The 57,671-nt window shown below is 42.5% G+C and carries 49 protein-coding genes, 1 pseudogene and 1 riboswitch (2 of these 51 cut by a window edge); of the genes and pseudogenes, 15 read left to right on the top strand and 35 right to left on the bottom strand.

Going from position 1 to position 57,671, the window contains the following annotated elements; genetic code table 11:
- The 7 genes in view from OCV44_RS19360 to OCV44_RS19330 are tightly spaced (at most 50 nt apart) and all read right to left on the bottom strand, a layout consistent with a single transcriptional unit that may run on beyond the window.
- Positions 1-532, bottom strand: the 5' portion of a protein-coding gene (locus OCV44_RS19360) for a type II secretion system F family protein (RefSeq protein WP_139686095.1). 383 nt of this gene lie to the left of the window's left edge; only the first 532 of its 915 coding nucleotides appear in the window; the start codon lies at positions 530-532; its stop codon lies off the left edge, out of view.
- A complete protein-coding gene (locus OCV44_RS19355; protein WP_086050785.1) occupies positions 529-1,794 on the bottom strand; it encodes a CpaF family protein in 1,266 nt (421 codons plus the stop codon). The genes OCV44_RS19360 and OCV44_RS19355 overlap by 4 nt, the downstream gene beginning before the upstream one ends.
- Positions 1,791-2,984, bottom strand: coding sequence for an AAA family ATPase (locus OCV44_RS19350; protein WP_139686094.1), 1,194 nt, complete (start codon positions 2,982-2,984; stop codon positions 1,791-1,793). The genes OCV44_RS19355 and OCV44_RS19350 overlap by 4 nt, the downstream gene beginning before the upstream one ends.
- Positions 2,985-2,986: 2 nt before the next feature.
- Positions 2,987-3,448 (bottom strand): ATPase, encoded by a 462-nt coding sequence (locus OCV44_RS19345; RefSeq protein ID WP_139686093.1) that lies wholly within the window; start codon positions 3,446-3,448, stop codon positions 2,987-2,989.
- On the bottom strand, positions 3,448-4,773 hold the full coding sequence (locus tag OCV44_RS19340) for a type II and III secretion system protein family protein (protein WP_139686092.1): 1,326 nt from the start codon (positions 4,771-4,773) through the stop codon (positions 3,448-3,450). The genes OCV44_RS19345 and OCV44_RS19340 overlap by 1 nt, the downstream gene beginning before the upstream one ends.
- Before the next feature lies 1 nt (position 4,774).
- Positions 4,775-5,551, bottom strand: a complete 777-nt coding sequence (locus tag OCV44_RS19335) for a CpaB family protein (protein WP_139686091.1) — start codon at positions 5,549-5,551, stop codon at positions 4,775-4,777.
- A 50-nt stretch (positions 5,552-5,601) separates the two neighbouring features.
- Positions 5,602-5,808, bottom strand: a complete 207-nt coding sequence (locus OCV44_RS19330) for a Flp family type IVb pilin (RefSeq protein WP_135381482.1) — start codon at positions 5,806-5,808, stop codon at positions 5,602-5,604.
- Between the two features lie 210 nt (positions 5,809-6,018).
- On the opposite strand from OCV44_RS19330, the gene OCV44_RS19325 reads away from it, so the two are divergent.
- Positions 6,019-6,390, top strand: coding sequence for a prepilin peptidase (locus OCV44_RS19325; protein ID WP_246091829.1), 372 nt, complete (start codon positions 6,019-6,021; stop codon positions 6,388-6,390).
- A gap of 27 nt (positions 6,391-6,417) precedes the next feature.
- Here OCV44_RS19325 and OCV44_RS19320 read toward each other — a convergent pair.
- The 4 genes from OCV44_RS19320 to OCV44_RS19305 form a co-directional block, all read right to left on the bottom strand.
- Positions 6,418-7,568, bottom strand: a protein-coding gene (locus OCV44_RS19320; protein ID WP_139686336.1) for an IS3 family transposase whose coding sequence is annotated in 2 segments (ribosomal slippage) — positions 6,418-7,325 and positions 7,325-7,568 — 1,152 coding nt in all. Because the reading frame shifts where the segments join, the coding sequence is not laid out codon by codon here.
- Between the two features lie 33 nt (positions 7,569-7,601).
- The gene (locus OCV44_RS19315) at positions 7,602-8,384 is read right to left on the bottom strand and encodes a LysR family transcriptional regulator (protein WP_261900936.1); all 783 of its coding nucleotides are present in this window, start codon (positions 8,382-8,384) and stop codon (positions 7,602-7,604) included.
- A gap of 552 nt (positions 8,385-8,936) precedes the next feature.
- Positions 8,937-11,951, bottom strand: a complete 3,015-nt coding sequence (locus tag OCV44_RS19310) for a M6 family metalloprotease domain-containing protein (protein WP_139685238.1) — start codon at positions 11,949-11,951, stop codon at positions 8,937-8,939.
- Positions 11,952-12,220: 269 nt separating this feature from the next.
- Positions 12,221-13,213 (bottom strand): sugar-binding transcriptional regulator, encoded by a 993-nt coding sequence (locus OCV44_RS19305; RefSeq protein ID WP_139685237.1) that lies wholly within the window; start codon positions 13,211-13,213, stop codon positions 12,221-12,223.
- A gap of 459 nt (positions 13,214-13,672) precedes the next feature.
- Here OCV44_RS19305 and tal point away from each other — a divergent pair, with 459 nt between their 5' ends.
- Positions 13,673-14,623: a transaldolase gene (gene tal / locus OCV44_RS19300; RefSeq protein WP_029223051.1), complete on the top strand. Its 951-nt coding sequence runs from the start codon at positions 13,673-13,675 to the stop codon at positions 14,621-14,623.
- Positions 14,624-14,709: 86 nt separating this feature from the next.
- Entirely contained in the window at positions 14,710-16,701 is a 1,992-nt protein-coding gene (gene tkt, locus OCV44_RS19295; protein WP_139685236.1) for a transketolase, read from the top strand.
- 348 nt (positions 16,702-17,049) lie between these two features.
- Here tkt and OCV44_RS19290 read toward each other — a convergent pair whose 3' ends face one another.
- Together OCV44_RS19290 and OCV44_RS19285 are read right to left on the bottom strand one after the other, a co-directional pair.
- Positions 17,050-18,612 carry a methyl-accepting chemotaxis protein gene (locus OCV44_RS19290; protein ID WP_139685235.1) on the bottom strand — a complete coding sequence of 521 codons (1,563 nt, stop codon included), beginning with the start codon at positions 18,610-18,612 and terminating at the stop codon, positions 17,050-17,052.
- A 206-nt stretch (positions 18,613-18,818) separates the two neighbouring features.
- The gene (locus OCV44_RS19285; protein ID WP_086050773.1) at positions 18,819-19,286 is read right to left on the bottom strand and encodes an Lrp/AsnC family transcriptional regulator; all 468 of its coding nucleotides are present in this window, start codon (positions 19,284-19,286) and stop codon (positions 18,819-18,821) included.
- A 151-nt stretch (positions 19,287-19,437) separates the two neighbouring features.
- Between OCV44_RS19285 and OCV44_RS19280 the strand changes: the two genes are divergently transcribed.
- The gene (locus tag OCV44_RS19280) at positions 19,438-20,403 is read left to right on the top strand and encodes a hypothetical protein (RefSeq protein WP_139685234.1); all 966 of its coding nucleotides are present in this window, start codon (positions 19,438-19,440) and stop codon (positions 20,401-20,403) included.
- Positions 20,404-20,634: 231 nt separating this feature from the next.
- Here OCV44_RS19280 and OCV44_RS19275 read toward each other — a convergent pair whose 3' ends face one another.
- Together OCV44_RS19275 and OCV44_RS19270 are read right to left on the bottom strand one after the other, a co-directional pair.
- Positions 20,635-21,735 (bottom strand): GGDEF domain-containing protein, encoded by a 1,101-nt coding sequence (locus tag OCV44_RS19275; protein ID WP_139685233.1) that lies wholly within the window; start codon positions 21,733-21,735, stop codon positions 20,635-20,637.
- Between the two features lie 223 nt (positions 21,736-21,958).
- Positions 21,959-23,134, bottom strand: coding sequence for an MFS transporter (locus OCV44_RS19270; protein ID WP_139685232.1), 1,176 nt, complete (start codon positions 23,132-23,134; stop codon positions 21,959-21,961).
- Between the two features lie 316 nt (positions 23,135-23,450).
- On the opposite strand from OCV44_RS19270, the gene OCV44_RS19265 reads away from it, so the two are divergent.
- Positions 23,451-24,341 (top strand): LysR family transcriptional regulator, encoded by an 891-nt coding sequence (locus OCV44_RS19265; protein ID WP_139685231.1) that lies wholly within the window; start codon positions 23,451-23,453, stop codon positions 24,339-24,341.
- Between the two features lie 151 nt (positions 24,342-24,492).
- On the opposite strand, the gene OCV44_RS19260 is transcribed toward OCV44_RS19265, so the two are convergent.
- From OCV44_RS19260 to OCV44_RS19250, 3 genes are all read right to left on the bottom strand, one after another.
- Positions 24,493-29,415 (bottom strand): ATP-binding protein, encoded by a 4,923-nt coding sequence (locus OCV44_RS19260; RefSeq protein WP_139685230.1) that lies wholly within the window; start codon positions 29,413-29,415, stop codon positions 24,493-24,495.
- Positions 29,408-30,433, bottom strand: coding sequence for a response regulator (locus tag OCV44_RS19255; protein ID WP_139685229.1), 1,026 nt, complete (start codon positions 30,431-30,433; stop codon positions 29,408-29,410). The genes OCV44_RS19260 and OCV44_RS19255 overlap by 8 nt, the downstream gene beginning before the upstream one ends.
- Before the next feature lie 224 nt (positions 30,434-30,657).
- Positions 30,658-31,632, bottom strand: coding sequence for a DHH family phosphoesterase (locus OCV44_RS19250; RefSeq protein WP_139685228.1), 975 nt, complete (start codon positions 31,630-31,632; stop codon positions 30,658-30,660).
- A 392-nt stretch (positions 31,633-32,024) separates the two neighbouring features.
- On the opposite strand from OCV44_RS19250, the gene OCV44_RS19245 reads away from it, so the two are divergent.
- From OCV44_RS19245 to OCV44_RS19220, 6 genes are all read left to right on the top strand, one after another.
- Positions 32,025-33,833 (top strand): caspase family protein, encoded by a 1,809-nt coding sequence (locus OCV44_RS19245; RefSeq protein WP_246091772.1) that lies wholly within the window; start codon positions 32,025-32,027, stop codon positions 33,831-33,833.
- Positions 33,834-33,900: 67 nt separating this feature from the next.
- A complete protein-coding gene (locus OCV44_RS19240; RefSeq protein WP_139685227.1) occupies positions 33,901-34,548 on the top strand; it encodes a hypothetical protein in 648 nt (215 codons plus the stop codon).
- Positions 34,548-35,522 carry an LPP20 family lipoprotein gene (locus OCV44_RS19235; protein WP_139685226.1) on the top strand — a complete coding sequence of 325 codons (975 nt, stop codon included), beginning with the start codon at positions 34,548-34,550 and terminating at the stop codon, positions 35,520-35,522. Before OCV44_RS19240 ends, OCV44_RS19235 begins: the two co-directional genes overlap by 1 nt.
- Positions 35,523-35,543: 21 nt before the next feature.
- On the top strand, positions 35,544-36,767 hold the full coding sequence (locus OCV44_RS19230; protein WP_017102533.1) for a murein transglycosylase domain-containing protein: 1,224 nt from the start codon (positions 35,544-35,546) through the stop codon (positions 36,765-36,767).
- 9 nt (positions 36,768-36,776) lie between these two features.
- Positions 36,777-37,229 (top strand): hypothetical protein, encoded by a 453-nt coding sequence (locus OCV44_RS19225; protein WP_139685225.1) that lies wholly within the window; start codon positions 36,777-36,779, stop codon positions 37,227-37,229.
- Between the two features lie 9 nt (positions 37,230-37,238).
- Positions 37,239-38,057 (top strand): ETEC_3214 domain-containing protein, encoded by an 819-nt coding sequence (locus OCV44_RS19220; protein WP_139685224.1) that lies wholly within the window; start codon positions 37,239-37,241, stop codon positions 38,055-38,057.
- Positions 38,058-38,257: 200 nt separating this feature from the next.
- Here the strand turns inward: OCV44_RS19220 and OCV44_RS19215 are convergent, their stop codons facing one another.
- The 4 genes from OCV44_RS19215 to OCV44_RS19200 all read right to left on the bottom strand — a co-directional run bounded on the left by OCV44_RS19215 (position 38,258) and on the right by OCV44_RS19200 (position 41,963).
- Complete coding sequence (locus tag OCV44_RS19215; RefSeq protein ID WP_139685223.1) at positions 38,258-39,022, bottom strand: iron ABC transporter ATP-binding protein; 765 nt, start codon at positions 39,020-39,022, stop codon at positions 38,258-38,260.
- A 12-nt stretch (positions 39,023-39,034) separates the two neighbouring features.
- Positions 39,035-39,985, bottom strand: a complete 951-nt coding sequence (locus OCV44_RS19210; protein ID WP_139685222.1) for an iron chelate uptake ABC transporter family permease subunit — start codon at positions 39,983-39,985, stop codon at positions 39,035-39,037.
- Positions 39,978-40,931 (bottom strand): ABC transporter permease, encoded by a 954-nt coding sequence (locus tag OCV44_RS19205; protein WP_139685221.1) that lies wholly within the window; start codon positions 40,929-40,931, stop codon positions 39,978-39,980. The genes OCV44_RS19210 and OCV44_RS19205 overlap by 8 nt, the downstream gene beginning before the upstream one ends.
- A 99-nt stretch (positions 40,932-41,030) precedes the next feature.
- Positions 41,031-41,963, bottom strand: a complete 933-nt coding sequence (locus OCV44_RS19200) for a siderophore ABC transporter substrate-binding protein (RefSeq protein ID WP_139685220.1) — start codon at positions 41,961-41,963, stop codon at positions 41,031-41,033.
- 970 nt (positions 41,964-42,933) lie between these two features.
- Between OCV44_RS19200 and OCV44_RS19195 the strand changes: the two genes are divergently transcribed.
- Complete coding sequence (locus OCV44_RS19195; RefSeq protein ID WP_004731601.1) at positions 42,934-43,143, top strand: hypothetical protein; 210 nt, start codon at positions 42,934-42,936, stop codon at positions 43,141-43,143.
- A gap of 239 nt (positions 43,144-43,382) precedes the next feature.
- Here the strand turns inward: OCV44_RS19195 and OCV44_RS19190 are convergent, their stop codons facing one another.
- The 5 genes and pseudogenes from OCV44_RS19190 to OCV44_RS19170 all read right to left on the bottom strand — a co-directional run bounded on the left by OCV44_RS19190 (position 43,383) and on the right by OCV44_RS19170 (position 47,066).
- The gene (locus OCV44_RS19190) at positions 43,383-43,976 is read right to left on the bottom strand and encodes a hypothetical protein (RefSeq protein ID WP_139685219.1); all 594 of its coding nucleotides are present in this window, start codon (positions 43,974-43,976) and stop codon (positions 43,383-43,385) included.
- Positions 43,977-44,229: 253 nt separating this feature from the next.
- Positions 44,230-44,886 carry a potassium channel family protein gene (locus OCV44_RS19185; protein ID WP_139685218.1) on the bottom strand — a complete coding sequence of 219 codons (657 nt, stop codon included), beginning with the start codon at positions 44,884-44,886 and terminating at the stop codon, positions 44,230-44,232.
- Positions 44,887-45,987 (bottom strand): AI-2E family transporter, encoded by a 1,101-nt coding sequence (locus OCV44_RS19180; RefSeq protein WP_139685217.1) that lies wholly within the window; start codon positions 45,985-45,987, stop codon positions 44,887-44,889.
- Positions 45,988-46,009: 22 nt separating this feature from the next.
- A pseudogene (locus OCV44_RS19175) lies at positions 46,010-46,488 on the bottom strand (DUF2955 domain-containing protein); the annotation flags it as partial.
- Between the two features lie 140 nt (positions 46,489-46,628).
- Positions 46,629-47,066 carry a PACE efflux transporter gene (locus tag OCV44_RS19170; protein WP_139685216.1) on the bottom strand — a complete coding sequence of 146 codons (438 nt, stop codon included), beginning with the start codon at positions 47,064-47,066 and terminating at the stop codon, positions 46,629-46,631.
- Positions 47,067-47,205: 139 nt separating this feature from the next.
- Between OCV44_RS19170 and OCV44_RS19165 the strand changes: the two genes are divergently transcribed.
- Both OCV44_RS19165 and OCV44_RS19160 read left to right on the top strand, forming a co-directional pair.
- On the top strand, positions 47,206-48,108 hold the full coding sequence (locus OCV44_RS19165) for a LysR family transcriptional regulator (protein WP_139685215.1): 903 nt from the start codon (positions 47,206-47,208) through the stop codon (positions 48,106-48,108).
- A 418-nt stretch (positions 48,109-48,526) separates the two neighbouring features.
- Positions 48,527-48,871 carry a thiamine-phosphate diphosphorylase gene (locus OCV44_RS19160; RefSeq protein WP_065104613.1) on the top strand — a complete coding sequence of 115 codons (345 nt, stop codon included), beginning with the start codon at positions 48,527-48,529 and terminating at the stop codon, positions 48,869-48,871.
- 127 nt (positions 48,872-48,998) lie between these two features.
- On the opposite strand, the gene thiE is transcribed toward OCV44_RS19160, so the two are convergent.
- Positions 48,999-49,616 (bottom strand): thiamine phosphate synthase, encoded by a 618-nt coding sequence (gene thiE / locus OCV44_RS19155; protein WP_139685214.1) that lies wholly within the window; start codon positions 49,614-49,616, stop codon positions 48,999-49,001.
- A 259-nt stretch (positions 49,617-49,875) separates the two neighbouring features.
- Between thiE and OCV44_RS19150 the strand changes: the two genes are divergently transcribed.
- Positions 49,876-51,819: a methyl-accepting chemotaxis protein gene (locus OCV44_RS19150; RefSeq protein WP_139685213.1), complete on the top strand. Its 1,944-nt coding sequence runs from the start codon at positions 49,876-49,878 to the stop codon at positions 51,817-51,819.
- Positions 51,820-51,971: 152 nt separating this feature from the next.
- Here OCV44_RS19150 and thiM read toward each other — a convergent pair whose 3' ends face one another.
- The 7 genes from thiM to OCV44_RS19115 form a co-directional block, all read right to left on the bottom strand.
- Complete coding sequence (gene thiM / locus OCV44_RS19145) at positions 51,972-52,757, bottom strand: hydroxyethylthiazole kinase (protein ID WP_139685212.1); 786 nt, start codon at positions 52,755-52,757, stop codon at positions 51,972-51,974.
- Positions 52,758-52,828: 71 nt separating this feature from the next.
- The gene (tenA, locus tag OCV44_RS19140) at positions 52,829-53,497 is read right to left on the bottom strand and encodes a thiaminase II (RefSeq protein WP_139685211.1); all 669 of its coding nucleotides are present in this window, start codon (positions 53,495-53,497) and stop codon (positions 52,829-52,831) included.
- 8 nt (positions 53,498-53,505) lie between these two features.
- On the bottom strand, positions 53,506-54,462 hold the full coding sequence (locus OCV44_RS19135; protein ID WP_139685210.1) for an ABC transporter substrate-binding protein: 957 nt from the start codon (positions 54,460-54,462) through the stop codon (positions 53,506-53,508).
- Between the two features lie 133 nt (positions 54,463-54,595).
- Positions 54,596-55,411: an ABC transporter permease gene (locus OCV44_RS19130; protein WP_139685209.1), complete on the bottom strand. Its 816-nt coding sequence runs from the start codon at positions 55,409-55,411 to the stop codon at positions 54,596-54,598.
- Positions 55,404-56,162 carry an ABC transporter ATP-binding protein gene (locus OCV44_RS19125; protein WP_139685208.1) on the bottom strand — a complete coding sequence of 253 codons (759 nt, stop codon included), beginning with the start codon at positions 56,160-56,162 and terminating at the stop codon, positions 55,404-55,406. Before OCV44_RS19125 ends, OCV44_RS19130 begins: the two co-directional genes overlap by 8 nt.
- Positions 56,152-57,060 (bottom strand): bifunctional hydroxymethylpyrimidine kinase/phosphomethylpyrimidine kinase, encoded by a 909-nt coding sequence (gene thiD, locus OCV44_RS19120; RefSeq protein ID WP_139685207.1) that lies wholly within the window; start codon positions 57,058-57,060, stop codon positions 56,152-56,154. The genes OCV44_RS19125 and thiD overlap by 11 nt, the downstream gene beginning before the upstream one ends.
- 96 nt (positions 57,061-57,156) lie before the next feature.
- A riboswitch (TPP riboswitch) is annotated at positions 57,157-57,268 on the bottom strand.
- Positions 57,269-57,366: 98 nt separating this feature from the next.
- Positions 57,367-57,671, bottom strand: partial view of a DMT family transporter gene (locus tag OCV44_RS19115; protein ID WP_139685206.1) — the 3' portion only. Its footprint extends 613 nt past the window's final position; 305 of the gene's 918 nt are visible here — the last part of the coding sequence; its start codon lies beyond the right edge, outside the window; it ends in the stop codon at positions 57,367-57,369.

The following is a 57,671-nucleotide window of genomic DNA, read 5'->3' as shown; positions in this document are numbered from 1 at the left end:
TAAGTAAACGCTCAGCCATGAACTTAAACTCTTTGCCCACTTCGTTATCAAGCTGCTTACCTACATACTCGAAGGCATGAATGATGCTTTGCCCTGAAGAAATAGCCCCACTCAAAATGTTCAGAGCGTCTGGAAAGTTAGTTTTAAAACGCTCTACTTGCCTTGCTTTTAGGTTGTTGTAAAAGACAAAGAACAAGAGAGGCTCAACAACAATCAGGCAAACTATAAAGTCCTGACGTAAAAAAAACTCATTGAGAGCATACGTTGCAGATGTCGTCACGGAGATAAACAATACCAGCTTCAAGGACATATTAGGTTGAAATACCTTGATTACCTTCTTGTACATTTTTCTGATTCTGGCTTTATAGCTCTCTTCAAACTGTTGTGAATCGATAACAGAGCGAACACCTTTCACTCCTTCAAACTCACCTTCCATCTCGATCAAACTACTCAATTTTTTGTTTTGGCGAGACCGATGAATAAGAAAGCAGAGAAACAAAGCACTCCATGATGCAATCAGTATTAAGGTCATTTAAAGATCTCCCTTACTGCTTGTTCTAAACCAAAAAATTTTGCGCGTTCATAAATCACTGAACGAGTTGATAAACCGGGAGTTCTGAATTCACCTTCCATTTTTCCATCTTTGAAATTTGAAGTCGCTTCGTAACGAAAAATGTCTTCCATCACCACGCTATCTCCTTCCATGCCGATAATTTCAGAAATGTACATCACCTTACGGCTACCATCGTGGAGACGCTTTACTTGAACAATTAAGTCTACTGCACTGACTATGGTTCGGCGTATTGCTGATATAGGTAGACTGGCGGTAGCCATCATCACCATGCTCTCAGTACGAGCAATGGCATCACGAGGTGTGTTAGCGTGCAATGTCGACATAGAGCCGTCATGGCCAGTATTCATGGCTTGAAGCATCTCAAAGGCTTCACCACCACGACATTCACCAACAATAATTCTGTCCGGGCGCATACGAAGGGCATTAATCACAAGGTCTCGAGCGGTGATTTCTCCTGTTCCTTCAACGCTAGCTTGTCGAGTTTCAAGCCTAACTATATGAGGTTTTTGAAGCTGTAGCTCCGCAGCATCTTCAATGGTAACAATACGTTCCGTTTCGCCAATGAAGCCAGATAATGCGTTCAATAACGTTGTTTTACCTGAACCGGTACCACCGGAGATCAATATGTTGCACTTGCAATGGCTCGCAATGGACAAAAGCTTGGCCATTTCGACAGACATCGCGCCAAACTCAGCAAGATTCTCAAGCCTAATTTTTTGCTCTTTGAATTTACGAATAGAGATAGAAGTACCATCTATCGCTAACGGGGGGATCACAATATTTACACGGCTCCCATCCATCAAACGAGCATCACAAAGCGGTTTTGATTCATCGATACGACGACCAACATTTGATGCGATTCGCTTAGCGATGGTGTTCAGTTGTTTTTCGTTAACAAATTGAATGGGTGATTGCTCAACCTTACCATTGATTTCTATGAAGATATCCGACGGGCCGTTGATCATGATATCCGAGATATCATCGTTATCGACTAAAGCTTGCAGAGGTCCAAGACCTTTCAACTCATCGAGTAATGCTTTGACTAAGTCGACACGTTTCAATGAGCTAACTTGCAGCTGCTTCTTATCGATCAATATATTAACCGAGTCTTTGAGTTGTTCTTCTAGCTCTTGATTGCTAATTTCAACAAGTGTAGCGGCATCTAGAGCATCAAAGATCTCATCTCGAAGCTGGATGTAAATTTCTTTTAATTGATTCATTTTCTAAACAAACTGAAACGTGATTTAGTTTTAATTTTCTTGCCAGTCAACGTGGCAACCATAGTTAGAACGGCAGTGGCAGATTTAGATTTAAGCAACTCATTAATACCCTGCTGTACCACAATTTTTTCTAGCGACGGCTCGTACATGAAATCAATGCTATCTTTGGCTTTGATTCTCTCTTTCGCACTCGCGAGTGTCATCATGAAGTCTTTCGCTGGCCGATTAAGGTTGAAGATGATTTGGTGTTCAGATTTCCCGATCTTCTTCTTCAAAGAGTTGTAAGAACGCAGTGAAGAAACCGAAGGTTCGCAAACAATAAAGATGCGGTGATACTTATCTGATAGCTCCTGATCATGCATCTCTTCATAGCAAGATAAGGGCGCCGAATCGATAATAAAGTTATATTGATCAATGAGTTGATTGGAAAGGTTGTACAATGTAGATGCGTGATCTGTAAGGCAAGCAACATTTTTCTCTAATACCAAGTAATCAAGCTTATCTTTCACACCATGTACATAGGTCTTAGCTATCGCACTGTCGATATCGATCTGATTCAAATCTATACTGTTGTGCTTGGCTTTCAAGCCTTTTACACCAATATAAATGTCACTATTTAGCGCTCCTGAATCATGATCCACCAAGAGTGTCTTTAGATTTGCTTGCTCTGCTAAGGAGTGTGCTAACACAGAACTTACGCAAGATACTCCAATACCGCCTTTGGTACCCAAAACTAATATACGTTTGGCTACACGCGTTTTTTTGACGGTGCTTTCACCTTCTTGCGTCGATTTAATTGCCGCAAGTAATGAATCAAGTTCTGGATCCCACAGAACATAACTAGCGCCTAATGCATGCACTTGGTTACGCAGTTTTATAGAATCAACATCACAGAGAACAAGCAAAGATATATTCACATCTAAACGAATCGAAATCTCAGAGACTTGCTCTATAACGTTTGAGGCACTACGAAGATCCAGAACAACATGATTAAGCTTAATGTTTGACTGATTCCAAACACCATCTAAATCAATATCGGTGACTTCAAGTGGTTTAGGGAAACCTTCAATAGCGTACAAATCATTGATAGATTCAGTTAGGGTATTATCATCAGACACAATGAGATCGGTAGCCTCAACCGTCGACTTCACTTTCGACGACGAATTACGAAACAAGATATCCAAGTCCATTACTATTTCGCCTTCTTAATTGGGTTAACCAAGCTGATGTTTCGGTTATGCTCAACGCTACAACCAAATTGATACTCTTCCCTTTTCGAGAACACCATCACTCCACAGTCACTGCTTTTAATTCGGACATATCGACCTATAATTAAGATGTTTTTTTCTTGGTCATGATCGGAAAGTTCGATTTTATATCTGTCTTTTGCAATAGATTCCGACTTAAATCGATCTCGTAATTTAGCAACAAAATCACTCGCATCCGGTTTATATTTGACGTAGAACGTCGCCTTAGGTTCTCTCGCATTGAGTTCTCGAATAAAGGCCACCGAGCGAGAGATTGAATCTTCGCTACTCGCCATATCAAATTCAAAACGCTCTTCCAATTGCTCAATCACACTAGAGTTCGAAGTATCAACATGAGAACAAGCAGAAGTAATAAGAGCGATTAAAGTGATAACGATCCATCTCATCAGTTGAATCCTCCTTGGTTTATCGTGTTTTCAAGTTCTGGTTCATCAAGTTCCGAAAGATCAATTTTAAGGAGTCGTTCAAGATCACTTGTACGTCTAAAGCTTGGCAATTTGACCTGCTCTTGCTCGACCGGATCAACCAAGTTAACAGTCGCAACAATGATCAATTCAGTCTTGGAACGATTGGTGGAAGAGTGGCTAAACAGCGCGCCTAGAATTGGAATATCTCCCAAAATTGGAATCTTGGTTAATGATTCTCGCTCTTCCGATGTCAATAGCCCCGCCAAAACAAAGCTTTGCCCATCTTTCAAGTGAACCGTTGTTTGAGCTCGTCGAGTTCGTAAAGAAGGCACAGAAATTAAGCCTGTCGTGGTTTTGTTTGATTCATCAATCGAGCTAACCTCTGGGATCAAGGTTAGGCGAATATTCTCTGTGTCAGTTACCTTTGCAACCATGGCCAACTTAACGCCGTATTCTTTATAAGAAATGGTAATCCCGTCTTCATCTCTGACAGCAATTGGTATCTCGCCACCGGCTAGGAAACTAGCCTGCTCACCTGAAATAACAGAAAGGTTGGGCTCGGCCAATACACGCCCGATTTTGTCATCACCACTAGCGGAAATAACTGAAACGATATCTTGAGCCGTAAAATCAAGTAGCTTATTTACAAAAGTACCCGGATCACCACTATCGCTATAAGTAACACCTAATTCTGTCAAAAATGAGCTAGATACTTCCGCGACCGTCAGCTTGACATTGATCTGCTCAGTAGTGAGTACTTTCAAGTTATTAATGACTTGATCGTAGTTGTACTTTGCCGTGTACTCTAGCTCGTCTAAGGCTTCACCGTCCGCATCCTTTAGTTCATAAGCTGCACGGCGGCGATCTTTCTTCAACATCTCACCAACAAGTCGATTGATTTTTTGTTTAATCTCTTCACTACCGACAATGCCATCTAATACAACTTGGTCACCTACATTGGAAACCACAACGTTTTCATCAGGGAATCTAGCAATGAGTGTTTGCTTCAAGAGTCTTAAACTTTGGTTGACTACCAATTCTGCGTTATAAATTTCGTTTCCACCGCGATCATAAACAATCACCGAGGTGGTCCCTTGGCCAACGCCATAAACTACAACCTTATTTTCATCGATAATTTTGTAGTCTGCTATTTCTTGATTCGCGACAAACACCGTCGATATCTGTCTCTTCAAATTAATGGTTTTCGCAGCGCCTTGATCCAAGTTCATTAATTCTGATGCGAGCAATGGACATGAAAGAATCCCGCACAATAGCAAGGCTATATTTTTCTTCTTTAAAGTCATGTTATTCCTTACCACGTAATTCTCTGACACCAAACTGAGTTTCTAAAAGGTCGCTACTTCGGATAGATAAATATCGGTTTTCTATTTCAGATGGAATAATATTCACATCACCAATTTTTTGAGCCATTTCTAGCTTCAAAACACTCCGCATATTCAATGCAATAACTAAACTGTATTTCTTATCATCGGCATCTTCGGAGTCACTATCTTTACTGCCTTTTATTACCTGTAAAACACGCGCTCCACTGATAATTACTCGGCTAACTAGATCGCCAATATCACCATACCCATTCTCAACAAGATTTGATTTTGAAGAAGTTGTTGACACAAAACTCACTTTATCGCCAGGGGTAAGAGTTGCAGTTTGTACGACTCCAATACCTGTCACTTCATAAAAATAAGGTAATTCACCATCATTTAGTGACAAGTACATATAATCTCGGTCTCCCGGGTTGGAGATCATATCTTGTGTTAAATAAGTACCTTTACTGATGTCCTCTTTAAAAAGAGCACCAGGTTTAACAACCAAATCGTCTTCTAACGTATAGTAGTAACCATCTAAATCAGATATGTGAACAAACTTCTGTTCATAATACTTGGGGGTTAAAGGTTGAGAACGTCTAATTTCTTTTTGAGTAACTAAAATACTGACTTTAGGTTCTTCTTTCTCGTGAACCTCCAGTGGTTCTTCGTCAGTTGAAATATAGTTAACATTAATATAAATCAGCGTTGAAAAAATAGATAAAGCAACAAAAAGAAGAATGATTATTCTGTTCATATCAAGCCCAAAATAGGGGCGAAAGCCCCTTATAGATTATTATATTTCAACTACTTACTAGCTTTTACTAAATCAGCTTTTACAGCATCAAGTGCCGTCTTTATTCCTCCTGATATCGTGTCATTCTGGAACGCAGCTAATATAATCCCTGACATTACAACTGCAATAATTGCGTATTCAACTGCAGTCACACCACGAACATCATCTTCGAACTTCATTTTAAGTTCTGCCATTTTTGCTAAAGTTTTGTAGTACATAATAATCCTATAAAAAGTATGTTGACCATTGGTCTAATTGAAATTGCGAGGAAAATTTACCTGATACAAAAACATACATCAAATTAATAGTTATTATGGACACATAACACAAATTTATTGGGCATTGAGATAACGTATATTTATAAAGCCATAAATAATATAAACTCGACATCTGTTGAAATAAAAATTTATTGAGCATACCCTCTAACTATGAATATAGATTTATTAGTTAACATTGTATTAATATCAACAAATTTTTTAATACTGTCGTTTGTATGCTTCTTTGATGGTTGGCATAGAAAAATCCCAAACAACCTAAACAAAATTGCTTTGATATTTAGTAATATTGTCGCGTTAAATAACGGTTACTTGATGTCATCACTACCCATTGCGATTTTATGTTTCGTGGTGTTTTTTATACTTTGGTATCTAAAAGTGATAGGAGCTGGAGATGTGAAGTTACTCTGTGCCTTAATCATTGGCATACAGCCAAATCTAGTTACGGTAGCGTTGATTTGTATAGGTTTTCTAGGAGGCTTTTTGGTTTTCGCAATGTACATAGTAGGAAAGGTAAGAGGATGATCTGCTCCAGTTAGACTGGACACCGCATTAAGCGACATATTGTTTTTCAAAGTTAACTGGACTTAGATACCCAAGGGCACTGTGCCTTCTTGTTCGATTATAATCAACTTCGATATATTCAAAAAGTGCTTGGCGCATCTCTTCTCGCGTCATTATCGGCTCGTATTGAACGGCTTCTACTTTCATTGAGTGGAAAAAGCTTTCAACACAGGCGTTATCCCAGCAATTTCCCTTCCTACTCATACTTTGTTTTAGATTATGGGCTGAGATTAAGTCTCTGTAGTCTTTTGAACAATATTGGCTACCTCTATCACTATGGATAATTACCCCTTCGGGCATGCCTCTACGGAACAATGCCATTGATAGCGCATCACAGACCAGAATCGCGGTCATTCTGGTGCTCATTGACCAACCAACTACTTGCCGTGAGTACAAGTCGATAACAACCGCCAAATACATCCAACCTTCGCTTGTCGCTAGATAGGTAATATCTCCAGCCCATTTTTGGTTTGGTGCTGTCGCATTAAAATCTTGCTCTAGCAAGTTCGGGGCAACAGGAAGCCTATGCTTGCTGTCTGTCGTACATTTAAACTTACGGGCTGCCTTCGCGACTAAGCTCTGGCGCTTCATGCTCGCGGCAATGGTTTTTACATCGTGCTTATTACCATTTGCCTCAAGTTCTTTTTGAATACGCCTTGCACCGTCACGTTCCTTTTTATCATCAAAGACTTCTCGAACTTTGCTGTCAAGCTGCTTTCGGTGCTCGTTGCGTTGAGTGACTTTATGGCGATTATCAATCCAATAATAAAACCCACTTCGAGAAACCCCAAACACCTTAGCCATACGGACAATCCTATATTGCATAAGGTGTTCGAGCATAAACTCATAGCAATCTACTTTAGATTTTTCGCGAAGTAGGTGGCGGCCTTTTTTACGATATCTAGCTCTTCAGCTTGCTCAGCCAATAACCGTTTGAGTTTGGCATTTTCAGTGGTGAGTTCCCTTTCTCTATCGCTGATTTTCGCATCTTTTTTGACGGCTTTACGCCATCCATAAATTTGAGATTCATACAACGATAGCTGTCGTGCGGCAGCAGCGACACCGACTTTCTCTGCCAACTTAAGTGCTTCGGATTTAAATTCAGGAGCATGTTTGATTCGTGTTTTTTTAGTTGTCATTGTTCACCTCGTTAGTGATTGTACTCACTTAACTCAGTGTCCAAAACTTCTGGTGCAGATCACTTTTTGACGTAATGGTATTGTCTTGCATTTATTGTGACGTATCGACCATTCAGGAAATATTAAAATAGTTCCATTCGTTTCCAGTTCATTTTTAAGGAATTGGCATGAACTTGTCTTCACCCAACTCGTCACATGATTTGAGTCAATGTTATAATCGTTGAGAATCTCTTGTACATAGGATTTAGGAAGGGAGCTACAAAAAACAACTCTCTGCGGATAACACTCATGCGGGTCAAGTGAATTAGAATGCGCGATAACATAGTTCACAGTATTCAGTTGATACGATTTTCCATTCTCTTGTGAAATCCTATCCATTGTAAAAATCAAATCGTAACGAGACGAATCTAATAAAGAGGATTTTGTGAAGCTGTTTATGGACAAGTCTATATTGTTCAACATTCGAAATTCATTGATTACACGCTCAACCATATCAAAGCAAAAAGATTCAGAAATCGCTATATTGAATTGATCTCTTAATTCAACCTTTTCCAAATCTTCAAACAATCTTTCGTACATAGACATTGTTTGGTCTGCATAATCAAGTAATACTTTTCCGTGTTTAGTGAGTAAAAATCCCTCTTTCCTATCAAAAATACTCGCCCCGATTGTACTTTCGATCTTTTTAATATGCTGAGATACAGCGGGCTGTGTCATAAATAAAGACTCAGCGGCTGCTGTAAAACTTTTGTGTTTAGCAACGTGCGAAAATGTTCTTAAATATTTGACGTCGATAGACCTGTTGACGTTTTTCATGGTGCAAACTACCCCGATGTTGCGTTATTTTATTAATTATTCTTATTAAAAATCAGCGTCAAAGTAACAATAGTGTCATCCAGATACAAAAAAACATTATTTATATACTCATAAATAATGTTTATATGCATCTATATAAATAAACACACCCACCACAACCAACAACTGATTCACAAATCCTTATGTGCTTTTACAAACAACATATTTTGTATGTCATTCACATACCAAAGCCCTTACACAACACCTTTCTAGTGCAAATGACAACCAACACAATTATAACTAAAACTTATGCACTCTCCACCTTTTGGTTGACAAAAATCGTTGAAATTTATGTAAATATTCCCTCACCACAAGGTCGGAGCTCAAAAAACAATCAAATTAACTATTATCTATTTTTGCGATCAAGATTACACTTAAGTGCAACTAAACACCTATAAATGTGACCTAAGAAAAAGAAGTGCGACAGAGCATTCCTTTTCTTAATTATTTAATGTGTGTGCAAAAAAAATAAAAGAACTAATAAATATAGCTCTTTCATTTCAATTTATTCTATCATTGCTTTCGTAGTCGAAAGAGCATACACAATATAAAGAGGATTGGTAGTGAGGAGCTTCCTCCTGACGAATCATCTTGACTTAATGACACAGATGATGCGTTTGAAACACTCGGTAAAACTTCTATATCAAACGACCCAACCCACTCATCACCATCGGCCGATAAAACCTTATATCTAATAGTGTCATATAAAGCCAGCTTACGTTGAGCAGGAGCATTATAAATGATCTTACTATCGACAATTTTTGCAATACCACTGCGTGGGAATTCTAAAATAGATAATGTGTGGTTAGCTCCGTTAGTAATAGGAACTAAATCGATTGTATCTCCATATTTTACTTGCAACGATTTGGTGCCTAATAATAAAGCTTCCGTTCTTTGCACATCCAGAACTACAGACTGCTTTGCATAACCTCCTGACGAGTCCTGTACCAAAATTGTAAATCGGTATCGCTCTCCTTTCGAAGCATCACTAGGTACTGTCACTTGTAGGGCTTTGGAGCGTGATCCACTTAATTTCAGGCTTGGACCTTGAATTTGAGACCACATAATTTCATGCTCAGAAGAATCGACGTCGGTAATATCGGTTACCGTAAAAGTAACGATTTCACCGGGCTTAGACGTTACCTCGAGTCTATCTATTGTTAACTTTGGCGCGTCATTCACAGGCTTAATATCAACTTCCACACGGGCAAAATCCGTCTCATACCCTAGCTTATTTACCAAACGGTATGTGAAGCTGTCACGACCAAACTGGTCAACCTTTGGGAAGTAGGTTCCATCTTTGATCACGCCTTTCATTGGCTTCTGACCGATTTCAAAAGAATAATTATTTGGCTTCGGCAAATTGATATCATTAGCCAATAAATTAAGCATAAAAGGGGTATCTTCCTCGGTCGATATCATGTCATCGACAGCAATAGGCCTGGCATCTATTGGCAACTCAAAAAGCGCAGCAAAAGGGAAATTCTGACCGAAACCGCGACTCAACCCTCGAGTTTTGTAATCAGAAATAGATCCTGAAAATTGACTTTTTCTTTGTCCATCCCCTAGATAGGCATCTAAAAACTGGGTTGAGTATTCAGGGGTACCATTCTCAATCTCTAAGACAATTAACTTTGTGCCTAGCCCAAGCTTAATTTTCTCGTCAAAAATGATTTGTCCACCGCCCTGCCTCGCGATGCCTCGGTGTAACAATCGAGCTGCTTGCTCGTCAATAACTGCATTGCCGAATCTTGATTGATATGGATATTCCACCAAACGATAAAACATCGGCATCGCGACGCTCGTTGCTTTCGCGTAAAAGTGAATTCCTGCAATACTTTGGTTTCCCTTGACCACATCAATGGGGAAACCTAGAACATTAATATTCGCGTCATAACGTGGGTATGTTCTCCCAAAAGAGGTTACCCAAGATGATTTGTTGTTGGTGTTAGGTACCAACAAAGAGAAACTCGCTTTGGTATCATCGCTAACAATATTGGTTATTGAGATATCCGTCTTTCGCCCCGCCGTAATCGCTGTTAAGGAAGGTTCTGAATCATCGGAGAGATTGGTAACCGATTCTCTACCAGGGAAGACATCGCCAGAGTCTCCAGAAGAGAAACCATTTTCTAATAACCCCTCTCCATCGGCTTGGAATACCTGTACTTGCATCGGACCAGAACTATTGAATTGGTTATCTATATTCACGGCTGTGATTAATAACCCCTCACCACGAAGCGCTTGGTCATAATCGTTTTTGCGTCTATTTTCCACATAAGCACGAGGCCCAAACTGTTTAAGGTAAGGATCAAGGTGGATAACGCTTTCACCCTTGATTGTACCAACTTCAATGCTCCCGTTATTGGAGAGCACTTTCGGCTTTAAAAAACCAGATGCCTCTTTACTCCAAGCCAACATGTTGACCGGAGTTTCGCCAGCATACTGATCCGTCGGTTTTCTCCCCCAACTGCCCCCTCCCATTAACCCCCAATGACCAATAGAACCGTCATGCTTATAAGAATATAAATCTGGAAGCCCTAACATCAGATGCCCAAGCTCATGTGCTATCACCCCCATTGTTGACTGATGGTCACCTTGATAATCGGCGAACAAGCAATAAGCACTAATGCGTTTTCCATCGATCTCGACAGTGCTATGAGCATACTTATGAGGCCAAATTGTCGGGGTTTTTCGTGTGCCGCTAGATTTGTCATTGCCAGCAAAGACAAACATGACTGACAGCTCTTGAGCTGAGATGCTATTATCATTGTTCGAATCATATAGAGAAAGGTCGAAGTCAACATCTAGCGCTTCATATGCCTTTGTGAACACATTATTGAGCTTAGTTTGGCAATTTTTTTCAGACTTTGAATGGCAGTTAGGATGATCTATATCCAGCGTGATATTAATAACACCATCATTTTTTGTTCCTTCATTTTCTTTGGCTGGAACAACTTTATAATTCCCATAACTATTTTTTAGAAAATAATCTTGAACACTTTGTTGGTTTTCACCAAATATCGTCGACTGAAAATCATTTTCAATCTGTTCGTCTAAAAAACTTACCTGTATTACCAATAAGGCCTGCTCAGTGAGCCTTTTTTTCGAAGGACTGTTTAGGTGTGAGCGTTGAGTATTCATTGGGGTAAATCTTTTGTGGTTCGCAGCGGGTGAGTCAAAAGATTCATTGATATGTATTGGATCAATTTTTAGGTTTTTTATGTTTGATTCAACGGGTATTTCAGTATCACTCGAAGCCAACACCCCAGTTGAAACAACACTCCCCCCTCCTTTTTCACTTGTTTCATATTTAGCAAAGTACCACTGATTATCAACACCCTGAACGTATAGGTGACCATCATGGTCTTGGTACCAAAACATATATTGAGACCCCATTAAGCGCAGCTCTTTTGTACTGCCATCAATAAAGGTCATTGTGTGCCAAGTTGGCGCAGGTAAAGTAGTCGCTTGTACAGAGCAAACAGCAATGACTGCTGTAATAAATGTACAAATTAATTTTGTCCTCATTAGGATAATCTCGTTATTTGAATTTCTCTGAAAGAGGTAATTCATTTATTAAATAAAACGAGACTTTATCAATGAGGAATTATATTAACCAATTAACTTTATCACTAAACCTATAAATATTACTTATAGGCTAAGACATAAGAATTAATTATGGTCGTATAAATTTATAAAAACAAAAGATAGATAATGGATAATTCTATCTTTTATTATTGGACAATTTAACTAACCCGCGAACTTATTAAAATAATAGATATTTACAAAAGAATTAACTATGGAGACGCATGTTTCAACTGCTCATCTAAGTTAAGCACGGTTAAAGCATTACTTACACTCGTCGCAATCACGTCAACCACGCCAGTTCTTAACGCGCCTAACAAAGCTAATGGCTTACTGTTCTCGGCAGCGATGGCGATAACTTCCGCGATAGGACGGAACTCTTCCAAACCTAAACCGATTACTCGGTCACTCATTACGGTATTCGCGGCTTTGCCGTGAACGTCGAAAAAGTCATAACCCGCAAAGTCACCAACCACACCTTGTAGTAAACGAGATTGAACGACCTCTCCCGCCGTAAACCAACCTAGGTCGACCATATAGCTGTTTTCACTCATATCACCAATACCCACTAATGCAACATCGGCTTTTCGGGCAAGATCGAGTGTTTGTTTAACGGTGCTGTTTTCCATGAACGCGGATTTTTGCGCTTTATTCTCTGCATAAGCAGGCGCGTACAAGGTTTCAGAAGATCCACCGTATTTCTTGGCGAGTTGTCTACATATATGGTCAGCATTAAACATACCGCCTCTTGGGTGAATACCGCCAATGCCACATACAAACTTACAATCACGAGGAGTAATTACGCCAGTGTGGTGAGCAACAGACGATACGTTACGGCCTTGTCCTACTGTCACCACCATGCCATTTTTCAGTGTGCTCGTTAGGTAATTAGACACCAAGCCTGCAACTTGAAGACGTTGCTTCTCTTCGTTCGGTTGATCTAGTGCTACAAGCGCACGCTTCACACCAAATCGTTCGATCAAACGTTGTTCGATCTTCGCGCTGAATACTGGGTGGTATTTCACGGTGATCTCGACAATCCCTTCATCGCGGGCTTGTTTGAGCATTCGACCAACCTTTGCACGAGAGATAGAGAACTTTTTGGAAATCTCTTCTTGAGTCGCACCATCTTGATAGTAAGCAACCGCGACTTCGGTTAGGAGATCAGTGTTTTCTTCGGAAACATCTTGGATATTATTACTCATATACCACTCAACCAATATTTAACAATTATTTTACCTGCTGAACTTCCTAATATAGGAGAGCTCAGTAAGTGAGACACAAGCTTACACCCTGAACATATGTAACAACAAGGAACATTTACTCAGTATCATGACCATAGTTTTGCTGTTGATTAATTCACCTCACTTTGTTCGTTAAACGTTTGCTTGCATACCCCATGATTACTAGAGCGAAATATATTTGACTGAAGTCACCATACAGCACTATTTACCGTTGACTTTGGGGCTAGATCGGATAAATATGGCTACATCATTTACTCATCGAGCGATCAAATGTTCTGTGCAAATGTTCGTTCGGAGAAAAATTTAAATTAATGTAAGTTTGACTCACTGGTAGAACCATGAGGAACTTCATTAGTTCGCTTGCAAATGCCCACACCTCTCCCATTAAAGGGGTGTTCTGCGATACATAGGATGATCAAAATGAGCAATAAATTAGAGCAACTTCGTAAACTAACAACTGTTGTAGCTGACACTGGCGATATCGAAGCTATCAGCAAGTACACTCCGGAAGATGCAACAACTAACCCATCTCTAATTCTTAAAGCCGCTCAAATTGCTGAGTACGCACCTCTAATCGATGCTTCTATCGAATACGCTAAAGCGCAAAGTGGCGACAAAGCACAACAAGTTCAAGACACTTGTGACATGCTTAACGTGAACATTGGTAAAGAAATCCTTAATGTTGTACCTGGCCGCATCTCTACTGAAGTAGATGCTCGTCTTTCTTACGACATGGAAGGCAGCGTTGCTAAAGCTCGTCAACTTATCAAAATGTACAACGACGCTGGCATCACTAACGACCGCATCCTTATCAAACTGGCTTCTACTTGGGAAGGCATCCGTGCTGCTGAAATCCTAGAGAAAGAAGGCATCAACTGTAACCTAACGCTTCTATTCTCTTTCGCTCAAGCACGTGCTTGTGCTGAAGCTGGCGTATTCCTTATCTCTCCTTTCGTTGGTCGCATCATGGACTGGTACAAAGCGAAAGAAGGTCGTGATTTCGAAGCTTCAGAAGATCCAGGCGTAATCTCTGTTTCAGACATCTACAACTACTACAAAGAGCACGGTTACAAGACAGTTGTTATGGGCGCAAGCTTCCGTAACATCGGCGAGATCCTTGAACTTGCTGGCTGTGACCGTCTAACTATCGCTCCTCAACTTCTAGCAGACCTAGAAGCAGCTGAAGGCGAAGTAGTAGAGAAGCTAATTGACTCTAATGGTACTAAAGAGCGTCCTGCTGCAATGACTCACGCTGAGTTCCTATGGGATCACAACCAAGACCCAATGGCTGTAGAGAAGCTAGCTGAAGGCATCCGCAACTTCGCAGTTGACCAAGGCAAACTAGAAGACATGATCGCAGCTAAGCTGTAATCACTCTTACCAATTTCAAATAGGGGAACGTTCAGTTCCCCTACTTTTATCAATTTGTTTATCTTAATTTTTATTCGGAAGTTTCTATGAACCGCAAACATCTAGCTAACGCAATTCGTGCTCTAAGCATGGACGGCGTACAACAAGCAAACTCTGGTCACCCTGGCGCACCTATGGGCATGGCTGACATCGCTGAAGTTCTTTGGCGTTCTCACCTGAACCACAACCCGTCAAACCCAGAGTGGGCTGACCGCGACCGTTTTATCCTGTCTAACGGCCACGGCTCTATGCTGATTTACTCTCTGCTTCACCTAGCAGGTTACGAACTTTCAATTGAAGATCTTAAGAACTTCCGTCAACTGCACTCTAAGACTCCAGGTCACCCAGAGTACGGTTACGCACCAGGTATCGAGACGACTACAGGTCCTCTAGGTCAAGGCATCACCAACGCTGTTGGTATGGCGATGGCTGAGAAAGCGCTTGCGGCACAGTTCAACAAAGAAGGCCACGACATCGTAGACCACTACACTTATGCATTCATGGGTGATGGCTGTCTGATGGAAGGTATTTCTCACGAAGCATGTTCTCTAGCAGGTACGCTAGGTCTTGGTAAGCTGGTTGCTTTCTGGGATGACAACGGCATCTCTATCGATGGTGAAGTTGAAGGTTGGTTCTCTGACGATACACCTAAGCGTTTTGAAGCTTACGGCTGGCACGTAATCCCAGCAGTTGATGGTCACGATGCTGACGCTATCAACGCGGCTATCGAAGCAGCTAAAGCGGATCCTCGTCCGACTCTAATCTGTACTAAAACAGTAATCGGCTTTGGTTCTCCAAATAAAGCAGGTACGCATGACTGTCACGGTGCACCATTAGGCGCTGACGAAATCGCAGCAACTCGTAAGCAACTAGGTTGGGAGCACGGTCCTTTTGAAATTCCGTCGGAAGTTTACTCAGAGTGGGATGCGAAAGAAGCAGGCGCAGCTAAGGAAGCAGCGTGGAACGAGAAACTTGCAGCTTATGAAGCAGCATACCCTGAGCTGGCAGCTGAATTCAAACGCCGCGTAAACGGTGATCTTCCTGCTGAATGGGAAGAGAAAGCATCGGCAATCATCGCTGATCTTCAAGCTAACCCAGCAAACATCGCATCACGTAAAGCATCTCAAAATGCTCTAGAAGCGTTCGGTGCTATGCTACCAGAGTTCATGGGCGGCTCTGCTGACCTTGCGCCTTCTAACCTGACTATGTGGTCTGGTTCTAAGTCGTTAACAGCTGAAGACTTCTCTGGTAACTACATCCACTACGGTGTACGTGAATTCGGTATGACGGCTATCATGAACGGTATCGCTCTGCACGGTGGTTTCGTACCATACGGCGCAACGTTCCTAATGTTCATGGAATACGCGCGTAACGCAATGCGTATGGCTGCTCTGATGAAAACTCAGAACATCCAAGTTTACACTCATGACTCTATCGGCCTTGGCGAAGATGGTCCAACTCACCAACCGGTTGAGCAGATCGCTTCTCTACGTCTGACTCCAAACATGAGCACATGGCGCCCATGTGACCAAGTTGAGTCTGCTGTTGCTTGGAAACTGGCAATCGAGCGCAAAGATGGTCCTTCTGCACTTATCTTCTCTCGTCAAAACCTTGCACAACAAGATCGTGACGCTGAACAAGTAGCAAACATCGCTAAGGGTGGTTACATCCTGAAAGATTGTGCTGGTAAGCCAGAGCTAATCATCATTGCAACGGGTTCTGAAGTTGAGCTAGCGGTTAGCGCTGCTGCTGAACTAACAGCTGAAGGTAAAGCGGTACGTGTAGTATCTATGCCTGCAACTGACGCATTCGACAAGCAAGACGCGCAGTACCGTGAGTCTGTACTTCCATCTGACGTTACAGCACGTATCGCAGTAGAAGCTGGCATTGCTGACTTCTGGTACAAGTACGTTGGTTTCGGTGGCAAGATCATCGGTATGACAACGTTCGGCGAATCTGCACCAGCAGGCGAGCTATTCAAGATGTTTGGTTTCACTACTGAAAACGTAGTAAACACAGCGAAAGAGATTCTTGCTTAGTCTTGATTAAATTGTCTCGCCCTTAAAAGGGTTGATGCATACTGAATGCCCCGCATGAAAATGCGGGGCTTTTTTGTAGCTGTAGCCTATTAATACCAATCGTAGTAAATAACTGGTCACCCTAGCTTACTAAAACGCTCGATAACTGCGTTAGAATTTTTGATTGTAGAATAACTACTTATCGAAAAATCCTGCCTTGTTCTCAAGCCTTTTCCCTACGCTAATTTTGATCACTTACTTACTGTGATTGGTATAATCTGTTTTTGTAAACTGCCCTTTTGACCCACAAAAAAACCTTGCTAATATCGCAAGGCTTTCCTTATTTCTCGCTCGACTTAAATATAGCCGCTATTTTTCTTCGAAGCGCTTCGCTAAGTGATAGAACTCATTCACTTGCTCTTTTAGATCAGTGGAGTGGTCTTTCACTGAATGCGTGGCAACCAAATTTTGCTCTGCGGTAGAAGCGATAGACTGCATATGTAGGTTCACTTCGCTCGAGAGTTCACGTTGTTTATGAGCAGAACTTTCAACAGACTGCATCAATTCATTCATCGACTGCATTAGGTTTTCAACTTCAGATAAACGCTCTGCACTCACCTTAGCAACATCGCCACACGCGTCGGTTTGGTCTCGGTTCGCCAAAATATCTTTCTGCCAGCCTTCGATCGTCGCCAGCATGGTATCAATGCTCTCTTTGATCTGAACCGTAGCCTTTGACGTTCGCCCAGATAGTGCACGGACTTCGTCGGCCACAACGGCAAAACCTCGTCCTTGCTCGCCCGCTCTCGCCGCTTCAATCGCAGCATTCAGCGCCAACAAATTGGTTTGTTCGGCAATTCCACCGATCTCTTCCATTATCTTGCTCACGCTTTGCGCTTGGTCGCTCAATTGGTAAGTCGTGTGTGTCGCTTTCTCTGCCTGAGATGCCAAGTTTTCAAGGCTACGATGGGTTTGATCAATACTCTCTTTCGCGCCAGCACAAGTTTGCAGGGTAACGTCGACAATTTGGTGGGCTTCTTCGGTACGAGATGACACTTCATTGGCGGTAACTTCAACCTCTTCCGTTGCTTCGCGCACCTGAAGAATGTCTTTCGTTTGCTGATCAAGCGCTTCAGTCACTTGAAATGACGTCGCATTAAGGTTGTCAGCCAAATCTTGTAGTGGCTTGGCAGAGTCTGTCATGCGGCCTAATACGGTGCGGATTCGAGCAGACAATAGTTTTAAGTGAAAATCGGCAACGGAGAACTGACTATTACCTGAATAGACAAGGCGACTGACACTATCAAATTTGGATTGCAGTTTTTTCAACTGTAATGGGGTTTCAATAAGTTCTTGTCGGAAAAGCAACGCTAGCGCTGAAACAGGGAGTAGACTCAACAACCATTGCGATACTTGCCCTACTTCGACTAGGTTTGAAATCACAGGAGCAACAAGGGAACCTAATAACACGGCATAACGAACACTATCACTGATCTGTAACGACCATTGACGACCCGACTTTTCAGCCTTCAATAAGCTTTGATAAGCCTTATCTGCAACTTGTACCCATTCGCTTTTCGGCTTAACACGAACAGACTGGTAGCCACTTACCTTCCCGCCATCATAAATAGGGGTAACGTACGCATCAACCCAGTAGTATCCACCAGATTTAGTCTTGTTTTTTACGATCCCACGCCACGCCTTGCCTTGTTTTAGATTCACCCACATATCAGCAAAAGCCGCTTTCGGCATATCAGCATGCCTAACAATATTATGGTGTTGTCCTAGTAATTCATCTTGGCTGTATTCTGCAATGTGGCAAAAAGCGTCATTACTGTAAGTAATCACACCTTTGAGGTCAGTAGTCGAGACAAGTTGTTCATTTTCGCTTAAAAGCGTTTCACGAGATTGAGAAGAAGAGCTGGTTGTCATTATATTAACTTTTGTTAACTATTATTGTAGCGGAGGAATATATACAATTATTAAAGTTCTTACAAAATGTGAACGTAACATTTTGTGTAAATGACGGCTATTTAGACAAAAATAACCCATGCACTTCACAAAACTCTAAACGCTAAGCCTCTTCCCCAACTATTATGCCTTTGCTCTAATTATTCACACCTCTATCTGACTAAAGGTCATGACTCATCTAAGTTAACTGCAGTGGTAAATTTCACGGTTCTCATAGAGACAGAAGTATGGAATTTGCGAATATTAAGATCCTTACGCAATACTCGCTCAACAAAGTCTTCGTAAGCTTGAATGTCTTTGACCGTAACAATCAACATAAAGTCAAAGCTGCCCGATATCTGATAGCACTGAGTGACCTCTGCTGCCTTAGAAATAGAATGGCGAAAAATTTGATAGATATCCCCTCGGTCGCGCTCCATTTCCACGGACACAACTAAGGTCATCTTGCTGCCTGTAAGATCAGGATTAATGATCGATACATCACCGACTATCACACCCTCTTGTCTCAATCGTTTCACTCGCTTTAAGCAAGCCGGAGGTGATAGCCCTACGATCTCGGCTAACGATTGATTTGGGATCCGGTTGTTCTTCTGAAGCTCAACCAATATGCTTCTATCTATACGGTCTATTTCCATAATTTCTTAAACCATGGTTTTGTGATTGATAATTTCTTACTTTACGACAATTTAAAAATATCAGGTAGCTTTATAGGTTATTTTTGAAATAATAATCACAACAATCGCGGTAAGATCTTTTGATACAACACAACGAGTTATGGTCGTAATAATGAAATCAGCCTATCAATTTTTTAAAGAGCTCCTCAAAGAAATCCTCGATGTCACCTCGACGCTTTTCCGCATCATGATTCCAATTATCATATTGATAAAAGTCGTCGAAGAGCTTGGCGGCATAATGATTCTTAGCGAATGGCTAAGCCCTATAATGGAAAGCGTCGGATTACCGAAAGAAATGGGCCTAGTATGGGCAACCACCCTACTCACCAACATCTATGCCGGGCTAATTATTCTTATTAATTCCGATGTTCCCTTAACGGTCGCTCAAGCTTCAATTTTAGGCAGCATGATGCTCCTTGCTCACTCATTGCCAATTGAAGGCGCAATTGCAAAAAAAGCAGGTGTAAGCTGGCTGGCTACCCTATCGGTGAGAGTGGGTGGAAGCTTGGTGCTGGCATGGCTGCTCAACCTCAGTTATCAATACGGTGATTTGCTCAACTACCCAGCAACCGTGCTTTGGCAACCGGAAGTATCTGGAGACACTAGCTATCTTGGTTGGGCGCTTGAACAGTTCAAGAACTTTGCGGTTATCTTCATGGTGATCTCAGCACTATTACTGTTACTCAAGATCTTAAAGGTTCTAGGTGTAGAGAAACTCATGGCAGTATTGTTGAGACCATTCTTGAGATTACTGGGAATCAGCAAGGACGCCACGAACCTAACAATAATAGGAATCACGCTTGGCCTTTCGTTTGGTGGCGGCTTATTAATCAATGAAGCCAAGAAAGGACATATCTCAGCAAGAGATGTATTCACTGCAATCATGCTGCTCAATCTACTCCACAGTTTGATTGAAGATACACTTTTGATCATGTTAATTGGTGCTGACTTCTACACCATATTTTGGGGGAGGCTTGTATTCTCGGTGCTGGTTGTCGCTTTAATATCAAACGCCATTAAGCGTGTGAGCCCACGCATTTGTCAACGTTATTTTTATCGCGATGTATCACAATCATAGCTGAGCTAGCTTACCCAAAATAGCTTAACTGCCATTGTTGTTCAGGTTAAATTTATTACTAGAAGAGCCCAAATACGGGCTCTCTTACCAACAGGCTCTGCTATCACTCAAATTAATATGGAGTACAACACCAGTGAGATGCTGAAAACCCTTAAACGGTTTAATGATTGATTGTTTTAGTTATCGCTGCAGATTACGCATTCGTATATCCCTTGAATTTTTCTAGAGGCCTCAAAGCGATGGGTAAAATTGATTTCTTCCCTTAGCTTTAGCTTGATAGAGATTTTTATCTGCACAAACATACAACTCTTCAATACAGGTAATTTCATTATTTAGTGCGGAGATACCTATACTCACCGTCACATCAATTGCTCTCTGATTATAAATTACAGCACCGGCCTCTACTGTTTTGATTATCCGCCCAGCTATATTTTTAGCATCCTCAAACGAGGTATTATCGAGTAATATTGCAAACTCTTCGCCTCCAATCCTGGCAAATAAGTCACTTTTTCGCATTAAGCACTCTATATCCCTAGCTAAGCAAGTCAGTACATAGTCGCCCGCTTGATGCCCATAGTTATCATTAATTGCTTTAAAGTTGTCGACATCAATCATTAGCATTGAAACTGATTTCTTTTCTCTGCCAGTCATTAGTAACAATGACTGGGACATTTCAAAGAAATAGCGTCGATTGTGTATATTGGTTAGATTATCTACTGTCGAAAGCTGTTTAAATGCTTCGGCGCTTCTTTCAATCTCTTCATGAGCCAAAATACTAGACATTCGGTTATTCAACATTGACTTAGACAATAATATAGTTGCTGGAATATATATTATTGTAAATATAACCAAACTAATATGTTGGTGTTCACCATAATAAAGCATGATGAAAATTTGGGGTATCAACATAGAGAAGAAGAAAACAAGATACGCACGATATAATGATGACATTGACAGCGCTGCGGCAGTTATTATACCAATAATTAAAACAAAGCTGACAAACTCAAATGGTTGAGGTGCGTACTTCATAACTAGTAATGATGATATTGTCCAAGTAATAGCTTGAAATACATTAAGAATCACAAAAAACAGTTCATTACGGTTCAAACCATTAATATTTAAATTATTCAAATGAACCGCGAACAATTTTGCATTATATAATCTTGCCCATGCCAATAGAATTTGACAAAAAAACCAAAGGCACAAAACAAGTATTGGAATAAATTTTAAAAACATTACTCCATAAGCAATAGATACAATAAGCATCGCAATCATTGCTCTTGGTGTCTGTTCAACAACATTTTTAATCAATCTAGGATGAACATTAGCCATTCCTACTCCAATAAATATACAACTACCTGAATTAAATTAAAAAATCATTAACAAAAATAAACATACTAAAATATTTATTTATATTAAGAAAATGGCGCAGCGTTCATTATACTTTCCATAATTTTATCTGCAACCACCTTGGCCAATGATCCAAATACATCAATAGTTATGTAGGTTGCCTACATAAAGCAACCTACTAAAAAAGAATGAAATAAACTTAAATTTAGTACCTGCTATTTTCAACCCTAGATACTTTTGCACTAAAAGCAAAAATTACAATTACTGCTAGCACGAAAGGCAACACGTAAACATTGAGGTTTTGCCACCCCACAGTTGACTCTAACCAGCCAGAGAGCATGGCTGTAATCGTCACACAACCAAAAACAATAAATTCATTAAACGCTTGTGCCTTGGCTTTGTTTTGCGATTGGTAAGACTGACTAAACAATCCTGTTGCGGCGATGAACATAAAGTTCCAACCCACACCAAGTACAACCAAAGCCGTCCTGAAGTGCCAAATTGATACGCCATGGATATTGATGGCGATACTCACCACAAATAACACACCACCCGCAAGGATCATCATTCTTGAACCGAATTTCTCGATGAGTGAGCCGGTAAAAAATGCAGGTACAAACATACCCAACACATGCCACTCAATCACACCGGCTGCTTTCGTAAAGTCAAAGCCACAACCAATCATTGCCAATGGCGTTGCAGTCATCAGGATATTCATCACCGCGTAAGCGACCATGGCGGCAAACACTGCGCCAATAAAGTTAGGCGCTTTCACTATCACACTAAGAGGATCAGATTTAGGCGCCTGACTATTAAAAGAGACTTTTGGGAATTGAATGGTTTGTAAGATGAGTAACGCAAGAATGTTCAATCCAATCAAAGAAGCAAAAGCACCAATATACAAACCATCTTGCGACCACTGTTGCGACATAATCGCCAAATTTGGCCCTAATACTGCGGCTAAAACGCCACCAGCCATGGAGATAGATATCGCACGATGGCGAGCATTTTCATCACACACTTCAATTGCAGCGAAACGATAAAGCGTACCAAAACCGATACCTATCCCAAGCAAAAATGTGGCGAAGCAGAACAGATAAAAGTGTTGTTGAGACAACGCGTAAGTGGCAAGGCTAGCCCCTGTAATGCCAACGACATTACCGATACTAAACCCTCGTTTTCGCCCTAACTTACCCGAAATTAAAGACGCAGGAATGGTGGCTGCCATTAAGCCCAAAAACTGTAACGCAACGGGCAAAGTAATCATGCTGACACTGGGGGCTATCTGTTTGCCTATCAAGCCAATCACAGAAATCAGTAATATGTTACCCGTCATCAATAAAGCCTGACACAACGAGAGCAGCCAAACGTTTCTATTCATCTTTGTTCCTAAATATGAGCACAGTTGATCAATAGACCAAAAATCCAACAAAGTCGCAACACTTTGTTACTCATAGCAACTCTACAAAGCGACCAATAGACCGATGAACTAATAGAAAGAGTTACCATCACATTGACTTTGATCAGCGTTACTAAAGACGCTAGAGTTGAAATTATCATTACTTGAGATAATAATAATTTCCTGTTATTGATGGGCTTTATTACTTAGAGGCTCTGTTATTTATAAGTCTTGTTATTTATAAGCCTTGTTATTTATAAGCCTTGTTATTTATAGGCTTTAGCATTTGAAGGTGAGTATGATCAATCCGCTTTGGCTCAATACGTTTAAGACTCTGGTTGACGTTGGCCATTTCACCCAAACGGCTGAAAAGTTGTACATGACCCAACCAGGGGTGAGCCAGCACATCAAGAAGCTTGAACAAGCTTGCAATTGTGACCTGCTTTCTCGGGAAAATAAGAGCTTTGAGCTGACCGAACAGGGTCGGATTATGTATCGCTATGCGCTCAAGCTTGAGAAAGACCAGGAAGATCTTTTTGAGTCTCTGAGTTTTGATAACCCTTATGCTGGGCAATGCCACTTATCTTGCTCTGGTTCACTCTCTTTGCGTCTGTATCCCAAGCTTCTTGAACTTCAGCAGCAACACCAAGAACTCAGTATTAACCTAGAAGCAGCTCCAAACAAAAAGATATTGAATGACCTAATCGAAGGCACTACCGATATCGGCATTGTTAGGCATTCCCCAAACGACAGCTACTACCAAAGCCAAGTTATCGGAAAAGAAGCATTGTGTCTTATCGTCCATTACGGCCTTGCTGATTTAGAGATAACGCCGCAAGTATTGAATGACATAGGTCTGATTGCACACCCAGATTCTGCACACTATCTGTCTTTGTATTTCGACCTGTGCGGAGATAAAGACCTAGCGAACATCAACGTTAATGAAATACCAAGATCTGGTTACATCAATCAGCTTCATCAGATCTTGCTGCCAGTATCAAAAGGGTTAGGTTTTACTGTATTACCTGCTGGTGCGGTTGAACATTTCCCTGAAAGAGACAAGCTACACGTTGTGCCGCCAAAGGTAGAAGTTGAAGAAACGCTGTATTTGGTTCAAAAACGAAACCGAAAGCTGCCACACCGATACGATACGGTTATCGATCTGATTAAACAGAACGTCAGTGGTTAGAAGCGTTGATTCGTTGATTCGTTGATTCGTTGATTAAATCCAAAGCCTTTAACCTAGAAGATTAAAGGCTTTAGTATTAAAGTGCTTATCATTCAGACAGTAATAGCTATAAGGCAGCAACTATGACATGCCGACTAAGCAAAGCGGCTTATTACAAGGTATTGAGAACCTCACACGCTCGATCGAAGTCATAGTTATCTAACGCAGTTTGGACATCTTTAAGAACTGCTGAATGTGGATACTGTGCCAGTAATTCAGCCACGTACTGAGTCGCATCGTTATCATAGGCTTCCAGCAGTGAAAGTAGCTTAAGCCTTTGTTCTTCCTTGACCGCGGCTCCCATCGCACTCGCTTCACTCATTGCCTCTACCTGTGGCTTAACAATCTTGCTGTCCGTTGCTGCAATGAGCTCAACTAACCGCGCCTCACCTTCTCTGAGCTCTTGCTCATCACACAAACCGTTCTGAGCTTTCTCTTCTAACTCTCCCATTAAATCAGCCAACTGGAGTCCGCCAATCGACACAGCCATGCTTTTCAAGGTATGCAAGTTTCTTTCAAGCGTAATCCAATCGTCTTGTGCCAAATTATCAAACGCATCAACCATCATACTTGGCGCACTGCTATGGAACTTCTCAACCAGTTTATTTTGTAGTTCCGAATAATGAAGAGTGAGTTGGTCGAACCGCTGCTGAGAAAACACACTGATAGCATCATTGCTATTAGGTTTACTTGTTAGGTATTCAAGTTGCTCTGCCTGCTCATCTAACAGAGCCGCCTTTCCTTCTACCATCACCTCAGGCACTATGTATTTGATGAGCAACGACGTCGCTTTATCGATAATAATCGGCTTGTCTAAGAAGTCCGTTACACCTGCGTCCCTTGCTCTTTGCTTGGCATCAGCAAACACATTGGCAGACATCGCTATAATAGGGATCTGCGTATCAAACTCACGGATCTGACGCGTCGCTTCAAAGCCATCCATAACGGGCATTTGAAGGTCCATAAGAATCATTTCATAGCTATTATTTTTGGCTAGCGCTACCGCTTCTTCTCCGTTCTCAGCCAAGTCAGCACTCAAGTTCGTACGCTTGAAAAATGCCAATGCTAGGTCTTGATTTAACTCATTATCTTCGACCAATAATACCTTTTGCCCTTTGAACTCTATATGATAATCCAGCTTGAGCTCTTGTGATTTAAAGAGTACGAGTTCCTTTGCGTCTGACCTAGGCAGAGTGAGAACGAAAGAGAATTCACTGCCCTTACCCAAAACACTCGCAACTGAAATTTCACTACCCATGGCTTTCACGAGTTTTTGACTGATATTTAGCCCCAAACCAGTACCTCCGAACTTTCTCGTGGTAGTACTATCTGCCTGACTGAATGCTTGAAAGAGTTTGTGCTTATTGTCTTCTGAAATTCCTATCCCTGTATCTGAAACAACCACCTTCATACTCACAGTACTATCATTGGATTCGAGATGAATAGCATTCAAAGTCACATGTCCATGCGAAGTGAATTTAACGGCGTTACCTATTAGGTTCAGAATGACCTGAAACAATCTTAATGGGTCACCAATCAACGGAGTGTTTAGCTCTGGATCTATCGACATAGACAACTTAAGTCGCTTCTCAACCGCTTTGGATTCCATCAATTCAATGACATCTTGAAAGTTGGTCATTGGGTCAAATGGGATATGATCAATGACAAGGTGTCCCGCCTCTATCTTTGAGAAGTCGAGGATGTCATTAATGATGCTTAACAATGAATGCCCCGAACGGTGCACTTTCTCGATATAGTTTCGAGCAACAGGATTAGATATTTCACCAATTGCCAAATAAGACAAACCAATTATTGCGTTCATTGGCGTTCTAATTTCATGGCTCATATTGGCTAAGAATTCAGATTTCGCTTGGCTCGCAAGATCCGCTCTCTTTTTCTGTTCTTCTAATTGCTCATTCAGACGCTTCATTTCAGAGATGTCGAATGCCCAAAATAGTGTTGCTATCTCGCCGTCTAACTCGAATAAATAGTAGCTGACTAAAGCAACGAAGCGGGTTCCATCAGATTTTCTAAGCACCAACTCCCGGTTTACCACCTTGCCATTGAGCTTGAGCTCCTTATGTACATCATCCCGAGCGGATAAAGAGTCATGAATAGAAGTCACATCGATAGAATCAAGATCAAGACCTTCAAACCCAAACAGCTGTTTGGCAGTGTCGTTGGCATAACGAACCTTCTCTTCAAACACAACACTCGCGGCGATAGGAGAGCTGTTAAGCATATTGTAGAGCTGCTCCTGAGCCTTCTTAAGCGCCTCTGTTGCATCATTGGCAATGCTTATTTGTTTCGAGAGCTTTCGATTCCAGAAAACGATAAGTAAAACGATCACCAAAGCAAAACCTGAAATGGTATAAACCAATTCATAGTCGACTCTTTCTATCGCTTTTGGTGCTGCCCACTTCGCCGATATCTTTTGACGTTCTTCAGCAGAAATGCTCTCAACCGCCTTATTCACAATCGAATAAAGCAAAGGTTCAGACTTAATGACGTGTAAGGTGGGTGAAAGGAAAAAGTCGAGTCGTCCGATAATTCCGATCTCCCGGTGGCCAAATGAGTCAATGAGGTAGTTGAGAACGTCGACAGTGTCGATCATGCCATCTAAGGTTTTGTCATCCAATCGATTGAGCCCATCTTCAGTGGATTCTAGCTCTACCCATTCAACGTTCGGATATTTTTCGATAATCGCGTCGGTGTTTGCCGCGTTATTTAGGATACCGATTTTCCAACCCTCAGCTTCCTCAAGCACCAAACTGCTTACGTCTCGTCTCGATGCAATAGCCAAACGGCTTGAAAACAGGCTCTTGACTGCTTTTACGTTGTCTCCTAAAGAACGATTCTCTTGAGCTGCAGAGACCAGTTCTACTTTATGATGATCAACCAAGCTTCGAGTTTCTGACCAGTTCGCCACGTCCACATGATGAATGTTTAGCCCTGTTTTTTGTTCAATTAGCGTTAGGTAATCGTCAATCATCCCGATGTATTCACCGGAATTGGATACCGCTTCGTAAGGCAAAGAGTTGGGATCGATACCTATCCGTACATCCGGATGATCTTTAATCCACTTTCTCTCTTTTTGGCTTAGGTTTAAGATCTCTCCAGTCAGATTATTGGTTTGGTAAACGTCCGCAATATAGCGTTTTGCCGCGTCACCGAAAGAACTGAATTGTTCGACGGCTGGAAAATAAACATGGTTTCGCTCTAACGAATTAACATCAAAATAGAAAGTCATCGAACCAGAGTTGGTGCTTCCTCCCTTAGTGCGATAATTCGCCACTTTAGTTACCGACGAGAAATGAGAGGTGTTTTTTTTGTCTCCATACTCATCAACTAGGTTACCGATGTACCAAGATTTGATCGGGCGATTATTGTTATCTGCTTGTGCGGTAATCACCTGAAAAGAACTATCGGTGTCGAAAATTTCAAAAACTTCGGTCAACTCATCAAAGCGGTCATTGACGATGAAATAAGCAGATATTTGCGCGATAATATTCGCTTTTTTAAGAACTTGGCTTAAATCATTCTGAACTTGCCTCTCGATAATTTGACCTAAGCCATCATCGGTCTGTTTAAGCTTTTTAATCGCGGCATTAAAGCTGTCTCTGATTTCTTCACTTTTAAAGTCAACATAAGTCGGATACTCAACTTTATAATCTTCATGTAACGTTAGCTCTGCCATTTCGATAAAACGAGTATTGGTGATAAACCACTTCAGCACTCTCCGTTCAACCATTAACAGGTCAACATTTTGAGCCCTAAGCTGTGAGAATGCCGATTCAAGACTTTCATAGTCTTCTACCCGATCGATGGCTAACTGCCCCTTCAGTACTTCAACAGAATTTTTAATTGGGGAGGTCTCGTCGAACAGCAATGCCCCTAGTGACAAGTCTTTCTGTGACTGGAGTTTGAGCTTACGTCGAGTCAGTGAAACAGGAACAAAGTCAACATTGATTACACTATCACTTAAGAAGTGTGCATTGGGATCATCAAACTGAATGCCAGAAACAAAAGCGATGGAGTTGTTGTTATCGATGGCCTTTCTAGCGGCGCTGGGAGGGATAGTGACAACGTCACCCAGCTTGTATCCCATATCATTAAAAGCACGTTGAATAACGTCGTGTTCTAGCCCGACCGCGGTGCTGTCTGGATACATATACGGAGGGTTACCAAAACCAAACACGCCTTTCAACGGCACTCGATAGGGAGAGCTATCTAACCACTTCGATAGAATCTGGTTCTTATTCTCAACATCGAAGGTTTCAATTTGTTTGTTGATCAGCGTCAGCAGTTCTGGTTCATCGATGCGAATCACCATTGATGCTTCTAGCCTTTTCCAATGCTCCAAAACATAGTTAACCGCTAGATCATGCACGCCAATTTTTTTAGCGAGTTCCATAGTGGTGATAGGCTCACCGACTATACCTTCAACATCGCCTGCCCCTAACGCACGTAATGCATCAATAACGTTATCAAAATCCACTCGCTCAATAGCGCTCAATTGGACACCAGCTCGCTCCAAGTCGATATTTTCATTAACCATCGCGATACGGCGCTTTTGAGTTTGGTCGATGTTGGTGTCTATTTTGTTGTCGATGGGAACAATCACTGCGACCTGATAAGGAAGATAAGGATCACTCGCGAGAAAACGGCCACCTTCACTGGGGTCAAATTGTTGGAAAGGGAACACATCCCCTCGCCCTTCTAACAAAGCGTCTTTGGCCTTAATACGTGAGTCCACGCTGATAAATCGCGTATGAACACCAAACCGATTCTCAAGATCTAAGGCCCAGTCTTTGATGATCCCTGAAACCTTTCCATCATCATCGATAAATGAGTAAGGGTAATGATCAGAAAGCGCAATAAAGGTGATGGTAGGTTGTGTTTCAAGCCACTGATTTAACGTTGCATCGGTCACTTCGCCGGCGTTTGCACTGCGAATGGCCAGTGGCCACACCAATAAGCCCATGACAAGAGATAATACAAAACGATTTAGCGACCACATCAAGCCATCACTCATCGCTAAACTTCTCTTTAATCGCAAGAATCTCGGGTAACTTAAGAAAGAACATATCAACGATAGTTGGGTCAAAATGTTTGCCTTTCTGTTCTTCAAACAGGTTCAGCGCCTCATCTATACTCCAAGCTTTTTTATAAGGGCGCTCTGCGGTCAGGGCATCAAACACATCAGCAACAGCCGCAATTCTTCCAACCAATGGGATATCTTCGCCAGCTACCTGGTTTGGATAACCACTGCCATCCCACTTCTCATGGTGATACTGCGATACTTGAAGGGCCGTACGCATCAGTTTGGAATCGCTCTGCCTACCAAGAATTTCAACACCGTATTCGACGTGTTTCTGCATGATATTCCACTCACCGGCATCCAACTTTCCGGGCTTTAGCAGCACACTATCGGGAATGCCAATCTTGCCAATATCATGCATTGGTGCTGCATCTCGCAACGTCTCGGCGTCTTCATCTGTCATGCCCAAGGCTTTCGCTAGCACTTCACAGTAGTGACTCATGCGCTTAACGTGCATGCCGGTTTCATTGTCTTTAAATTCAGCAGCTCTACCCAATATGTTCAGTGTTTCTAACTTACCGAGATTGATCTCTTGAGTTTTCTCTTTTACCTGACTAAACAACGCGCGTTGTTGGTCATAAAGTGCGATATGCGTTTTCACACGCTGGAGTGCAATAGCAGGGGTTATCGGCTTGGTTAGGTAATCGACAGCACCTAAAGATAACCCTTTCACTTCGGCTTCTGGGCCAATCTTCGCAGTAACGAATATAATGGGGATATGCGCAGTATTTGGTTGAGATTTTAATTGACGACACACTTCGTAGCCGTCGATGTCAGGCATCATGATATCAAGGAGAATAAGGTCTGGCTGAGGTACCATCTTGGCAATTTTAATACCAATGGTGCCATTAATCGCGACCTTTACTTGATAGGTATCTTTGAGTATTGCAGTCAACACATCCAAGTTACTTGGGGTGTCATCTACGACTAACACTATTGGTTTACGACTCATTGACACCTCGTATAAAAATCAAACAGTTATAAACATAGTGTAGAACGATTTTTAGAGGTTAATCAGAAAAAATATCAATTGTTTATTGAAAATGAAGAGTAGATCTTCGAGGGACATCAAACCAACGTTTGCCGAAGTATGAGCAGTCAAAAATTCGGCATCCACCCTTTGAATGTGAACCAGATAAAAACCATCGATTAGTTTCAACAAACACTCGCTTAAAATCAACCGACAATCAACTGAGGGCGAATTAGATCATAAACAAAACTTTGTTCATTAGAGTGATTAAAGACTTGATTGACGACACCACCAGCCATATGTGAGTGTCCTCCACCAAACCCAGCACCTGTATCATTCAGAGCTCTCTTTATCACCTTAGCCACGTCATTTTTGGAGCACTCAGAACGTAATGAAACGAATGTTCTCTCATGGCTACGAGCACTTAACACTACTATATCTATTTCATCAACGGTCAATAGAAAGTCGCCAAGCACTCCCAACATATTTTTGGGACACCCTTCTGGTAAGCTCCCAAATGCGCAATTTCCATCTTTCCTTATAGCCTCAAACATGGAATCAAATAACTTTAATTCTTGATATTCGATTTGATTGCGACAAATGCGATTTACCATATTCATATCGGCACAGCTTTGGAGTTGAAAGAGAGCTTTGATATCAGCTTTATTCATTGCTCGGGTAAAGTTTGCCGTATCGAACGTTAATCCAACAAGTAAAGCCGTTGCTACGCGCTCTGGAATAGGCAGATCGTAATGATTAAAGTACTCAACCATAATGGAAGCTGTCGCTCCATAGTTAGGTCGAATATCGGAAAACCAAACGAAACTGGGGGCTTTAACCTGATGATGATCGATCACACCAACTTCTATACCTGGTAAATCGGTAACGTTTTTTTCACCAATACAGCCATCCACAACAATGATTTTATCATTGGGTTTTAGATCTAATCGATGTGACTTAACGATAGGAATATCAAGCCACCCAATCAAATTATGTAAAGAAACACGGTCAATAAAGCCTTGATAGGTAATGAGGGGTTTAAAGCCCTTCTTCCTAAGTAAATAAGCGAGAGCAAAAGCGGAGCCTACCGCATCATGATCAGGAAAGTCATGAGCTTGAATGATGATTCGTTCACAGTCCTTTAGGCGTTCCAGAAAATCGTCAAATGAGAAAATAGACATACTTCACCTTAACCGTTGAGCTTTTCTATTGTATTTAGAACAGTTTCAGTACCACTATCCAATTGACTAACCATCTCATCTCCATATTGAATTCCAATAAAAACGCCGATATCGATTAAGAGAAGAGTAATGATTTTTAACATGAGAACACCACCATTTATAAATAAAGCGAATCAATTGAGCTCTAAAAGTAAGAACAACACCCTCCTAAGCCTCTCAAATAGAAGCAAATTAAGAAACACTCCTCCCAAATTAACTAAAACTTGCTCACATTTAACAAAACAAACATTGACTTATATCTCATTGCGATCAATGCGCTATTGAGTGATATTCAACTAGATTATATGGTCTTGAGCTCATCTGACACTACGGCCATACGGAAGACTTATCTAATGACACGGAATAGAATTGTCACAGGTATGCTATTTGCGCTAGCACCAACTCTTAGTTTTGCTAACGCTGACAATCAATTTGAATTTTCGCACTCTAAACAGGGAACTGTATGTTCATCTAATCCTGATATTTGGCAACTTGGCGGAGAGCTGCAAGTTGATGCTCCTATCTCGCTGAATGGCAAGGTCATCACTCGCGGTGGACAAAAAAAAGCAAGCAATAATGTTGACCTATTCGCAGGGAAAGAATCCTCTACCGAACAACAATACATGACGAGTTCTATCGGATGTATACAATCTGACGACCCAATGTCATTGGTTGGTGCTGTCGCATCTTTATACGAAGTACAACACACCACATTGAGCAGCTCAGACATCCCACCGCCAGTTCGAGAGCCTGATCTGCCCAAAGCGCCAGAAATCGTCAAAGATCAATTTGAAACCAAAACTCAATTTGATCAACGCGTCGAAAAATTGCGAATAGAACGACAACAACAGATAGCCGCTATACAACTTAAATACCGTCAACAAGTAGAAGCTCGAAATGCCAAAATTCGAGTCCTACAAGAAGGGGCAGACTCTCGAAAGGGCAACTTGGGCGTGCAAAAGACTCGACTCGTCGCTAAAGCCTTTAGGGATGTAATGGGTAAACCGGTCGTCACAACAAAAAGTTATGATGCTGAAAACCAGCAAATGCACCTGTTATTTAAAGCCTCAAATCAGAACTACCAACGAGACATTATTCTAAATGTACCTCTTGAGCAGGCGCGTGATGTCTTCAGCAATATCAATAACCTTGACCTCGCACTCACCTACTCTTATGACGAGAATCAACTAGAGCTCGTAAATATAAAAGGCAACTACAATGACGTAATGTTCTCAGGGGATGTGGCTAAAAGTAATTATCAGCCCGAAGCTCTGAGTGTGGTTCTTAACAGTGGCCCAAGCAGTGCCGCGACTCCAGGGCTAGAGATGCAAAACCCTAACTTAATCGATGCGTTTGAAGTCGATTCACGCCTCTCGGCAACGGACAACACCGCCTCTGATGAATTGAAGCAACTACTTAATGGCTTTGTGCCTGTGGAAAGTAACTCATCCAACTGGTTCTTCAACCTATCTATCGAAGATTACGCAAATTCAGATCAAGTAGCCTTTGCGCGCAGCAGTGGTGAAGTGATGTCTGACGTCGCGACAAAAGTTCTGGGTGTTCCAGAAAGGCACGTCTACGAACTCATTGACCGTGACGCAACCAGTGGTGCGATTAAAGATAAGTTACGTTTAATGTTAGACAACGTCGATGAAGGCGATACGGTTTACTTCTACTACAGTGGACACGGTATCCCTGCGATTCCCGATAATGATCCTTACATTCTCCCGCAAGATAAGATCCCTGACTACATAACTGATGATGAGTTTTTCAAACTCGATAACCTCTACAAAACACTGTCTAGGAGTAAAGCAGGCAAGATAGTCGTTATGGTAGACAGTTGTTTCAGTGGAGCGACTGATGGTGTATCGGTCATCAAAGGGGTTGCCGCCTCCAGACTGGCACCGAAAAAAGTCAGTATCGATCCTGAGCGTATGGTCGTGATCACCGCGGGACGCGATAAAGAGTATTCCAATATGTACCAAGAAAAAGGTCATCGCCTGTTTAGTTACTACCTCATGAAGTCAATGATCGAGGGAAACAAGGATGTGAATACGCTTTATCAAGATGTTTACGACAAAGTGAAATCTGCCTCTTTTGAGATGGGGGATTTAAAACGTCAACATCCAACAATTACCGGTAACAAGACTATGTCACTTTAAGAGCATGTCTCTTTTAAAACTATTTCAATTTACAACCTATTTGAAACATTGATTAAGGCTTATATCCATGTTTAAGAAAACATTTTTAGCAACATCCGCTCTTCTTATCTCATCAACAGCTTTCGCTGCAGATGTAGAGAACTCTAACCTAGATATCGCGTTCCAGGGAGCTCATTTCCAAGGCGCTGGTAATCAAGTAACCATGCTGCGCGTTCCGGTAACCAACAAAGATACAGGACAAACCCAGTTCTTTGACATGAGCGCTCAATTTGCAGCCGACAAAAACGGTAATCTTGTGTTCAAAAACATGAGCTCTGTAAAATCCGTAGCTTTTGCAAGTGCGAATCAAATGAGAGCGGGACATTACCTCGATGAAGATGGGAAAAGTTGGTACGTTGACGGCCCTTCTACCGCCCCCGACGGGAGACTTGTATGGAGTTTATCATGTAGCAATCGATGCTTCGGTAATGGTTCCGCGAGCCTACAAGTTATGAGCGGTCCAGCAAAAGATAATGGGCTAATTTCTCAAATGGATGCGTATAAGATAATTATCAAAAACCCTACAAGTCTAAACTATGGACTTTTAAACGGTAGGTTTGTTGCAACTGCTGGACAAGCTGGGAACATGATCACAGTTGTTAGATATGATGCTAATGCAGAGCCGAGCCTTTCTTGGGCATTGCGTTCAGCTCCCGAGCCACAACCGGAAGACTAATGAAAATACTAGCGCTAATCATCTCCCTGTCGAGTGCTTGTGCTTTCGCTTCCCCGTCTTGGTACGGGGAGGTGCCATCAGACTCAACCTTGAGCTATGGGTTCGGCAAAGGCAACACTTATCAACAAGCCAAAGACGCGGCTTATCATGATCTGGCTAAAAGTGTTGAAAACCGAATAGTCAGTAAGACCACCAGTACTAAAACCTTCGAAAATGGCGAGTTGAAAAAATCTGCGGCCTCTCATAAAGAGTCCATATCCAATGTAGTTTTCCGAAACAACGTCACCATTATCAACAGTGAAAAATCGCAAAACCAGTTTTATGTTCAAGTTCAATATGACCCCGAGTCATTTGCACAAAAGCTCTCTGCTTGGTTAAAGAAATCACAATGTCACAGTGAATTACACCCATACTGGTCAACAACGACCATGCTACAAAATTGGGTGGAACAACATCAATGCTTACCGCATATAGATATCGAGCGGTTTGCTGGGGGCTGGATGCTTTCCAACAGTAGTGGCCAGTTAATACTACCGGAAGCAAAGTATAACCACCTATTTTTCAACTATTCAGATGAAAGTATAAAGATTCACTCATCCAAGCGACGACTCAATGCTGGCGACCATTACTTTATTCAACTCAACTCAAACCAAGCGGGTTATCTCTCTTTGTTTCAAGTTTATGAAGATGGCAGTACAGGCGTGTTAGTTGAAAACCATCAAGTCACAGATGGCGACTCTATCGAGTTTCCAGATAGAAATCAGTATGACGGAATCGAAGCGCTGCTCAACAACGGACAAGAGACATACGATACCAATATCGCATTGCTCTGCCCTACAAAAATAGACACCTCTCGATTTGAGCGATTGGATGAATCGCGTTTATCAACAGACACTCCAGGGTTTGGGTTGATCCTGAACTATTTCGAGCACTGTGATTTTGTCATGGAACGACTCTCGATAGAGAAAGGTTAACCCCTCGGTCAAGGAACAGATATGAAGAAAATAATTTGCCAGCTATCCCCTTTAGCGATACTGATCTCTAGTGGATGGGCATCTGCAGATACGCTGCAGCAAGCGTGTGAACTTTCAATTACCGAACAAAGTTGCCCTAGCGTCGAACATTTTGTCAATCAACCTTTTGAAGCGAAAGATGAGTTTGAAAAATACAAACTCTGCAGTGAAGCCCAATTTGATCTTTACAAAGTGCAAAAGAACTGCGAATTCGATCAATATGTGGCGCAAGCTCAACAAGAGTTTGATAAGTTTAAAATCAAAGTTTCAGAATCTTGGGATAATCCTACCTTTAGCGACCAATTTAAGTGGGTCAGCTACAGCCCCTCTCTACAAATAAAGCGTGAAGTTAACTTCGAGAAAAATACGATTCAAGTCACCACTATTGCAGGTGAAACAACCTCAATAGAAGAACTCAAAGAAGAGATCGTGCGCACGTCTCAGCTGACCATAGGCGAAGCCCAACAAGCCGATGCTTATACCTCTGAACTGATTGAAGCAACAAATGTTGAGAAACTCAGTGACAAGACATTCTTACCCGTTTCCGAAACACCAAAGGTTCAGGCTCAAGAGTTAGACAAGGCTCTTGAAACTGTGGCCGTGACCAAAGCCAAAGACAGTAAAGGCAATACCGTTCTCAAAGCCGTTATTTCTTTTCCGCCAAGTTGGCTTAATCGTAAAGAACAACGCTTTTTTGATACCGTTGAAGTTTACGCAGAAAAATACAAACTTGAGCCTGAATTTATCCTGTCTATCATCAAAACAGAAAGCGCTTTCGATCCTACAGCAACCTCACATGTTCCTGCCTTTGGCCTGATGCAAATTGTCCCAAGTTCCGCAGGATTAGATGCGACAAACTTCCTATTTGGTGAACAGCAGTTACTGAATAAAGAATACTTATTCGACCCCGAAAAAAACATTGAGGTCGGTACCGCTTATTTGCACTTACTACGATCTCGCTACTTCAAAGGCGTTACCAATGAAGAGAGCTTAAAGTACTGCATAACAGCGGCTTACAACGGAGGTATGGGGCCAATCTATCACATTTTCGGTGGCAAACGCTCAGTTGCAATCAAGAATATTAACCAGCTTGAACCACAACAAGTATTCCAAACTATCCAACAAAAGCATTCTGCTGCGGAAACTCGTAACTACTTGAAAAAAGTAAGTAAAGCAGAAGTTAATTACGAAAAGAATATGATTTAAGGATAAAACATGAAAAAGACTCTAATTATCGCTGCAATTACTACATTGTCATTTCAAGCAGCCGCTAACTCCGAATTTCCTAGCTGGCGCATGAACCCACAATTTGATTTGCCTGAAGGCTTAATCGCGGGTGTTGCTTGTGTTGAAAGTATGGGAGACATGACGCTTGATATGGACATCGCTTCAATGGAGGCGAGAGCATCGCTAGCCGCATCTCTCGAAGCCATGGTGCAAAAAGAGCTCGATACAAATCGAACCTCGGAGAAAAAGAAGATTGTAACAGCTGATCGTAAAGACAATGTTGTGACTACAACCGTAACCGCTAAATCGACCACAAAACAACTAACCAACCAGTTAATGAAGTTTACCTGGGTAACAGAAAGCGTTTCTGTAGAAAAAGATGTCGAAGAATATTTATGTACCCGTGTGGTTGCACGAGCACCTCAAATTGTTGCTGAATAAGGTTTTATCATGTCAGAACAAGCTCTACCTTCATCTGTTGATAAAACAGCACCAGAAGAAGGCATATCTTTAACTCAACAAGCTCCCAATGAAGATCAAAAAGATTTTCTTGAAATAATGAGAGAGAAGACACCAAACTCTATCCTTGCCATCATTGCGCTGATCATCGCAGGTGGTCAGTTCAACGATGCTATTGATATGGGAAGCAAAGGTTGGGACCTCTTAATTTCTAACTTTTCAGATGCTCCATCTAACGAGCGCCTTTCTAAAGTCTATATTCGTGCTTCCAGTGGCATTTTAGAAGAGACATTTGGCTCTCCGGTTTATACCAAGATGTCGAATGGTGAGGTACAGATAAAATACTACAAAGACAGTAAGTTTATTCTTTCTGCAATAACATCCAACGACACAATAGATGCTTTTCTCATTTTCCCTAAACCGGGGTTTATCGCTGATGTGAACTACCACGCAGGCAGCGCCACTTATTTGGAAACCAACTTCGTTAACTCGACAACAGAACATGCTGCCATATCCAATATTGCGCGTTCAGGGAATTATTACATTGAAGAAGCAGAAGGTGGTCGCTATGAACTGTTATACAGCTCTGTCGGTGGTTACAGCGAATACCTATCCCCTCTCTCTGCGCAACAACTCAAGTTACTCGCTGATTTTAATGACAAATTGATGATGGAAGAGAATACAAAAGATTCTCTAACTAAACTACGTAGTGAAATCAGGCCAAACTTTTATGGGTATACGACAGTCGATTTAGAATCACTCGCCCCTGCAATTCTTACCAAACTTGAATATGAATTAATCACTGATTAACAGCAGCGTTGGTCATTGATAATCGGTAATGTGTATATCTGATTCGATTGGTTCTACGTACATTGATGAACTCTTCGAGTTTGTTAGAACTGAGCAAATGTTCGAAAGTGCCAATAACTGAAAAAAAAGAGCTCCTCATATCGTAGGAGCTCTTTTCAGTTCAGTCACTAGAGATTCAAATAGCACAGCGATGCCGTAAATTAGCGACCAGAGTAGTACATACAGATTCGAACGCCATCGAACTCGCGAATCTCAAATGGGATCTCGTAGATAGACTCCATCACGGACTCTTCAACCACTTCCGAAACCTTGCCCGACTTGACCACTTGGCCTTTTTTCATCGCGACAATATTATCTGAGTAACAAGAAGCAAAGTTGATGTCGTGAATCACAATAACCACCGCTTTATTAAACTCATGTGCTAAGCGACGAAGCGTCTGCATGATTTCAACCGAGTGTTTAATATCCAGGTTATTAAGAGGCTCATCTAAGAACACATAATCTGTATCTTGCGCCACAACCATCGCGATAAACGCCATTTGACGCTGACCGCCACTCAGCTCATCTAGGTATTTGTTTTGAATATCGGTAATGCCAAGGTGCTCTAGCGCTGTATCGACGATCTTATGATCTTCGTCTTTCAAGCGGCCTTGAGAGTGTGGGAAACGCCCAAAACAGACCAACTCACGAATCGTAAATCGCATATTGATGTTGTTTGATTGTCTTAACACGGCAAGGTGTTTCGCCAACTCTTTGGTATCCCATTCAGCCAATAATTTATCGCCAATGACCACTTCACCCGCGTCACTCTCTGTTAAGCGACTCGCCATAGAAAGCAGCGTACTTTTACCCGCACCATTTGGGCCAATGATAGAAGTCACTTCTCCTTTAGGGAACATAGCACTGGCATCATCAACCACGAGTGACTTGCCATACTTCTTACTTAAACCTGTTAATTTAATCACTACTTACTACCTTTACTGAATTCTGGTGCGTAACAACAAGAACATAAAATACAAACCGCCGACCAAGTTAATGATCACGCTCACTGTGGTTTCAAAAGCCATCACTTTTTCGATAAACCATTGGCCTGAAACCAATAGCACGATCGCTAACAAGCTGCTCGCGAGAATAAGCACACGGTGTTGATAAGATTTGAATATCTGACGAGCTAAGCTCACGGTGATTAAGCCAAAGAACAGCACAGGGCCAACCAAAGCAGTCGATACTGCGACCATAACAGACACAATCACCAAGGTAATCTGAGTCAATCGCTTGGTGTTCACGCCCAAGCTTGTCGCGTTATCAACACCAAGCCAAAGCACATCAAGCTTGGGAGCCAACAACCACAGGCCAAGCAAGCTCAAACCCAGTGGAATAAGGCTGAGGTAAACCAGTTCACCTTTCACGTTATTGAAGCTCGCGAACATCACATTTTGCAGCACGGCAAACTCGTTCGGGTCAATCAACATTGCCAAGAAGTTAGCTAAGCTAGAGAATACGCTGCCGCACACAATACCAATCAACAACAGTGTAAATACGTTGTTTCGCTTACTCTTGAAGTAAAAATGGAACAACGCAAACGAGAACAAGATCATCACAGTCACAGACAATGAAAAGTTTGCGATTGAATCAATCACCCAGAAACTGGTACTGCCAAACACAAACAGAAGCACCGTTTGAACTAGCATATACAAACTGTCAAAGCCCAAGATGGATGGGGTTAGAATTCGATTATTAGTGATGGTTTGGAAAACCAATGACGATGCAGAAATCGCCACCGCCGCCAACACAATCGACAGAAGTTTGGGTAGTCGCAAAGACAAGAAGAACTCGTAGTTATCCGACGTAAGTCCCTGCCCCACAAATACTGCCGCCATACCCAAAGACGCGATAGCCAGAATCGCAATTTTTACTGAATCACGCATTCGACTTGTCTCTCATGATCAGGTAGATAAAAATCAAGCCGCCAAAGACACTGATTACCATTGAGATTGGAATCTCGTAAGGGAAGATAACGATTCGAGCTAACAAATCGCAGGCCAATACCAAGATCACGCCCCAGTAGGCTGTCCAAGGCAGAATTTTCTTCATGTTATCGCCCATCATCAACGACACGATATTCGGCACGATAAGGCCAAGAAATGGGATAACACCAACGATCATCACCACAGAAGAGGCGCAGATAGCAACCAATGCAACACCAATGAAGACGATCTTCTGATAATTGAGGCCAATGTTTTTTGCGAAGCTTTCACCAATACTTGCCGCACTGAACTGACTCGCAAAGTAATAAGCCAACACACATGCAGGAACCGCGAGGTAAAGGATTTCATAGCTGCCTTGCAATACACTCGCAAAGTTCGCCATCGTCCAAGCCGACATGGTTTGTACTAAATCGTATTTGTAAGCGACAAAGGTTGTTAGAGAGGAAATAACGTTGCCATACATGATGCCAATCAAAGGTACCAACACCGCATTCTTGAACTTCAAGTGTTGTAGAAAGCGGACCAATAGCATGGTGCCGAAAACCGCAAACGCGAAAATGAAACCTAAATAGCTCCATTGCGCTGCATTGCCCAGCACCAGAATACCGACTATATACCCAAGCATGGCGCAATCAATCGTGCCCATCGTCGAAGGCGCAGCAAACTTATTCTGAACAATCTGTTGCATTATCAAGCCAGCAACACTCAAGCCAGCACCGGCAAGCACAATCGCGAACAGTCGAGGGATCCGACTAACAACATAAATAGAGTTGGCGTGTTGGTTGCCATTGAAAAAATCGCTAAAACTGATCTCAGCGACTCCAATCATTAATGACGCAACGCATAACACAACAAGAAATACAGCAGCTGCAATGGGTTTCAACATAGAAGTAATACTAAAGGTAGGATCGGGGAGACCGTATAAAAAAGTGAAAAAAGGCTTATAAGAACACTCTTATAAGCCCGAGAATCTGATGATTAGTAACTATTGAATCGTACGTTCAATATCACCCAACATTCTGTGAATCGCTGTTACGCCGCCACCTACCAGATACCAAGCACTTGAATCAAGGTAAACGATGTTGCCTTGCTGCGCTGCTGGTGTTGCCGCAACCAGTGGGTTGTCAAACAGCTGTTGTGCGCGCCCTTCTGACCTACCGATCGCTTTTTCGCGGTCAAGCACGTAAAGCACTTCAGGTTTTGCGTCAGCAATGTATTCAAACGAGATTAAGTTACCGTGTGTCCCTTTGATTGGAGCCACTGTCGCACTCTTTGACTCCACAAAGCCAAAGTCATCAAAGATGATTGAGAAGCGACTGCCCTTATTGAACATCGCAATGTTGTTGCCGTTGTTCATTAGCATCATTGCTGACGTTTCGTCAGACGCGACTTTGTCGTTAACCGCCGTGATAGAAGCTTGAGTCTCTTTAATGAGCGCTTCTACTTTAGCTTGCTTACCAAAGAGCTTGCCTAGCGCGCGCCAGTTTTGCTGAGCATCAGCCCAGTATTTGTCACCTTCAATAGAGAACATGATGGTCGGAGCTATTTTTGCTAGTTGATCGTAAACCTTAAGCATACGGTTTTCGGCAATGATGATGTCAGGCTTCAGCATGTAGATAGCTTCAAAATCAGGTTCACTCAATGAGCCCGTATTTGCCGTCGTATCTTTGTACGAAGCTAGGTAGTCAGGCATTAGGCTGTGAGGCGCGCCAACTGGCTGTATACCAATCTGATCAAGCACATCCAAGCTACCAAAGCCAAGTACCACAACGCGCTGTGGTACTTCGGTAAACTGCGCCGTGCCCTTTACGTGTTCAATAGTGATTGTTTCCGCTTGAGCGGTCATTATCAATGATGATGCAAGAGCGATAGCAAGCCCACCCAATAACTGGCGAACTGAATTGATTGTTTTCTTCATGTGTCTTCCTTTGCCATGGATACAAACCACCACTCATGACAATAAAAGTCACATTACTCATAGATGAGCATGGGGCGTACACAACGGCTAAATAACGATAATTTAAAGTCTGTCATTGCTTTGACAACAAACTTGTAACGCAAGTGAGAACTATTATCAATTATATTTGCGTTAAATTAGCGACACAACAACTTTATTATTCAGAAATGTAAAAGTGAGTATTCATATTTTTCGTAGTCAGGAGAGATATTAGGAAACAGAAATAGCAAAAAACGCGAAGAGGGAAATGATCATCAATCTGAAGAAAAAACTGATGGGGAAAAGTGTCCGAAACCCTGCAATTACAACGCGAAAACCCTGTAATCACAACGCCAAACCCCAAAATTACAACGCTCAACCCCAGAGTGAAGAATCACAATTTACAATGTAAAGACCCTATATAACAGAGGCTTAACGATCACTAAATTAGCTGATCAATTAAAAGCCCTAATGACAAAGGATACGAAGCGGAGCAAAGTCAAACATCAGTCAGGCATCATAGTGAATCCCCTGACCTTCGCTCATTTAACCTTCAGTAAGCGATGGCAAATCAATCAAACATATTTTTGAATTTAATTGAAAATAGGGTTGTAAATTTAAAAACTAGGCGTATAGTTCGCCACTTAGCTCTAATCTATAGAGCTGTTAATGCTAAAGTAAGTCCAAGTTCCACATAGACAGTTCTCGATTCCCTCGTTACACCATCTCTGCGTCAGCTTTCACCTAGATAGTCATTCAATAGCTTTTAAATCAGATCCCACTACCGTTCTATTCGTCATTTGCTTTCTTTTTAGCGAATTCAAAATAGATCGACTTATTAAATATAAATGTAATAAACACAAGGCACAGTTATGTCACGCAGAACAACAAGACAAACCCATTGGTACCAACTATCACGCGAAAAAACAGTCAATAAACTAAAAGGTAATAAATGCTCAAGATTAAAATAGACTTACACAAAGAAGAGATTTCATGGGTCACCGAGATTCGACAGCTCAATAGCGATATACTCCACCGCCACATATTGCCCAAGCTACAACATCATAGTTATCTCATCGACTTTGAATTTAATGAACGAGAAAGCATCGGAACTATCGTTTCAGGCAACGGAAACACCCTAGGACATTTCACACTCCTATAGCATTTCCCATCGGCTACAGAAAGAAACACCGTCTAGTTCGACAGATATAAAAAAAGTCAAAGATGTCACCCTCAATTCGCTCTAGCAGAACAAAATAGAGTAGAAGTAAAACAGATCAGAAACCTAGCCTTTTTGCATTTCACACGCGGCTAACGCTAGCTAGGTTATCGTACTTCTATTAAAACCAACTTATATCGAACTCTGAATCACCAATGCGTCATTATCAGTGCATTCATGGACTAATAAGTTAACGGCATCGACCTTAACTTCTGATCCAAAGTATATAAGTGTTCTGCAGCTTGCATGTGTTGAGGGTAATCACTGAACTTCTCACGATTTTCCTCATTCATCTTACATGTCTCATCCACCAGCATTAACTTCCAATACAGCTTTGTTGTATGCAGCATCGCCAGTAAAGGTTTGAACACCTCTTTCTCATAAGCTTGAATCAACTCTTCAATCAATTCGTCACGCTCGTCTTCACTTGCGATTGAACCATTGGTTGCCGACAACACTTTTTGATATTTCAGATTGAGTTGCAGCTTATCCATCACCGTTTGGTTATCTTCCGCCAGTTCGATAAGCTTTGACTTAATGATGCTCAACCAATTCGCTTGGCTAAGAACCCCACCATCAACACTCTCAATATCTTCACGAATTTGACGCTCAACATCTTTTTGAGCTTTCTTTAAAACGCCACGCACCTTTTGAAAAGGCAGCTGAAATTCCTTACTTAGCTCGATAATCAGTTTGTGAAAACCACCATTTGGAAGGTGTAAGTTTTCCTTAAACGTCGCCATTGCAGCTTCTTGCTGGTCGGTAAGGTGAGTCATTCTGTTTCCTATTCTTTATCACTTATGGTGCTGAGCTCGCGATCATACCACTATATAACCTCGTTTTTTCGGTAACTTGATAGGTTACATCTAGCTACGTACTTAATTTCTCTCAACACGTTATCTTTTGGCTAGTTATTAATCCATATGGCGTTAAATGGTAAAACTGATCATCGATTAAAATCCATACTACACCTGTTCCAACAAAACAGACTTCTAACTTATACAGGTACTTAAATGAAAAAGATTGCACTTAAGATTGAGACTGTGCAAGTCGAATGCTCACCAAGCTCGCGACCATGATGGCTAAATAGAAACTGCCGATAATGGACTCCATGAACACAAAGAATTGAGCAATAGGCAAAGCCGGTGATATGTCGCCATAGCCAACCGTGGTCAAGGTGATAAAGCTAAAGTACATCGCATTGAACAAGTTGGTTAGCCAGATTTGCTCTTCTAACCCGTTAAATGCATTAGGGAAAATTTCTAAAATCAATAAGTAGATAGTCGACCAAGCGAATCCCAGCAACAAGTAAATACAGATAGAACCGACAATGTGGTTGGGTGTCACCGTCTTTGCTTTCATCACCTGTTTGAGAGCGGAATAAATGTGTGAGAACAGAAACACCGCCAATGCCGTTAACGTCACTATCGAAAGGTTATAGTCCTCCAAAAACGAGAATACTCCCGACACCGTAGCGGTTATCAATAGCAGACCATACCAAGAGCGATACAAGGCTCGCTCTTTATGTATTCCCACTATCGAAACAGCCAAAGTAATAATGATCAAAAACAGAATGGTCTTTTGACCTTGCGGATAAAACTGCTGCATCACCGCGCAACCAAAAAACAACACCAACAGTGCATAGAATAAGAAGTAGAAGTTGTCGTCTTTAGAGACTGGCTTCATCTATTTTTCCTCTGCCTCTGCTGGTTTTTTCTCAGTTTCTTCTTGGTTTTTCTCTTCAAGTCCAAGCCATGCCATCATCAGCTCATAGCTTAAACTCAGTATCACAGCACCAACAAACAGACCAACGATTCCTGACATCGCCATTCCGCCCAGTGCACCCAGTAGAATAACCAACATTGGGATATGAGAGCCGCGGCTCAATAGCATCGGTTTCAAAATAGCGTCACTGCCACTGACCAAAATACACCACACTAAGAACAGGCTCGCCGCTAGCGTCGATTCAACACTGAACATATAAATAATGGCAGGCAATAAAGCAAGAATCGGCGGAAGTTGGATGATTGCAATCAGCAGAACAGCTAATGCCCAAAACGCAGCCGCAGGAACGCCTGCAACCACTAAACCAATTGCTGACATAATGGATTGAATCACAGCAACACCTATCACACCCTGCACGACACTTCGTACCGTTGATTTAGATAACTGTACCAACTCTTCACCTTTGCCATCGGTTAGTCGAGCCACTAAGTGAGTGATCCCTGTTTGGCACTTATCGGCGTTACTCATAAATGCGCCAGCAATGATGGTAGAAATAATAAACTGAATAAAGCCACCACCTAACGATCCAAGAACAGAAGCCGCTTTCGTCGCAAACTGTTTCAGTTCGTCAGCATACTTTATGAACGTGCCTTCAATATTATTGGAGGCAGCTACCAAGGCTGAATACACCTTCTCCCCAATGAATGGAATATCTTGTAAGGACTCTTTCGGTTTAGGTAATGACAATGTGCCATCTTGAAGCCCTGTCATCAGATCAGAAGCGCTGGTGTAGATACCAGAAGAAATCGCCGCCAAAGGAATAAACAGAAGAATCACACCAATAAAGCTCAGCAATGCACTGGCTTTACCTTTCGACATTCCCGTCTTATTTGAAATGGCGACAGCGACTGGATAGAGCGCAGTCGCAATGATCGCCCCCCAAATAACCAATAGAATGAATGGGCGTAAAATCGCAAAACACCAGTAGACGAGCATAGCAATCGCTGCAATTTTGATGGCAGCGTCTATCGCCTGTTTTGAAAAATCGTCGGTTAACTTCATGAGACGTCCTTGTTAGACAAAATTAATGCTGATTTTGTAGAAACTTCCAATTCCGAGTTTCTAGGAATAAAGAGGCCAAAATCATATATATGCCAATTAGCAATAATTGGAATATGCGAACAAAAGTGTTGCTATCGATATCGCCGGAGCTCATCAATGTGCTACCGACAAGTACTAGCAAGGTACTGAATGCAGTGGCGAAAATCGGTGCTTTTTCGGGAACCGTGTAGATCTTCTTAGCAATCACAATAGCGACCAAGCCTATGAATAAAGAGTAGAAGATAATATTAGGAACAATCGAAAGGATTGAAAAAGCCGCTATCGCAAGTAAGCCACCAATGCCATTGCTGATCACCAGAAATGCACTTAATTTGACTGATTTTTCTGAAGTAATCATTAACAATAGCAACGCAATAAACATCATAGTTAACAATGCTTCAGATATCTAAAAAATAAAAAAAAGCACACAACGGGATAAGAGATAATCATCGCTCGGGAAGCCTATAACGTTGCATCACTAAAAAGCAAAACGCTTCCCGAAGGATCGGTTAAAAGCGTTTTGCGCTTTTTTGAGGGAGTGTTGACGGAGATGAGCTTAGAATGACGAGGTTATTTCTCCCTCGCCAGGATTAAGACCACTTTTAGCTCGCTCCAAATTTAACCGCGAAAGATCTGTGCACCAAGAACGATCTCACATGATCGTAAATCAGATTAAACACAAACGCGTAAATGGTAATAAAAATGGTCACGCCGATATCCATTAAGAATGCCTGCCAAATCCCCACATTAAGCAAAAAAGCCATCACAGGGATCGTCGCTATCAACAAGCCAGCTTCAAACAAAACCACATGGAATATTCTCAGCTTAAGTGAACGCTGAGATTTTTCACCCGTAAAGTAGCGATCAAAAATGCAGTTAAAACAGTAATTCCACATCATAGCGATAGTGGCGACAACTATCATGGTTCCTGATAATGCATTCACATCGTGATCGGTAAATATAGCTAAACCAATAATTGAAAGTGTTACGGCCAAAACTTCGAATAACACTGAGTGGAACACTCTTTCTAACGTACTCATACATTCCTCTAAATAATCTAGTATGGGTTGGATTAGCTCGGATTATGTCATCGAAAATAATAAGAGAAAGTTAACAGCCATCACGATTAGTGATAGCCTAAACATTATCACCCCAATTTGGTTTTGAGCGAGAGATAGCATGTACAGTTTTGAGCAACTAAAAGTTTTCGTCACTGTGTGTGAAAGTGGCTCTTTTTCGGCGGCGGCACGCAAGCTGAAACGCGCTCAGTCTGGTGTCAGCCAATCGATCGCCAACCTAGAAATAGCCATCGACCAAGAGCTGTTTAACCGCGAGAAAAACATCCCCGTTTTGACCAACACAGGTAAAGCGTTATTGCCTGTCGCTAAGGCGATTCTCGACCAACAAAAGTACTTCGACCAAAAAGTAGAATCGCTGACACAAGAAGATGAACACGAACTGATCATTGCCATTGATGAGAGCATCATAGATAAGAATTTCATTAAGATAATCAGCTCTCTAGCCGATCAATTCCCAATCACACACTTCGATATCATCACCACTTCAACCTTCGATGTTGAAGATTTGGTGAGACGTGGCAAAGCGCAGATAGGTATCATCTATGCGGATGGTGAACTTAAAGTGGATATGGACTTCTTCTTACTGGGCCAAGCACGCTTTCTTACGGTTAGCTCTGCCACGCACGAGCTGAGCCAAATGTCCGTTGTTCAAGACTCAGACCTAAAACGCTACCGCCAATGTGTGCATCGTAGTTCGAAGCAGCGCGAATTGTGGTTCACCTATGGCATCAGCTCCATGCTTTGGTATGCCAACAACCACAAAACGATCATCGATCTCGTTGAACAGAACGTAGGGTGGGCAAATGTGCCTGAAATGATGGTGATGGAAGGGATTCAGAAAGGCGATCTCGTAGCACTGCCAGTGGCACACGAGCATGGTGGTTGGATTACTCCAGTGGGTTGCTTAGTGTCTCGCAGTCATATCAATGGCCCAGTGTTAACAAGTTTACTTGAAAAACTAAAAGGCCACTCATTAGAGAACAATCAGTGGCAAGCCAACTAATCTCCCCCAATTCTTGAATTCAGCCTATTTTAGCAACTGAATCCTAAATCAATGACGGTGGTGTTTTCTCCAGCACTACCTCATTTCCACTTTTTGTGCCGATAATTTTCTTTGTCGTGTGGATAAAACACCCTAGTTGATATCCCAAAGTGACATAACTAGTATGCGATCCCAAGGGGGTTGTCTTATCAAACTGATATCGACAAAACCAAATCGCTCTTTAACACCACTGACCCAACTTCAAATCTCCCACATAAGTGCCCCTGCCCTGCAACCACTTGTGAAAGCTTCAAATAGATCACTTTTGAATATTGATTCGCACCCAGTTTATGAGCCCTCTTTGAGTGCTTTTTTATATCTAAATGAACCTTTTGGAAAATTTGTCGTGAACGTTTTAAGAAATATTTGCCCTGAGAAAATGGGTAAAGAGCGTAACAAACGAGAGTATGATTTACGCGTACTTAATTGTGTCAGTGAAAGCGAATATGAATCGCGTATGGCAGTATGGAATAGCTTAACTTTGGTTGCTACTCCGTCTGTTTCAGAAACAAAAGGCTTCATCGATGAGGCTTTCAACAAACTTCAGCAAGATTTGAAAGAAGCGAGCCGTGAGTTATCGATTAACTACACGGACTTCATTGCAATGGCGCATGAAGAACTCAACTACATTAAAGTGTTTGTTGCTAATAAGACCGCACAATACGGTTGGTATGCCGCGATCGTTCTTATGATCATCGGTACTGTTGCTCTATGCGCTCAGTAAACCAAACTGTGTATTCAATAAATTGTCTTAAAAGCTCAATCGATAGGTCAATTTAGTCTATCTATGACCCCGTTGTTTAACTAGAAAACAAATGGTTAACCTCATTTGTTTTCTAGCAGACACCCCTTCACTCTCCCATTAGAGCCAACAGATCCTGCGTCGCTTGTTTTGGATTTTCAGCGTGACATATCGCAGATACCAGTGCTAACCCATGAATACCGCTCTCGACTAACTGCGGGATGTTCGATTCGTTAATTCCACCAATACCGACAATCGGCAACGTTGTGGTCTCCAAAGCCATTTGAATGCCATCATAACCCCAATGTTTCTTTAGATTCGTCTTAGTCGGTGTGGCAAAAAGCGCACTGAGGCCAATGTAATCGATCGGCAGACTATCGGCTTCTTGAAGCTGTTGCTCAGTTTCGATCGACAGACCAAGAATCTTGTCTGGGCCAATCAACTGACGGGCTAACTCAGCAGGCATATCTGATTGACCTAAATGCAAGCCGTCAGCATCCACAGCCAACGCAACGTCCACTCGGTCATTAATAATCAACGGCACATTAGAACCTGCCAAAATCGACTTAACAGCTTGTGCTCGTTCAATGAAAGCTCTCACATCCCCATGTTTCTCTCTCACTTGGACCATAGTGACACCACCAGCGACCGCTTGTTCAACCACGAACTTAAGCGTTTCTAAATCTTGTTGGTCATCCGTTACTAAGTAGAGCTTATAAGGGTTCATATCGTGCCTTTGGAGTCGGAGTCTAAATTGCGTTTCTACCATTTTACCGACAATTCGCATCATGTGCATGGAAGTTAATAATAAATTAGCTCAATTAAGCACGCCCCACCCAATATGCAACCCATTGAAATAGTGTTAAAAAAACGAACTTTTTAACGAAAGCGTTACTTATTACACAAAGTATTCACTTAAGCCTGCCCAGAACACTGTTTTATGGAATACTTCGCAGTGAAGGAATCAGCTAAATATAGGGATAGTTATGCGCCACCTTTCTATAGCGTTTAAGATCAAGCTAGGTTATGCCATCTGCTTGCTCTTTTTCGTCATTTCAGGCTTTGTGAGTTACAAAGGTATCCAAACCTTGTCGAACGGCTTTAGTCAATACAGTGTACTTAGCCAGAAAGCGACACTGTCAGGCAACATTCAAGTGCATTTTCTGCAGATGCGCTTAGCCTCTGAACGTTATTTAAAGTCATTGGATGAGCAATACGAAGTAAATTATCAATCAAGTAAACTCGCGATTGATGACCTTCTGAACAACTTAATTCAAACCACTACCAAAACCGATAGCCTAGCTAGCCTGCAATTAGTGCAAGACAGCGTGGCGGCATTTGACACGGCTTATGGCTCAATGAAACAGAGCCAGCTGCTCATCGACCAATTGGTGAATGTCGAGATGGTCAAACGAGAAACCAACGCCCTCAAAGCCGCGCAAAGCTTGTTGTATGAGTCGTACAACAACAATGATCCAAACGCGAGCTTATACGCGGGTATGTTGATGGAGAACTTCCTCGCAGCCAAGATCACTGTACTGAGTTACTCAAACAACAACGACCTAAAAACCTATGAAGCGGGTAAAGATATCTTTGAATACGCGTTGCCGGGTATTGAAGGCGACATTGAGTCTCTCAAATCATCTCCATACCAAAGCGAGCTTATTGAAGACTTCTCTAACCAGCGCGAAGCGTATGCAAAAGGCTTTGAACAAGTTCATCAGCAGATGATCGAGAACACGCAAAGAACTGCAACGCTTGCCTCGATTGGTGACAGCTTGGCTGTCGCGGTCGCGGATGCTCAAAGTATTCTAGAGCAACAGAAGCAAGCACTCACGCCAGTACTGCAAGCCAGTGAAAAACGTTCAGTTCAAATCATCATCTTGCTAACGGGTGTCGCTTTAGTTATTGGCATGACGAGCGCCGTTTTGGTGACTCGCTCTATCACCAAAGGCATCGCACAAGTTAAACAGATCACCAATGAGCTTTCTCAGGGCAACCTGAATGTGGAAGTGAACATTGAGAGCAAAAATGAGATTGGTGAACTGCTGACTAATATGGAGATCACCATTGAATCTCTGCGCGATATTGTTGGCCAAGTGAACCGCTCTAGCGTGCGTATTGGTGAGATGTCGGAGTCACTCAATCAAGTGACAAACAACAGCTCGACCAATGCAACACAATTGAACAGTGAAATGATCAACATCTCTTCTGCCGTTGATCAATTGGCTTCAAGCACATCAGAAATTGCTGCAAGTGCTAACCACGCGTCTCAAGTTGCCAACCAAGCCACCGAGAATGTGGCGATGGGACTCAAAGAAGTAGACAAAACACTGCATGAAATTGGCAGCGCCGATGAAAGCATGCAGGTGAGCAGCCAAAAAGTGACTGACCTACACAAAGAGTCGATGAATATTGGCGCCATTCTTGAAGTAATCAAAGGCGTTTCTGAGCAAACCAACCTACTGGCATTGAACGCGGCTATCGAAGCTGCGCGCGCAGGTGAACAAGGTCGTGGGTTTGCTGTCGTAGCCGATGAAGTAAGAACGCTCGCTAAGCGTACCCAAGATTCAGCTAGCCAAATTGATGAGCTCATCACCTCGTTACAACGTGGCGCTAAAGATGCGTTAGAGTCGATCAAAGAGAGCCACAGCACGGTTTCAGATGCTTCAACTCAGGCACAGCAAGCTTCTCAGAACTTACATGTGATCAACCAACACATCCAAGATCTGAATCAGGCTAACAGCCAGATCGCAGTATCTGTCGACGAGCAAGATTGCTTAACCAAATCATTGGGTGAGAACGCGCAAGGTGCCAATACCATCGCGCAAAGCAACCAAGAGTCTGTCAGCAGCATTTCAGGTGCAGCGAGCGACTTAACCGAAGTTGCTCATCACTTAGAGAGCCAAGTGAATCGATTTAGAACCTAGCAAAATCGGCTTTAACACAGCAGGCAAGTTTCGAGTCATAAATAAAAGGCCCCCGACACATATGTGTCGGGGGCCTTCTTTACGTTAACAGCTATAAAATAAGAGCTTTAAGTTACGAGCTATTAGTTTAGAACTTAGAATTTTGTTTGAATCTACTGAATCTTCAGACGTCGAATCAGAGTCTCTTCATCTAATTGATAAAGTTCATCAAGCAGGTTCATTTGCAAGCTACCCGGGCCGCGTGAGTTTTCAGCAGCAATTTCACCAACCACACCCAACACAGCCGCAGCAGCCAAACCACTTTCATCACCAACAGCAGCAAATGCGCCCGTCAATGCCGTTAAGGTACAACCCATGCCCGTCACATACGGCATCATTGAGTGACCATTGTTTAACGTCACCACGCTGTCTTTCGTAACAACGTAATCCGTCTCACCAGAAATCACCACATTCGCGCCGTATTCAGCCACTAAGCATTGCGCTGCGCCTAATGCTGCATCACTGCTATCTAGCGCATCAACGCCTTTGCTCTGTGCTTGCTCACCCGCTAACGCGATAATCTCAGACGCGTTACCACGAATGATCAACTTGTCGGCTAAGCGTGCGATTTCACGAGAAGTCTCGGTACGCAGCGTACTTGCGCCACAACCCACAGGATCAAGCACCACAACCTTGTTGTTCGCGTTCGCTTGCTCAACAGCAAAACACATTCTTGGCGTCCAAACACTGTCGAGCGTGCCAATGTTGATCACAAGCGCGCCAGAGAAAGACATCATCTCAGCCAGTTCTTGCTGCGAGTGCGCCATGATAGGCGAAGCGCCAATCGCCAATAACGCATTGGCCGTATTGTTCATCACGACGTAGTTGGTGATGTTCACAACCAGTGGTTTTTGCTCTCGTACTGCGCGCAACGATTGGATGATTTGTTCAGTTAGCATGGATAAATCCTTATTCGTGAAAGTCGGTTTTAAGCCGCTGCAGGTTGGCTAGCGACAAGGTTTAGCCGTGATTAGTCATTAAGTGCATTCAGCCCTTGCTGCCAAAAAGCCACTTCCATACGCGTTGCGGTTTTAAAGATATGAACGATGTTTTGACCGCGCTCGCTGTTGATATCAATTTCAGCCAGTAGCTGATTGAAATACTCTGCGCCAGTTTCCACGCCAGACTGGAACTCTTCTCCGCCGTAAAGCTGCAGCCAGCTCGCGTATGGGTTGCCTTCCAATACAGTATCACTGCTTTCTAACAGCGCTTTACCGATAACAGCGTAACCGATTGAACACGGAGCCAGTGCCGCATATAAGTCGACAAGATCACCTGTCATACCCGCATCTAGAACGTAGCGCGTGTAAGCAACTGTGCCGAAGTCTTCAGGTTCATTTTCTAAATCCGATTCGGTTAAACCCCACTGACCACAGTAAGTCACGTGGTGAGAGATTTCAGAATCTAGCAGAGCATGAACACTTGGCAGTGCACGGCGCATATCAGCCAGTGTCTTTGCCTTGTAAATTGCCAATGCATAAGCACGGGCATACTGCTTTAAAAACAAAAAATCTTGCTTCAAGTAATGCAGAAAACACGGCTGAGCAAGTGTGCCGTTTGCCAGCGTTTTAACAAAATCATGCTCGGTGTAGTCTTGCCAATCTTGCTGACAAGCTTGGATTAAGTCTTGGTATTTCATGAGATTCCTTAGTCAAAAGTCGGTACGTAATCTGCGGCTTTTGGTAGTGATTTGATGATGCCTTTGTCGAACATGAACTGCGCGTAATCGTCGTAACGCTTCATATCTACAGCAGAAGGGCGAAGTGCAAAACGAGTCAATGTGTCGTTCCATGCGCGTTGGTTAAGCTCGTTGTTCAACGTATCTGGTGAATACGCCACAAACTCACTCCACGAATCTTGCGGGTGGTTCACAATGTAAGTGGTTGCTTGCTCAAGTGCTTTGTTGAACGCTTTGATTGCTTCGTCGTCGTGTTTCTTTGCGTTCGCAACAAAGATAAGCTCATCGTAAGCAGGCACACCGTGCTCTTCTGGGAAGAATGCCTTCGCTTTAAAGCCTTCAAGGGCTAACTGGTTAGTTTCGAAGTTACGTAAGCCACCCCAAATTGCGTCTACCTTGCCCGATGCCAATGAAGACGACAGTGCCCAGCCGACATTGATGGTTTGCACGTCGGTAAATGCAACATTTTCCTGAGCTAACATGGTGCCGATCGTCGCTTCTTCGTTGCCCGCAATCGCGATACCGATCTTCTTGCCTTTCAGATCCGCTAGTGAATCGTTCTTGCCATTATCTAAAACCATCAACGTATTCAGTGGTGTCGCAATAAGGGTTGATGCACGAACCAGAGGCAAACCTGCTGCCACATCCATAGTTAGGCTTGGTTGGTAGGTTACCGCTAAATCGACCTTACCTGCCGCAACCAATTTTGCTGGTGTGCTTGGGTCTGCTGGCTCTTGAATTTCAATGTTTAAGCCTTGGTCAGCAAAGTAGCCTCGCTCTTGAGCAATCACAATTGGGCCGTGGTTCGGGTTCACAAACCAATCCAACATCAGTGTCAGTTTCTTTTGTTCAGAATCCGCCAATGCATGACCTGAAACTAGCGAAGCAAGCAGTGCCACAGCACCTAATAATTTTGTGTTTTTCACAGTTAAACCTTTCCTTTTGAATACTATTCTTATGTATAGAACTTAAGTTGAGCAATATTGCGTTAGTAGAATTTATGTTTAAATAAATAAGTGGGGCTAAAATTTCTCGAACGAAATGTTATTGAGCGAGCCATCACTGGTTTTCCCAAGGGATAGCTTTTTTAAGTAATTTATCGGTGACGAAGTAGAGCGAAATAGACAGCACCGCCAAGATGAATAAGGCAGCAAACATCTCATCAATGATCATGCGTGCGTTGGCTTGCAGCATTAGGTAACCTAGCCCCTCACTCGAACCCACCCACTCGCCGACGACTGCGCCAATTGGGGCAATCACCACAGCGACACGAATGCCAGACGCCAGTGTTGGCAATGCAGCAGGCAATTGGATATAACGGAGCAATTGCCATTTCGATGCGCCCATCGTTTTGGCAAGATCAAGATAACCAGTCGGTGTATTACGTAGGCCGTCGTAACAACAAGTGGTCACGGGGAAGAAGATAATGATCGCCGCCATCACCACTTTTGACGGGATGCCATAACCCAGCCACAGCATCAATACTGGCGCAATCGCAAACACAGGGATGGCTTGGCTAGCAATTAAGATAGGCAACAACCAGCGTTTCAGCGGTTCGAACATCAACATCTGTAGGGCGAAAAATAGCCCCATAGACAAACCGAATAACAGACCAAGTAAGATCTCCTGCGCAGTCACCCAAGTGTGTTTGAGTAACACATCGTAGCGTTCAATTAGCTTGATGAAGACTTCTGCGGGAGCTGGCAGAATGAAGCTTGGCATCTCGAAGATAACCACCACCAGTTGCCATAAACCGAGAATCACGGCGCTGCTGATCAGCAAACGCATAACGGGATTCATCTGACGAGGGCGCTTAGTCGTGATCTGTGTGTTAGTTGAACGAGCCACAGCTTCGCTTCGCGTTAGATCATTCATAATCACGCTCCAACTGATCTAAGATCGCTTGTTGTAACTCAGCACATTCACCATCTAGCACTCGCGGCGTTGACGTGTGAGGCACAGATAAAGAATGAGCACTCGCAGGCGTGCCTTGCAACACATACAAGTTATCCGCCAAACGCACCGCTTCTTGTGGATCATGAGTGATCAACACAACGGTTTTATCTCTTAACAGTTCACACGCTAAGGTCTGTAACTTGTGTCTTGTTACCGCATCCAGCGCAGAGAAAGGTTCGTCCATCAGCACAACAGGTTTGTCTTGCATTAAGGTGCGAGCCAAGGCAACACGCTGGCGCATACCACCAGACAACTGATCCGGCATAGTAGACGCGTGATCAGCCAAACCAACCGCTGCTAACAACTCTAATGCTTGATTAGTTTGTAGTGCTTTATTAGAAGCTGGATTTTGAAAGCGATGACTCAGGCATACATTGTCGATAACCGACAGCCATGGCAGTAACAAATCCTGCTGCGCCATGTAAGCGATGCGATCCGTTAAAGGCAATTCATCAGAGGTTGTCAATGTTCCCTGCCACTCCACCTTGTCGTCCAACAAGCCTGCCAGATAACGCAATACCGTGGTTTTCCCGCAGCCACTTCTACCCAACAATACCGTCCACTTACCTGCGTTTAAGCTAAGCGACAATCCCGATAAGGTTGCGTGCTCGCTGTCGTTATAACGTAAGGAGGCATTGCTGAGTTGAACGCCAACCGTATTAACGGACATTGCCGTGTCCAGCGAAGAAGTGATTTACCGGGCCATGACCTTGACCAACTTGAAGTTCGTCAGCATGGGCAATCGCGCGAGAAATGTATTGTTTACCGAGGTCAACAGCCTCTGAAAGCGTGTTGCCTTGAGCCAAGAAAGAAGCAATGGCAGAAGAGAGCGTACAACCCGTGCCATGGGTGTTTTTGGTAGGAAAACGTTTAGCGCTAATCAGAGCAGATGTGGTTGGCAGAATCAGTAAGTCGTTACTGTTCTCATCTTTCTCTAAGTGACCGCCTTTTAGCAGGACAGCTTTAACACCCAGTGCGCGTAAGTCTTCAATCATGCCCTGCATTTCGGCTTCGCTTTCAGGTACTGGCTTGCCTGTTAACGCCGCGCCTTCTGGCAAGTTAGGCGTAATGATGTCTGCGAGTGGAATCAGCTCTTGTTTTAGCGTGGTGATAGCCGAGTTTTCTAACAGCAGATCACCACTTGTCGCGACCATTACAGGGTCAATCACAAGGTGTTTAGGTCGATATTGCTTAATTTTGTCTGCAACGACTTTGATGATTTGCGAATCAGCCAACATACCAACTTTTACTGCCACGATATTGAGATCAGTAAAAACCGCATCTAACTGGCTAGCGACATGGTCGAGTGGAATAGGAAAAATGGCTGACACGCCTTGCGTGTTCTGGGAAGTGATAGCGGTAATCACAGAACAAGCAAAACTACCGGTAGCAGACATGGCTTTAATATCAGCTTGGATACCTGCACCGCCGCCACTGTCAGAACCCGCGATGGTTAAAACAATCGGAGTATTCGTGCGGATCGTGTCTTCAGCAGAGTGCTGCTGAGTTGAGGATTTTGGAGTTGAGGCTTTTGGCGTTAAATCTTTTGAAATAGAACTGTGTGTCATTGTCGCTCCTACTATCTTACAAGACGTAGGAGAACGAACACTGATCGAAGGAGAAGTCGCATTAGGCTCATGAAAGTTTTCATGGGTGCAGACGTAGATCGAGTGCTTATAGTTCCCTACGCCAGTGTTAACTGAATCAGGTTCAACGGGTCTCGATTAACGATCTCAGCAAACACCAAATAAGGTATGTGCCCCCCGACTATTGATAGCGATAGTAACAGCACTCTCACAACTGAGATACTGATTTTATTCAATTATAAGAATTACACATGAAAAAATTTCAATTAGACTCAACAAAACAAATACTTATAACGTTCCTTTAGATGGCTTCGACTGTATAAACAAGCACAAAACAATCAGAGACATACCTAGCCAGCCTGTAAAAGGAATCAGCTCACCGACAACACAGACGGCAAGCACCGCTGCAACTACCGGTTCAAACAGAGTCAGCAGATTGGCACTGCTCGCAGTCACGTGGCGTAAACCAAAACTGAACGCGATATAACCCAAGCATTGTGGGATTAACGTCAGATAACTGATGACGAATACGTTAATCTCCGAGGAAAACAGGTTATCACCAGTAAACCAGAGCGTTGGCAGCAACAACATCG

Source organism: Vibrio tasmaniensis (assembly GCF_024347635.1).
Classification (GTDB): Bacteria; Pseudomonadota; Gammaproteobacteria; order Enterobacterales; family Vibrionaceae; genus Vibrio; species Vibrio tasmaniensis.
The sequence above is the reverse complement of the archived record's forward strand: the minus strand, read 5'-3'. Positions and strand labels throughout refer to the sequence as shown.

Coding starts and splice junctions, on each gene's coding strand:
- OCV44_RS19195 (WP_004731601.1), top strand. CDS start 42,934: ATGCTCAAGATTAAAATAGACTTACACAAAGAAGAGATTTCATGGGTC.
- OCV44_RS19200 (WP_139685220.1), bottom strand. CDS start 41,963: ATGAAGAAAACAATCAATTCAGTTCGCCAGTTATTGGGTGGGCTTGCT.
- tkt (WP_139685236.1), top strand. CDS start 14,710: ATGAACCGCAAACATCTAGCTAACGCAATTCGTGCTCTAAGCATGGAC.
- OCV44_RS19250 (WP_139685228.1), bottom strand. CDS start 31,632: ATGTCTATTTTCTCATTTGACGATTTTCTGGAACGCCTAAAGGACTGT.
- OCV44_RS19305 (WP_139685237.1), bottom strand. CDS start 13,213: ATGAGTAATAATATCCAAGATGTTTCCGAAGAAAACACTGATCTCCTA.
- thiE (WP_139685214.1), bottom strand. CDS start 49,616: ATGAACCCTTATAAGCTCTACTTAGTAACGGATGACCAACAAGATTTA.
- OCV44_RS19315 (WP_261900936.1), bottom strand. CDS start 8,384: ATGAAAAACGTCAACAGGTCTATCGACGTCAAATATTTAAGAACATTT.
- OCV44_RS19190 (WP_139685219.1), bottom strand. CDS start 43,976: ATGACTCACCTTACCGACCAGCAAGAAGCTGCAATGGCGACGTTTAAG.
- OCV44_RS19125 (WP_139685208.1), bottom strand. CDS start 56,162: ATGTCCGTTAATACGGTTGGCGTTCAACTCAGCAATGCCTCCTTACGT.
- OCV44_RS19260 (WP_139685230.1), bottom strand. CDS start 29,415: ATGAGTGATGGCTTGATGTGGTCGCTAAATCGTTTTGTATTATCTCTT.
- OCV44_RS19275 (WP_139685233.1), bottom strand. CDS start 21,735: ATGGCTAATGTTCATCCTAGATTGATTAAAAATGTTGTTGAACAGACA.
- OCV44_RS19330 (WP_135381482.1), bottom strand. CDS start 5,808: ATGTACTACAAAACTTTAGCAAAAATGGCAGAACTTAAAATGAAGTTC.
- tenA (WP_139685211.1), bottom strand. CDS start 53,497: ATGAAATACCAAGACTTAATCCAAGCTTGTCAGCAAGATTGGCAAGAC.
- thiD (WP_139685207.1), bottom strand. CDS start 57,060: ATGACACACAGTTCTATTTCAAAAGATTTAACGCCAAAAGCCTCAACT.
- OCV44_RS19170 (WP_139685216.1), bottom strand. CDS start 47,066: ATGAGTACGTTAGAAAGAGTGTTCCACTCAGTGTTATTCGAAGTTTTG.
- OCV44_RS19335 (WP_139686091.1), bottom strand. CDS start 5,551: ATGAACAGAATAATCATTCTTCTTTTTGTTGCTTTATCTATTTTTTCA.
- OCV44_RS19165 (WP_139685215.1), top strand. CDS start 47,206: ATGTACAGTTTTGAGCAACTAAAAGTTTTCGTCACTGTGTGTGAAAGT.
- thiM (WP_139685212.1), bottom strand. CDS start 52,757: ATGCTAACTGAACAAATCATCCAATCGTTGCGCGCAGTACGAGAGCAA.
- OCV44_RS19160 (WP_065104613.1), top strand. CDS start 48,527: ATGGGTAAAGAGCGTAACAAACGAGAGTATGATTTACGCGTACTTAAT.
- OCV44_RS19230 (WP_017102533.1), top strand. CDS start 35,544: ATGAAGAAAATAATTTGCCAGCTATCCCCTTTAGCGATACTGATCTCT.
- OCV44_RS19345 (WP_139686093.1), bottom strand. CDS start 3,448: ATGAGATGGATCGTTATCACTTTAATCGCTCTTATTACTTCTGCTTGT.
- OCV44_RS19225 (WP_139685225.1), top strand. CDS start 36,777: ATGAAAAAGACTCTAATTATCGCTGCAATTACTACATTGTCATTTCAA.
- tal (WP_029223051.1), top strand. CDS start 13,673: ATGAGCAATAAATTAGAGCAACTTCGTAAACTAACAACTGTTGTAGCT.
- OCV44_RS19235 (WP_139685226.1), top strand. CDS start 34,548: ATGAAAATACTAGCGCTAATCATCTCCCTGTCGAGTGCTTGTGCTTTC.
- OCV44_RS19185 (WP_139685218.1), bottom strand. CDS start 44,886: ATGAAGCCAGTCTCTAAAGACGACAACTTCTACTTCTTATTCTATGCA.
- OCV44_RS19180 (WP_139685217.1), bottom strand. CDS start 45,987: ATGAAGTTAACCGACGATTTTTCAAAACAGGCGATAGACGCTGCCATC.
- OCV44_RS19325 (WP_246091829.1), top strand. CDS start 6,019: ATGAATATAGATTTATTAGTTAACATTGTATTAATATCAACAAATTTT.
- OCV44_RS19255 (WP_139685229.1), bottom strand. CDS start 30,433: ATGAGTCGTAAACCAATAGTGTTAGTCGTAGATGACACCCCAAGTAAC.
- OCV44_RS19280 (WP_139685234.1), top strand. CDS start 19,438: ATGAAATCAGCCTATCAATTTTTTAAAGAGCTCCTCAAAGAAATCCTC.
- OCV44_RS19245 (WP_246091772.1), top strand. CDS start 32,025: ATGACACGGAATAGAATTGTCACAGGTATGCTATTTGCGCTAGCACCA.
- OCV44_RS19350 (WP_139686094.1), bottom strand. CDS start 2,984: ATGGACTTGGATATCTTGTTTCGTAATTCGTCGTCGAAAGTGAAGTCG.
- OCV44_RS19265 (WP_139685231.1), top strand. CDS start 23,451: ATGATCAATCCGCTTTGGCTCAATACGTTTAAGACTCTGGTTGACGTT.
- OCV44_RS19340 (WP_139686092.1), bottom strand. CDS start 4,773: ATGACTTTAAAGAAGAAAAATATAGCCTTGCTATTGTGCGGGATTCTT.
- OCV44_RS19205 (WP_139685221.1), bottom strand. CDS start 40,931: ATGTTGAAACCCATTGCAGCTGCTGTATTTCTTGTTGTGTTATGCGTT.
- OCV44_RS19270 (WP_139685232.1), bottom strand. CDS start 23,134: ATGAATAGAAACGTTTGGCTGCTCTCGTTGTGTCAGGCTTTATTGATG.
- OCV44_RS19150 (WP_139685213.1), top strand. CDS start 49,876: ATGCGCCACCTTTCTATAGCGTTTAAGATCAAGCTAGGTTATGCCATC.
- OCV44_RS19210 (WP_139685222.1), bottom strand. CDS start 39,985: ATGCGTGATTCAGTAAAAATTGCGATTCTGGCTATCGCGTCTTTGGGT.
- OCV44_RS19220 (WP_139685224.1), top strand. CDS start 37,239: ATGTCAGAACAAGCTCTACCTTCATCTGTTGATAAAACAGCACCAGAA.
- OCV44_RS19240 (WP_139685227.1), top strand. CDS start 33,901: ATGTTTAAGAAAACATTTTTAGCAACATCCGCTCTTCTTATCTCATCA.
- OCV44_RS19355 (WP_086050785.1), bottom strand. CDS start 1,794: ATGAATCAATTAAAAGAAATTTACATCCAGCTTCGAGATGAGATCTTT.
- OCV44_RS19310 (WP_139685238.1), bottom strand. CDS start 11,951: ATGAGGACAAAATTAATTTGTACATTTATTACAGCAGTCATTGCTGTT.
- OCV44_RS19285 (WP_086050773.1), bottom strand. CDS start 19,286: ATGGAAATAGACCGTATAGATAGAAGCATATTGGTTGAGCTTCAGAAG.
- OCV44_RS19290 (WP_139685235.1), bottom strand. CDS start 18,612: ATGACAACCAGCTCTTCTTCTCAATCTCGTGAAACGCTTTTAAGCGAA.
- OCV44_RS19130 (WP_139685209.1), bottom strand. CDS start 55,411: ATGAATGATCTAACGCGAAGCGAAGCTGTGGCTCGTTCAACTAACACA.